Origin of the sequence: Psychromonas aquatilis, from assembly GCF_038155185.1 — a bacterium.
Taxonomy (GTDB): Bacteria; Pseudomonadota; Gammaproteobacteria; order Enterobacterales; family Psychromonadaceae; genus Psychromonas; species Psychromonas aquatilis.
In genome coordinates, this window is record NZ_JBAKAZ010000026.1 from 1 (window position 1) to 45,054 (window position 45,054).

Annotated in this window: 41 protein-coding genes, 1 rRNA gene and 1 pseudogene; 24 read left to right on the plus strand and 19 right to left on the minus strand. The window is 36.8% G+C overall.

What is annotated here, in order from left to right:
* From V6256_RS08290 to rpoE, 5 genes are all read right to left on the minus strand, one after another.
* Positions 1-238: ribosomal RNA gene (locus V6256_RS08290) — 16S ribosomal RNA — on the minus strand; the annotation flags it as partial.
* Between the two features lie 482 nt (positions 239-720).
* The gene (locus V6256_RS08295; RefSeq protein ID WP_341597675.1) at positions 721-1,158 is read right to left on the minus strand and encodes a SoxR reducing system RseC family protein; all 438 of its coding nucleotides are present in this window, start codon (positions 1,156-1,158) and stop codon (positions 721-723) included.
* Complete coding sequence (locus V6256_RS08300; protein WP_341597676.1) at positions 1,158-2,159, minus strand: MucB/RseB C-terminal domain-containing protein; 1,002 nt, start codon at positions 2,157-2,159, stop codon at positions 1,158-1,160. The genes V6256_RS08295 and V6256_RS08300 overlap by 1 nt, the downstream gene beginning before the upstream one ends.
* An 8-nt stretch (positions 2,160-2,167) precedes the next feature.
* Positions 2,168-2,692 carry a sigma-E factor negative regulatory protein gene (locus V6256_RS08305; RefSeq protein ID WP_341597677.1) on the minus strand — a complete coding sequence of 175 codons (525 nt, stop codon included), beginning with the start codon at positions 2,690-2,692 and terminating at the stop codon, positions 2,168-2,170.
* 12 nt (positions 2,693-2,704) lie between these two features.
* Entirely contained in the window at positions 2,705-3,283 is a 579-nt protein-coding gene (gene rpoE / locus V6256_RS08310; protein WP_341597679.1) for an RNA polymerase sigma factor RpoE, read from the minus strand.
* Between the two features lie 166 nt (positions 3,284-3,449).
* Between rpoE and nadB the strand changes: the two genes are divergently transcribed.
* Entirely contained in the window at positions 3,450-5,075 is a 1,626-nt protein-coding gene (nadB, locus tag V6256_RS08315; RefSeq protein WP_341597681.1) for an L-aspartate oxidase, read from the plus strand.
* Here the strand turns inward: nadB and V6256_RS08320 are convergent.
* Both V6256_RS08320 and V6256_RS08325 read right to left on the minus strand, forming a co-directional pair.
* Positions 5,072-5,524, minus strand: a complete 453-nt coding sequence (locus V6256_RS08320) for a protein YgfX (protein ID WP_341597683.1) — start codon at positions 5,522-5,524, stop codon at positions 5,072-5,074. The two genes, nadB and V6256_RS08320, sit on opposite strands and share 4 nt — an antisense overlap.
* Complete coding sequence (locus V6256_RS08325) at positions 5,496-5,747, minus strand: FAD assembly factor SdhE (protein ID WP_341597685.1); 252 nt, start codon at positions 5,745-5,747, stop codon at positions 5,496-5,498. The genes V6256_RS08320 and V6256_RS08325 overlap by 29 nt, the downstream gene beginning before the upstream one ends.
* A 258-nt stretch (positions 5,748-6,005) precedes the next feature.
* Between V6256_RS08325 and ygfZ the strand changes: the two genes are divergently transcribed.
* The 3 genes from ygfZ (at position 6,006) to metJ (ending at position 10,055) form a co-directional block, all read left to right on the plus strand.
* A complete protein-coding gene (ygfZ, locus tag V6256_RS08330) occupies positions 6,006-6,980 on the plus strand; it encodes a tRNA-modifying protein YgfZ (protein WP_341597686.1) in 975 nt (324 codons plus the stop codon).
* A gap of 145 nt (positions 6,981-7,125) precedes the next feature.
* Entirely contained in the window at positions 7,126-9,663 is a 2,538-nt protein-coding gene (locus V6256_RS08335) for a class I adenylate cyclase (RefSeq protein WP_341597687.1), read from the plus strand.
* A gap of 125 nt (positions 9,664-9,788) precedes the next feature.
* Positions 9,789-10,055 (plus strand): met regulon transcriptional regulator MetJ, encoded by a 267-nt coding sequence (gene metJ, locus V6256_RS08340; RefSeq protein ID WP_341597689.1) that lies wholly within the window; start codon positions 9,789-9,791, stop codon positions 10,053-10,055.
* Between the two features lie 68 nt (positions 10,056-10,123).
* On the opposite strand, the gene V6256_RS08345 is transcribed toward metJ, so the two are convergent.
* A complete protein-coding gene (locus V6256_RS08345) occupies positions 10,124-10,747 on the minus strand; it encodes a bifunctional 4-hydroxy-2-oxoglutarate aldolase/2-dehydro-3-deoxy-phosphogluconate aldolase (protein WP_341597691.1) in 624 nt (207 codons plus the stop codon).
* A 24-nt stretch (positions 10,748-10,771) separates the two neighbouring features.
* Positions 10,772-11,707 carry a 2-dehydro-3-deoxygluconokinase gene (kdgK, locus tag V6256_RS08350; RefSeq protein ID WP_341597692.1) on the minus strand — a complete coding sequence of 312 codons (936 nt, stop codon included), beginning with the start codon at positions 11,705-11,707 and terminating at the stop codon, positions 10,772-10,774.
* A 574-nt stretch (positions 11,708-12,281) separates the two neighbouring features.
* On the opposite strand from kdgK, the gene V6256_RS08355 reads away from it, so the two are divergent.
* Positions 12,282-14,417: a heparinase II/III domain-containing protein gene (locus V6256_RS08355; RefSeq protein WP_341597693.1), complete on the plus strand. Its 2,136-nt coding sequence runs from the start codon at positions 12,282-12,284 to the stop codon at positions 14,415-14,417.
* 2 nt (positions 14,418-14,419) lie between these two features.
* Positions 14,420-16,579, plus strand: coding sequence for a heparinase II/III domain-containing protein (locus V6256_RS08360; RefSeq protein WP_341597695.1), 2,160 nt, complete (start codon positions 14,420-14,422; stop codon positions 16,577-16,579).
* Between the two features lie 76 nt (positions 16,580-16,655).
* On the opposite strand, the gene V6256_RS08365 is transcribed toward V6256_RS08360, so the two are convergent.
* From V6256_RS08365 to coaBC, 4 genes are all read right to left on the minus strand, one after another.
* Positions 16,656-17,369, minus strand: a complete 714-nt coding sequence (locus V6256_RS08365) for a FadR/GntR family transcriptional regulator (RefSeq protein ID WP_341597697.1) — start codon at positions 17,367-17,369, stop codon at positions 16,656-16,658.
* A 219-nt stretch (positions 17,370-17,588) separates the two neighbouring features.
* Positions 17,589-18,464, minus strand: coding sequence for a small-conductance mechanosensitive channel MscS (gene mscS, locus V6256_RS08370; RefSeq protein ID WP_341597699.1), 876 nt, complete (start codon positions 18,462-18,464; stop codon positions 17,589-17,591).
* Between the two features lie 20 nt (positions 18,465-18,484).
* The gene (gene slmA / locus V6256_RS08375) at positions 18,485-19,075 is read right to left on the minus strand and encodes a nucleoid occlusion factor SlmA (RefSeq protein WP_341597739.1); all 591 of its coding nucleotides are present in this window, start codon (positions 19,073-19,075) and stop codon (positions 18,485-18,487) included.
* A gap of 149 nt (positions 19,076-19,224) precedes the next feature.
* Positions 19,225-20,448 (minus strand): bifunctional phosphopantothenoylcysteine decarboxylase/phosphopantothenate--cysteine ligase CoaBC, encoded by a 1,224-nt coding sequence (gene coaBC / locus V6256_RS08380; RefSeq protein ID WP_341597701.1) that lies wholly within the window; start codon positions 20,446-20,448, stop codon positions 19,225-19,227.
* Positions 20,449-20,562: 114 nt separating this feature from the next.
* On the opposite strand from coaBC, the gene radC reads away from it, so the two are divergent.
* The 5 genes from radC (at position 20,563) to V6256_RS08405 (ending at position 23,335) form a co-directional block, all read left to right on the plus strand.
* A complete protein-coding gene (gene radC, locus V6256_RS08385; protein WP_341597702.1) occupies positions 20,563-21,240 on the plus strand; it encodes a RadC family protein in 678 nt (225 codons plus the stop codon).
* A 136-nt stretch (positions 21,241-21,376) separates the two neighbouring features.
* Entirely contained in the window at positions 21,377-21,613 is a 237-nt protein-coding gene (gene rpmB / locus V6256_RS08390; RefSeq protein WP_113820089.1) for a 50S ribosomal protein L28, read from the plus strand.
* Between the two features lie 11 nt (positions 21,614-21,624).
* On the plus strand, positions 21,625-21,780 hold the full coding sequence (rpmG, locus tag V6256_RS08395) for a 50S ribosomal protein L33 (RefSeq protein ID WP_025562982.1): 156 nt from the start codon (positions 21,625-21,627) through the stop codon (positions 21,778-21,780).
* Positions 21,781-22,204: 424 nt separating this feature from the next.
* Positions 22,205-23,017 (plus strand): bifunctional DNA-formamidopyrimidine glycosylase/DNA-(apurinic or apyrimidinic site) lyase, encoded by an 813-nt coding sequence (mutM, locus tag V6256_RS08400; protein WP_341597705.1) that lies wholly within the window; start codon positions 22,205-22,207, stop codon positions 23,015-23,017.
* Between the two features lie 18 nt (positions 23,018-23,035).
* Positions 23,036-23,335, plus strand: coding sequence for a ssr3402 family protein (locus V6256_RS08405; RefSeq protein WP_341597707.1), 300 nt, complete (start codon positions 23,036-23,038; stop codon positions 23,333-23,335).
* Positions 23,336-23,467: 132 nt separating this feature from the next.
* On the opposite strand, the gene ushA is transcribed toward V6256_RS08405, so the two are convergent.
* Together ushA and coaD are read right to left on the minus strand one after the other, a co-directional pair.
* Positions 23,468-25,123: a bifunctional UDP-sugar hydrolase/5'-nucleotidase UshA gene (ushA, locus tag V6256_RS08410; RefSeq protein WP_341597708.1), complete on the minus strand. Its 1,656-nt coding sequence runs from the start codon at positions 25,121-25,123 to the stop codon at positions 23,468-23,470.
* A gap of 53 nt (positions 25,124-25,176) precedes the next feature.
* On the minus strand, positions 25,177-25,647 hold the full coding sequence (coaD, locus tag V6256_RS08415; RefSeq protein ID WP_341597710.1) for a pantetheine-phosphate adenylyltransferase: 471 nt from the start codon (positions 25,645-25,647) through the stop codon (positions 25,177-25,179).
* Positions 25,648-26,219: 572 nt separating this feature from the next.
* Here coaD and lptM point away from each other — a divergent pair.
* The 7 genes from lptM to V6256_RS08450 all read left to right on the plus strand — a co-directional run bounded on the left by lptM (position 26,220) and on the right by V6256_RS08450 (position 33,207).
* Complete coding sequence (gene lptM / locus V6256_RS08420; protein ID WP_341597712.1) at positions 26,220-26,411, plus strand: LPS translocon maturation chaperone LptM; 192 nt, start codon at positions 26,220-26,222, stop codon at positions 26,409-26,411.
* A 36-nt stretch (positions 26,412-26,447) separates the two neighbouring features.
* Positions 26,448-27,710, plus strand: a complete 1,263-nt coding sequence (gene lysA, locus V6256_RS08425) for a diaminopimelate decarboxylase (RefSeq protein ID WP_341597714.1) — start codon at positions 26,448-26,450, stop codon at positions 27,708-27,710.
* A 62-nt stretch (positions 27,711-27,772) separates the two neighbouring features.
* Positions 27,773-28,600 carry a diaminopimelate epimerase gene (dapF, locus tag V6256_RS08430; RefSeq protein WP_341597716.1) on the plus strand — a complete coding sequence of 276 codons (828 nt, stop codon included), beginning with the start codon at positions 27,773-27,775 and terminating at the stop codon, positions 28,598-28,600.
* Between the two features lie 80 nt (positions 28,601-28,680).
* Positions 28,681-29,580 carry a tyrosine recombinase XerC gene (xerC, locus tag V6256_RS08435; RefSeq protein ID WP_341597718.1) on the plus strand — a complete coding sequence of 300 codons (900 nt, stop codon included), beginning with the start codon at positions 28,681-28,683 and terminating at the stop codon, positions 29,578-29,580.
* Positions 29,581-29,596: 16 nt separating this feature from the next.
* The gene (locus tag V6256_RS08440) at positions 29,597-30,304 is read left to right on the plus strand and encodes an HAD-IA family hydrolase (protein WP_341597720.1); all 708 of its coding nucleotides are present in this window, start codon (positions 29,597-29,599) and stop codon (positions 30,302-30,304) included.
* An 89-nt stretch (positions 30,305-30,393) separates the two neighbouring features.
* A complete protein-coding gene (gene uvrD, locus V6256_RS08445; protein WP_341597722.1) occupies positions 30,394-32,559 on the plus strand; it encodes a DNA helicase II in 2,166 nt (721 codons plus the stop codon).
* A gap of 192 nt (positions 32,560-32,751) precedes the next feature.
* Positions 32,752-33,207, plus strand: a complete 456-nt coding sequence (locus V6256_RS08450) for a hypothetical protein (RefSeq protein ID WP_341597724.1) — start codon at positions 32,752-32,754, stop codon at positions 33,205-33,207.
* A gap of 46 nt (positions 33,208-33,253) precedes the next feature.
* Here V6256_RS08450 and V6256_RS08455 read toward each other — a convergent pair whose 3' ends face one another.
* The gene (locus V6256_RS08455) at positions 33,254-33,388 is read right to left on the minus strand and encodes a hypothetical protein (RefSeq protein ID WP_341597725.1); all 135 of its coding nucleotides are present in this window, start codon (positions 33,386-33,388) and stop codon (positions 33,254-33,256) included.
* 264 nt (positions 33,389-33,652) lie between these two features.
* Between V6256_RS08455 and argS the strand changes: the two genes are divergently transcribed.
* From argS to hslU, 4 genes are all read left to right on the plus strand, one after another.
* Complete coding sequence (gene argS / locus V6256_RS08460; protein WP_341597726.1) at positions 33,653-35,401, plus strand: arginine--tRNA ligase; 1,749 nt, start codon at positions 33,653-33,655, stop codon at positions 35,399-35,401.
* Positions 35,402-35,403: 2 nt separating this feature from the next.
* On the plus strand, positions 35,404-35,925 hold the full coding sequence (locus V6256_RS08465) for an SPOR domain-containing protein (RefSeq protein ID WP_341597728.1): 522 nt from the start codon (positions 35,404-35,406) through the stop codon (positions 35,923-35,925).
* 137 nt (positions 35,926-36,062) lie between these two features.
* The gene (hslV, locus tag V6256_RS08470) at positions 36,063-36,611 is read left to right on the plus strand and encodes an ATP-dependent protease subunit HslV (RefSeq protein ID WP_341597730.1); all 549 of its coding nucleotides are present in this window, start codon (positions 36,063-36,065) and stop codon (positions 36,609-36,611) included.
* An 8-nt stretch (positions 36,612-36,619) separates the two neighbouring features.
* Positions 36,620-37,966, plus strand: coding sequence for an ATP-dependent protease ATPase subunit HslU (gene hslU / locus V6256_RS08475; RefSeq protein ID WP_341597732.1), 1,347 nt, complete (start codon positions 36,620-36,622; stop codon positions 37,964-37,966).
* Positions 37,967-38,134: 168 nt separating this feature from the next.
* Here the strand turns inward: hslU and V6256_RS08480 are convergent, their stop codons facing one another.
* The 3 genes from V6256_RS08480 to V6256_RS08490 form a co-directional block, all read right to left on the minus strand.
* On the minus strand, positions 38,135-38,665 hold the full coding sequence (locus tag V6256_RS08480; protein WP_341597733.1) for an MltR family transcriptional regulator: 531 nt from the start codon (positions 38,663-38,665) through the stop codon (positions 38,135-38,137).
* A gap of 52 nt (positions 38,666-38,717) precedes the next feature.
* The gene (locus tag V6256_RS08485) at positions 38,718-39,860 is read right to left on the minus strand and encodes a mannitol-1-phosphate 5-dehydrogenase (RefSeq protein ID WP_341597734.1); all 1,143 of its coding nucleotides are present in this window, start codon (positions 39,858-39,860) and stop codon (positions 38,718-38,720) included.
* Positions 39,861-39,934: 74 nt separating this feature from the next.
* Positions 39,935-41,824: a PTS mannitol transporter subunit IICBA gene (locus tag V6256_RS08490; protein ID WP_341597736.1), complete on the minus strand. Its 1,890-nt coding sequence runs from the start codon at positions 41,822-41,824 to the stop codon at positions 39,935-39,937.
* Between the two features lie 1,223 nt (positions 41,825-43,047).
* Between V6256_RS08490 and V6256_RS08495 the strand changes: the two are divergent.
* Together V6256_RS08495 and V6256_RS08500 are read left to right on the plus strand one after the other, a co-directional pair.
* Positions 43,048-44,209, plus strand: a pseudogene (locus V6256_RS08495) (IS3 family transposase).
* Positions 44,210-44,725: 516 nt separating this feature from the next.
* Positions 44,726-44,983 (plus strand): hypothetical protein, encoded by a 258-nt coding sequence (locus tag V6256_RS08500; RefSeq protein WP_341597737.1) that lies wholly within the window; start codon positions 44,726-44,728, stop codon positions 44,981-44,983.
* Positions 44,984-45,054: the final 71 nt, after the last annotated feature.

Here is a 45,054-nt window from a genome sequence, read left to right on the forward strand (position 1 = left end):
CTTGGGCTACTCTTATGGCGTGAGGCCCGAAGGTCCCCCACTTTGATCCGGAGATATTATGCGGTATTAGCAGTCGTTTCCAACTGTTGTCCCCCACCATAAGGCATATTCCCAAGCATTACTCACCCGTCCGCCACTCGTCAGCAAAGAAGCAAGCTCCTTTCTGTTACCGTTCGACTTGCATGTGTTAAGCCTGCCGCCAGCGTTCAATCTGAGCCATGATCAAACTCTTCAATTTAAAGTTTAATTTGTATCTTTCGATACGACTCAATATTACTGACTAAAACTTCTCGCCAACTATAAATAGTTAACAAGCTGTTATTCTGAATTAATGAATTAATTCGTGTGTCACTTCTATTGATGTTGCCTAACAAGTAGGACTTTGATTTTTTTGAAATCACATCAACAATAAGTGCTCACACAGATTGTTTGATTAAATTGTTAAAGAGCGTGCCTTTCGGCTAGGCGGCGTATATTACGCGCCTTTCGAACAATGTCAACGTTTTATTTTAACTTAATTTCGAAGCGAACTTCGAAGCGTTAATACGTTGTAAATCATTCTCAAACTCGCTGGGTAACTTGCGTTCCGTCCCGTGTCTGTGGATGCGCATTATAGGGATCTTGAGAAGGTAAGCAAGCGTTTTATTGTGTTTTTTTTAATTATTTTAACGACTGCTCAATTAACAAACAAAGTGTTCAAAATAACGTTATTTTACGCTGTTATTTTGTACTCACAACTTTGTTTAAGCTGTTACTTGGGTAAAGAATAGAGGAAACTAATTTGGCAATCAGGCAGCCAATGATTAAAGAAGATAAAGAAAATAGGATAATAAGAGGCTCATTATCTGTTATCAGGTTACTTATAACGCAAGTTAAGACAAATAAGATAAGCGGAATGATATAAACAATCAAAGAACTTTGGACAATATCTTTATTATTAACCAATAATTCGATTTCTTTGTTAATCTCCATCCCTTCTTTATAGGGCATTGAAATATGATGCGACTTATCACTAAGGCCTTTCGCTACCATACCAACGCCACAAGTATCGTTACTACTGCATGATTTACATGCAGATTTAGAAACACATTCAATAATAGCTGTTTTTTCACCATCCACATTTTGGATGTCAATAATTCGACCAGTTTCTTTTAACATTATCTGACAGGCTTAATTGAAGCTGCAATTCTCTCAGCTGTCTCTAATGGTATTTGACCAATGATATTCACTTCTACATTGTCCTGTTGCTTTGTATAAATAAGTGTACCGCCACGCTTAATCACTCTTTGTTGCTCAGCTAATCTGGTTTTTACATTTGATATATAGATAGAAACAAGGGAAATCCCATCATCTAGCATAATATAAGAAACAGGATCGGTATCATGCATCATTAATTTATGTTGATCACCTTTAACAATTTCAAAGCCTTTAGGTAACCAGTCTACATCCCATTGAGCAACTTTAGCTGTCGCTGTTACTAAATGTAGTACTTCAGGTTTAGTTTGTGTGCTGAGTTGCTTTAACCAAGGGTTGATTTGATCGCTGGTTATTAAGGAGACGACCATCGTCTGTTCAAGAATTAGATTACTTTTATTGATCACATCCAAACGCAGAGGTAAGTAACTGTTTAAATCCAACCATACAATATAACTGTATCGATAGTTATCTTTACTGACCATTCTAATGGCAATTGCTTTCTTTCCAGCAATCCTACCTTTACCGATCACGATATATTCGTAACTTTTATTGCCTTTTACAAAATCAAAGTTAGCAATATTAGCAAAGATACTTTGATCTCGTTGTGTTGCAAAACTATAGGCTTGATTACCTTGTTGGTAGAAACTTATTTTTCCGTCAAACTGCAATGTTTCTCTCATCGCACCATTTAGGAAACTAAAGTACGCAATTCGCTTACCATCAACAACGCCATGGATAAGTCGTTTAGGTTCAATTTGATTCTGTGCGGTATTAAGATAAACGAGCTCATAGTTTAGTTGCGTATAAGCTTGTTTCATCTTATTTAAATAAGAGATGGCAGTCTCTTGTGTTTGGCTATCTACTTCTTCGGTTGATACTATTTCAGTACTCGCTATTAGTTTCGGTGCAACTAATAGCGACATTAGTGAGCATAACGCAACTAAAAATAATCGACACTTCATTATTAACCTTAAGGTTGTGTTTGCAACTGTAATTGATGGTCTTTCAATAGTGCATCTAAACGTTCATTACGTTCTTTTATATCATGTTGTGTTTGTTTTGGTGTAGCTTGCAGACTAACAGGTGCCGCGGTTCCACCAAATGGGACTGTGTTTAACACAGGAACAACACTTGGATCTGAACTTGTTTCTTGATTAATCATTAAACTACTAACGACAACAACACCAGCAACAGACGCGGCTATAGCATATTGACCAAAACGCTTCATGAAAGGAACAACCTTCTTATCCTTCTTTTGAGGCAATGTAACCACATTGTCATCTTGCTTTTCATTTTCAATCGCAGCCATCACGCTATCAGTAATATCTACTCGTAAATCCAAGCCGTTGCTTTCATCACGGAGAACATCACCAATTAGCTGATATCTTGAGAACTGTTGCTGTAACTCAGCATCCTCAAGGACCTTATTAATAATATCTTTATCGTCGTTTTCATTATCGATAAACGAGGATAAATTTTGTGAGTATTCTTTCATTATCAATTCCAATTAATTTTCTAATAAAGGTTTTAACTGTTTATCAATTGCTTCACGAGCTCTGAAAATGCGAGATCTAACAGTGCCTATCGGGCAATTTTCAATCTGTGCAATTTCGTCATAACTCATTCCTTCAAGTTCACGTAAAGTAATAGCCGACTTTAATTCGTCAGGTAAATCACTAATTACTTTTAAAATAACTTTTTTTACTTCCTGAGAATGTAAAATAGCCTCAGGGTTATCTTCAGTTTTTAAAGCGTCACTACCATCATAACTATCTGCTTCAGATGCATCGATATCAGATGCAGGTGGACGCCTACTTTGACTAGTTAAATAGTTTTTAGCTGTATTTACCGTAATACGAAATAACCAAGTATAAAAAGCACTATCACCACGAAAATTGGGCAATGACTTATATACCTTGATAAACACCTCTTGTGATACATCTGGTATATCACCAGGACGTCGCACATAACGTGTTAATATATTAGCGACTCGCGTTTGGTACTTACGTACTAATAATGAAAATGCTTGTTGCTCACCATTTTGTATTCGCTTTATTAACTGTAAATCTAATTCACGCTCATTCATTGAGCTTTTCTACCTATAATTATAGTGAGTCATCGATTCTCACTAATATGACTTTAATTAAAAAAGAAAGTTCCAAATAAATTCAAAACTAAGATAATTTTGGATAAACTCTTTTATACTCGAATGTTAATTACGTATTTTCCCCAAAAAAAGAGCATATAATGCCATGGCAGAAAACAAAACAACAACTGAACATCATACTTGTGACGTATTAATTATTGGTGCAGGTGCAGCTGGCTTATCACTTGCGTTAAAGATAGCCGCCCATAGTAAAGTACGTGTACTTAGTAAAGGCATCCTTTCCGAAGGGTCAACCTATTATGCTCAAGGTGGCGTTGCAGCTGTCTTTTCTGATGATGATAGTACTGAGTCACATTTACAAGACACACTTATTGCAGGTGCTGGTTTATGTGACGAAGATGCGGTTCGGTTTACTGTTAATCATGCCAAAGAAAGTATGCAATGGTTAATTGACACGGGCGTTAACTTCGATACCGAAATGAATGCTCAAGAGGAAACTCAATATCATTTAACGCGTGAAGGTGGCCACTCTCATCGCCGTATTCTGCACGCAGCTGACGCGACAGGTCGTGAAATAGAAGAATCCTTACTAAGTGCGGTAAAAAAACATCCCAATATTACTTTGATGGAAGGCTACAATGCCATTGATTTAATCACCACACAAAAGCTTAATCTACCTTCCAATAGAATTTTAGGTGCTTATGTTTGGAATAGAACAGCTGAGCATGTTGAAGTGATCAAGGCACACTTTGTCACTTTAGCAACAGGTGGCGCGAGTAAAGTATATCAATATACAAGTAACCCAGATGTCTCAAGTGGCGATGGTGTAGCATTAGCTTGGCGTAGTGGCTGTCGAGTCGCCAATATGGAGTTCAATCAATTTCACCCAACCTGTTTATACCATGCTGACGCAAAAAACTTCCTACTAACCGAAGCGCTTCGAGGGGAAGGTGCTTTATTGTTACGTCCCGATGGCTCTCGCTTTATGCCTGACTTTGACGAACGAGGTGAGTTAGCTCCACGTGATATTGTTGCTCGAGCAATCGATTATGAAATGAAACGTTTAGGTGTCGATTGTATGTATTTAGACATCAGCCATAAACCTAAAGAATTTATTATTAAGCACTTCCCAACCATTTATCGTCGATGTTTATTATTAGGCATTGATATGGCCCACCAACCTATCCCTATTGTCCCAGCTGCACATTACACATGTGGTGGAGTAATGATTGATAGCCACGGCCAAACAGATATCGATGGTTTATATGCAATCGGAGAAGTCACCTATACAGGACTACATGGCGCCAATCGTTTAGCATCAAATTCTCTTCTAGAATGCATTGTTTATGCCCACGCTTCCGCAAAAGATATTATTAACCGTATCTCCTTCTATCAAAATAGAAAATTCCCTACGATTCCAGATTGGGATGAAAGCCAAGTAGGTGATTCTGATGAACAAGTAGTTATTCAGCATAACTGGCATGAGTTACGTTTATTTATGTGGGATTATGTTGGTATTGTGCGTACTAATAAACGATTACAACGCGCATTAAGCAGAGTTGAATTATTACAACACGAAATCACTGAGTACTATAGTAACTTTAAAGTAGGTAATAACTTACTCGAATTAAGAAACCTTGTGCAAGTGGCTGAGCTCATTATTAAAAGTGCTATTAAAAGAAAAGAAAGTCGTGGGCTACATTACAACCTAGACTATCCAGAGCAAAGTGATAATCCAAAACCAACCATTTTAAACCCTAACAAAGATTAAGCTGACTTAGTTTGTTTTATTAAACGCGCCAATAAGTAAAACTCTTTGGTTTCAATACTATCTTTAAAGACAACAAACCATTTATTGGGTTTGTTGTCTTTCCTCTCCATCACCAGGGCCAATGGATTAGACTGTTCCACACATAAAAAAATAACCCAAGCATTATAAAAAGAGCGCGAGCTAATACGCCCATTTACTGAGATCGGTTGTTGAACTTCAATATCAGCACGTTCTGAGAAGCGACAAATAAAGGGTAATGTTTTAAGTGAAAAAACCAGATAGGAAGATGTTAGTAAGTACAGAACGAGAATAATGCCGCTAATCCAGCTTACTCCCCACAATAACAATAATAAAATAGCACAAGCCAATAAAACAATTATCGCCAATAACTTGGCGATAAACGATGGTTTATTGACAATCTTATACTTTAACGCGCTTAAGGATGACATCAACAATTTCAGCCAATTGTGGATCAGGGCAGACTTTATGTCCCATAAACCACGCAAATAACTCAGGATCTTCACAAGTAAGCAAACGTTGAAAAGCTATTTTATGTCGATCACTTAAATCACTATATGCCTCTTTCACAAAGGGCATAAATAATACATCAAGCTCTAACATCCCACGACGGCAAGCCCATAATAAACGAGCAATAGAAACCTCTTCAGACATGACGGTTACTTCCTTTTAAAAATGTACCGGGCACCATTTTAAAATGGCCCCATAATAATAAATACTTGGGATAATGTTCAAAACACATCACAACAGACAAATCGATATAAATAAGAACAATTGTTGGGTTGTTCTGTTCATTCAGTATAGAGTGCACAACATCATAACAACAACATTTTATTCACAGCAACTACTGACAAAATAGCCTGTGAGCTATAACATTATAAAAAACATATTCGTTCATAAATGAGGCAAAACATGCGCACACTTAGTCAACTTGAAGATATTAGCCAATTACCAGACTTAGTGCTTTGTTCACTGAATAGTTGGGATTTAATCAGTATTACCGGTGAAGATAGGATTTCTTTCTTACAGGGGCAACTAACCTGTGACTTAGCAGCATTAACACCAGGACAACAAACATTAGCAGCACACTGTAATCCACAAGGCAAAGTGTGGAGTATTACACGAGTCATTATGCTAGAAGATAGAGTGTTATTAACTCAACCGAGCTCTGTCTCTGAGACTCAATTACCTGAACTAAAAAAATACGCTGCTTTCTCTAAAGTAGAAATAAAAAAAGAAACTGAATACCAAATATTTGGTTTAGCCGGCCGAAAATCAGCTGAATATATTGCAGCAGAGGTGGATACGGCAGCAACACATGAAACCAGCCGTTTACTTGAGAGTGGAACTGTCTTAATAAAACAACCTTCGCCATCTCTTCGCTATATGGCAATCATGAAGAATGACGTTGCTGATGCGTTATTATCTGACTTACAAAATAAGGCTGAGATTTTCGATGATAGTTTATGGAATGCAATGAATATTGCTGCAGGTGTTGGCTTTGTTGAGGCTCAAACAACCGGCCAGTTTATTCCTCAAATGCTCAATTTACAGGCGTTAGATGGCATCTCATTTACTAAAGGCTGTTATATTGGGCAAGAAACAATTGCTAGAGCAAAATATCGAGGTGCAAATAAACGAGCAATGTTTATTTTAACCGGTAACGCAAATAATGCCCCTACACCAGGACAAACTGTTGAAGTTTTATTAGGGGAAAACTGGAAGCGAGTTGGCATTGTTATTTCAGCCTGTCAGTATGGCGATCAACATATTGAAATGTTAGCTGTATTACCAAAAGACACCAGCTCTTCAGCAACATTTAGAATAAAAGAAGTAGAGGATTCAATACTTTACTGTGCACCTTTACCATATCAAATTCCCTCATAATCCCCTTTCATCCCTCGTATTTTTACGAGGGATTTTAGCATATACAGGCAAAGTGAATATTTACCAATAGTAACTAATTAATGTTATAATGCTCACAGTTTTCTAAAGAAAATATTAAATAACACTTACATACATGGAACATAGATTGAGTCAAGAAATCATCCAATTGCGTAATAAAGCAGATGAGTTTTCGCGCCTACGCGTAAACTCTGCTTTAGCATTGATGAGAAAAGATGAGGCAAATGTTTTTAAAATATTTCCAATCTTACTGCACTTAAATGAACCTACTTTACCTGGCTATATTGATGCTGATGTGCCTAAAGGTATTTGCCAATTTACCCCAAATGAACAACAACAGTCACTAAGTTTACAACTATTCGATTTTAAATTGCCTGACACCTCTCCTGCTTTACCTGAAATCATCGGGTTATATGCAATGGGAAGTACTTCTTCAATTGGACAATGTTCGGAAAGTGATTTAGATATTTGGGTTTGTTACTCACATAAATTAGATCCTGATAGAGTTGAACTACTCAATAAAAAAACTTGGGAAATTACCCATTGGGCTGAAAGTTTAGCTGTTGAGCTAAATTTTTTCCTAATACCCGATAATAAATTTAGAGTTAACAATAAAGCAGAATTAAGTGATGAGTCATGCGGTACATCACAACACATGTTACTGCTAGATGAGTTCTATCGCACATCTTTACGCGTTGCTGGCAAACGTATTTTATGGCGACAAATTCCACATGATCACGAACATGATTATGATGATTATGTAAAAAAATTATATGACAATAAACAAATTGAAGAAGATGATTGGTTAGACCTTGGGGGTTTACACTCTGTACCGGCTGAAGAGTTATTCGGTGCAACTTTGTGGCAACTTTATAAAGGCATTGATAACCCTTACAAAGCAACATTAAAAACTATTTTAATGGAGGCTTACTCATGGGAATATCCAAATACAGAGTTAATATCAACTTCCTATAAAAAAAGCTTTCAAGAACAACATTTCTATAATGAGCACTTAGATCCCTATTGTCTGATGCTAAGTAAAGTTAGCGATTACTTAATCAGTATTAATGACCTCAATCGTTTGGAGTTAGTGCGAGTATGCTTTTATTTCAAAACAGAAGAAGCGTTATCCAAACCTTCTTCGTCTGAAAGTACCTCTTGGCGTAGAGCAATTTTAAAAAACCTCATTAAACAATGGGGCTGGACTGAAAGCCAGATAATAGATTTAGATAATCGCCATAACTGGAAAATACGAGAAGTACAGCAAGCAAACTCATTATTACTTGATGCATTGATGTTGAGCTATAGTAATTTAATTAAGTTTGCACGAGTTAATAATATTAGTGAATCTATTAGTGCTGAAGATATTGGCATCTTATCGCGTAAACTTTACGCTGCTCATGAAACCTTACCGGGTAAGGTCGATATTATTAACCCTAATATTTCGCCTAATTTAATAGAGAAGCACCTTAGCCTCATTCAAATTCCGGAACATCGTAAAAATAAAGCAGGATGGTATTTATATAATAGTAAGCTAGAACCTTTTGAGCTAGCTAATACCCCCTGCTTAGGCTATTCACCTTATTTATCTAAACTCGTTGCATGGAGTTATGTCAACGGTTTGTACGATGAAGACACTGAACTTCACTTATACAACCAAGGCTCTGATCTTGTTGATAAAAATTTGAATCAATTTGCCAAGGACTTATACAGTGTTTTCCCTATTTATGTTCCTAAAGCAAGCGACAAAGCGCTTAGCGCCCCCTGTGCAATTAAGTATTTATCTATCTTTCTTAATGTTGAAAAAGATCCAACCAGGCATTGGCAAGATACAGAAGAGAGTGAATTAAACCAGATTGATAATGTGATGGCTTATGGTGAGCACAAAGAAAGCTTAATTGGCAGTATCGACTTTATATACCGTAACTCATGGAACGAAGTAAGAACATTACACTTTAATAGCCAATTTTCAGTAGTTGAAGCATTGAATACGATTTTATCGAAAATGCATCAAGATGCATCACCACCAAGTAAAATTGATCTCTTTTGTTATAGCCGCCATTTCAGCGAACAAATTTGTAACTCTTTTGGCAAAAAACTTGATGAGTTTATTCAATTACGTTTGCATACGGTACATACTCGCTCAGTCCAAACCCTATGGACCGGTGGAAGGAAGTTTGGTTTTTACTTTGAACGTAAAGGGGTATCCTTACAACATTTAGAAAGTGCTGTTGATATCTATAGCCATATATCGAATAAGAAACTATCCGCTAGTTCCTTAAATCTAAAAACAACCTTCTATGATCAAACGGCCGATATCATCGAGTCACATATCAGTGAAGGTTTAATACAATTCTTTTTTGAAAATCACACCGATGGTTTTAATATATATATTGCAAATGCAGAAAATGAAGTGGAAACTTTTTTAAACTTTGCTGGCTCCAAAAATGAATTTGTACAAAATGTAAATCGCTTTTATGCTTCCAATAATTACCTCTCCGATGAGGTAAGTGAGCAAGTTAATTTTAATTTACCTCAGTTTTATGATATTTCATTAAATGAAGATAAAACACTATCTTTAAGTCCATTTAAAAGTAGTAAAATAAAACCGCGTATACGAGAAACATTAACCGTTTTTGATACCAATAAATCAGAACCTTTTTAATAAACCGTCATTCATGGTCACTAACGCTTAATTCTTGTGATGGACTTCTAGCCATCTTTACGTTCAGATTGCCATAATAAAAAAATCGAGGTAAAATAACAGTAATTTTTTTCAAGGTTACTATTATGACAACAAAATGGAATGGTGAATATATTAGCCCTTATGCCGAACACGGTAAAAAAAGTGAGCAGGTAAAAAAAGTAACTGTCTCAATCCCAACTAAGGTGCTTAAAATATTAACGGATGAACGAACTAGAAGGCAAGTGAATAACTTACGCCACGCAACTAACAGTGAATTGCTATGTGAGGCTTTTCTACATGCCTACACAGGGCAGCCATTACCTGAAGATGAAGAACTAGATAAAAACCAAACTGAAAATATAAATAAATAAATACTTCTGTTACAAAAAAGCCTTGATTACATACATAATCAAGGCTTTTTTATATAAACCGCTTTTAATTAACCTAAAGCTGCAACAGCTTCTTTAACTAAAACAGCAATCTTATCCCACTCACGGTTATCAATTAAGTTTGCAGGCACCATCCAAGTACCACCACAAGCTAATACCGCATCAATATCTAAATATTCATTGATGTTTGCAGGTGAAACACCACCAGTAGGCATAAAGCTAACTGGGTAAACAGCCGTTAAAGATTTCAACATTGATACACCGCCTGAAGGGCCTGCAGGGAAGAATTTTAACGTAGTTAAACCCATTTCCATTGCTTGCTCAACTAAAGATGGGTTGTTAACGCCAGGGATAATTGGCATGTTACGTTGTTGACAGTATTTAACTGTTGTTGGATTAAAACCAGGGCTTACAATAAAATCTACGCCAGCATCAATTGCTTGATCGACTGTTTCGCTGTTTAATACTGTACCCGCACCAATTAACATCTCAGGAAATGCTTCGCGCAAGTTTTTAATTGATTCTGCTGCGGCAGGAGTACGGAAAGTTATTTCTGCACATGGCATGCCGTTTTCAACTAATACTTTACCCAGTGGAACAGCATCAGCAGCATCCTTAATTGCAATAACAGGGATCACTTTCAATGTTTGTAGTTTTTCGTTTAATGTTGTCATTTCTTATTTCCTAATTGTAAGTAATTAATCTACGAATGGAGCTATAAATTGTGCATCGATAATGGCACCTTTATGCTGAATAACGGTTGCTGCAACATTATGTGCTTTCATTGCCGATGCTTCGCTACTTTCGCCTAATAAACGGCCAGACATATAACCTGCGGCAAATGAATCGCCGGCAGCGTTAGTATCAATAACTTTAGATTTTTCTATTAAATTTGCTTTAACACTAATTTGATCATCTGCTGTAATAACTAAACATTCCTTGCTACCGCGCTTAATAACAATCTCAGTCACGCCAAGTGCTAATGAGCGTTTAATACAATCTTCGATACAGGTATCGCCAAAAACAGCCTCTTCGTCATCAAATGTTAATAGTCCAGTATGTGTCACTGATAATATTTTTTTGTAGTTTTCAACAGCTTGCTCTTGCGAGTCCCATAATTTCGGACGGTAGTTATTATCAAAAATAACTTTACCACCAGCTGCTTTATATTCGGTTAACAAGGCATATAACTTTTCACGGCTATCTGCTGGTAAAATCGCTAAGCTAATACCAGATAAATAGATAGCGTCTTGTTTTAAAAGGTTTTCAAGTAATTCTTCGCTGGCTGTTTCTAACCAGTATTTAGCAGCTGAATCAGCACGCCAATACATAAAACTACGCTCGCCTGTGTCATCTGTATCTACAATATAAATACCTGGTTGTTTTGTTTCTGAGCGCTGAATAAATTGATCATTGATACCTTCCGATAACCAATTATCGACCATTCCTTGGCTTACTTTATCTGTACCTAATGCTGTTACATAACTTACATTAAGCGCTTTATTAGCAGTTAAACGTGATAAATAAACAGCTGTATTTAAAGTATCTCCGCCAAAGCCTTGGCGTAATGTGCCGCCTACATCCTGTAGTTCAATCATACATTCGCCGATTAATGCGATATTAAAACTAGCCATTTATCACCTCAATTAAAAAATTAATTTTCATTATTAACCAGCTCAAGCCATCGTCAAATGGTACTGGTATCGTTATTCGTATTTTATACTAATAATTTCTAAGTACTTTATACAGAGCGTATTTCTCTGCGCTAATTCATATTATTAACTTGCTTTAAAGCAGGTATTTATCACTCTTCAATAGTAGAAAAACAAATAAACAGATTTATAAAATGAAAAATTGTACATTACCACAATCGATTTGTAATACAAAAAGACGTTATGTGTGATCTAGATCATGAGCTATCAGCACATTCAATCTAAGGTGTAATACAACTAGAAGCATTAACAATAAGATTAACTTTTTACCTCCCTTCTAAGCGCACTAAAAAAGCAATAAAAATCAATTTCAATCATTAAACTGTGCATTAGATAGACGTTCTACAATCAAAAAAAATGCTAAGCCATATATACAAATACAAAAAATAAAAATGTAGACACAGTACGTAAAAACTAAAAAATAAAGTGATTTTAAAGTTTATTTGTATTACTTTATCCATTTATTTTTATCCACTTTTATGCAATAGAGGTCAATATGTCTTCCAACGTCAACGCTGTTCTTATGGATCAACAAGAGATTGAAGCTATCCAACAAGAGCTCGGTAAACCAAGTTTAATGGGAGTCAGCCTCGATGCTCTGATTCGCGATACGGACAATTACCTTGCATTACCTATTGATGTTCCAGGACACAGCCCAGCAGGTGGTTATGCGCATAATAAACACCAACAAAATTATAAATATATCGACCAAGCTGGCCGTTTATTTTTAATTACAGGTGAAGAAAAATACGCTCAGTTTGCAGCAGACTTATTAACCCAATATGCCGATAAATATTTGGCATTGGGTTTCCAAGTTCAACGTAACACCAATCCACCAGGACGTTTATTTCATCAAATGCTGAATGAACACGTTTGGTTGTTATATTCAAGCTTAGGTTATAGCTGCATTAAACACTGGTTAACCGAAGAGCAACGCCAACACATTGAGAGTCAACTATTTGAACCAATGTTAGAAGTTGCAACCGTCAAATATGACTTTGATTTTGACCGAATTCATAATCATGGTGTTTGGGCTGTTGCAGCAACAGCAGCTTGTGGCGCAGCAATTGGCCAAGAAAAGTATATTGACTTAGCATTACACGGTTTAGCCGGTGATGACATACAGGGTGGATTCCTTGCACAGTTAAGTAATTTATTTGCTCCGTCTGGTTATTATATAGAGGGCCCTTATTACCATCGTTATGCAATACGCCCTTTATGTTTATTAGCAGAATTAACTCAACGCTTCCGTCCTGAATTAGATATCTTTAATTTTAAAGGGCAAGTGATCGCTAAAACTATCCAATCTTTACTCTCAACTGCTTACCCTAACGGTGTTTTCCCTTCATTAAATGATGCATCTAAAAGTATGGATATTAAAGATGAAGGTGTCGTTATCGCTGTTAGCTTATATGCCAAACATTACCCTGAAGATAAAAATTTATACGGTATTGCTAAAATTCAAGAGCAAATCTGGATCAGCGGTTGCGGTGTTGCATTATCTCAAGCTTATCAAGCACAAGAATCAGTGGAAGTTCCTTGTTTACCAAGTGTTGAATTAAATGAAGGTCCAGATGGAGATAAAGGTGCACAAGGCTTTATCCGCATGCAAAATAGTAAAGGCGATATTAGCCAACTTGTGATGAACTATGGTCAACATGGTATGGGACATGGACACTTCGATACACTGGGCATGACTTATTTTAATAATAATCAAGAAGTATTACGTGATTACGGCTTTGGTCGTTGGGTTAATATTGAGCCTAAGTTTGGTGGTCGTTACCTTGATGAAAACAAGTCTTATGCTCGCCAAACTATTGCCCATAACTTAGTTTCTGTTGATGCAGGTTGTCAAAATAATTTTGATGTTGATACTGCAGATAGTAAACATGGAGTACCGCACTTCTTTATCGGAGAAGGTAAAGTGCAAGCAATGAGTGCTTATGCTTATGACTTCTACCCTGGCGTTGACCAACAACGCTCATTGGTCCTTGTTGAACACCAGCAACTTGAAAAACCATTATTGATTGATTTATTCCGTTTGATCAGTGAAGAAGCACATCAATACGATTACTCTTTACAATATCAAGGTCAAATCATCCGTACCAACATTGAACACAAACAACACGCAACATTAAATCCAATGGGCGATGACTTTGGTTATCAACATTTATGGAATGAAAGCGAAGGTCCTGCACAAGACACAAGCTTAGTAAGTTGGTTACAAGGTAGCAGCTACTACACATGGTTAAGTGCAGCATCTACAGATGATACGGTTTTCTTTACGCGTACTGGTGCGAACGATCCTTCATTCAACCTACGCAGTGAAACAAGTTTAATTCTACGTCGCCAAGCTAAAAATGCGCTATTTGCTAATGTTATCGAAACACACGGTTATTTTAATGAATCAGTAGAAGCAAGTTTAGATGCTCGTGGAAAAGTACATTCAATCAATGTTGTTGGCTTTAACGATGATGCAACTGTTGTAGAAATCCTTGCAGATGATTTTGCATTAACAGTAATGGTTAATAACAAGTTAAATGCAACAGAACAAAGCCAAAGCACAATCGAATTTAATAATACAACATACAGCTGGCAAGGATTTGTTGCCGTAGAAACAAAAGGGTCTTAATAATGAGTTATCAACCACTACTAATAAGCTATCAACAAGCAGCAGATTTACGTCAACACGTAGGTGCAGACTCACTCATTGGTCGCTCTATTGCAGAAGAGATTCAAGCGCTTGAAGCTTACATGCCAATCGGTATCGAAATCCCAGGGCACGGTGAAGCTGGCGGCTACGAGCATAACCGTCACAAACAAAACTACATCCACCTAGATCTAGCAGGTCGTTTATACTTAATTACAGGTGAACAGCGTTACCTAGATTACGCAACAACCATGCTAGTGGAATATGCAAAGGTTTATAAACATCGCGATTTAAACATTAGCCGCGACACTAATAAACCAGGTCGTTTATTCCATCAAACATTAAACGAAAACATGTGGATGTTATATTCATCGTGTGCTTATTCTTGTATTCGCCATGAGTTAACAGAAGATCAACAACAACTTATTGAGAACGACTTATTCAAAGTAATGCTTGAAATGTTTGTTGTTACCTATGCAGAAAACTTCGATATTATTCATAATCACGGTCTGTGGTCTGTTGCCAGTGCGGGTATTTGTGCTTATGCAATCAATGATCAAGCAACAGTAGACAAAGCATTATATGGCTTAAAAGGTGATAGTGTTTCTGGTGGTTTCATTGCTCAATTAACGCAATTATTCTCACCTGATGGTTATTACATGGAAGGTCCGTACTACCATCGTTTCTCGTTACGTCCTATCTTCTTATTCGCAGAAGCGATTGAACGTCGTCAACCTGAAGTTGGTATTTATAAGTTAAAAAATGAAGTAATTAAAACAACTGCTTACGCAGTTATGTCAACAGCATTCCCAGATGGAACATTACCAGCATTAAATGACTCATCACGTACAATGGACATTAAAGATCTTGGTATTTTATTAGCAACTAATATCTGTTTTGAGCGTTACGAACAAAACGAAACACTGTTAGCAATGGCGAAACATCAAGACCACGTGTGGGTACACAACACGGGTGCAACATTATCTAATGCACTAGAAAACAATGCTGAAGTACCTAACTTTAATTGGGGTAGTTTAAGCCTAACAGATGGTGCTGCAGGCGAATGTGGCGGTGTAACAATTCTACGTCATCGTGATGCAAAATCAGACGATAGTATGGCACTACTTTGGTACGGCCAACACGGTAGTGATGCTAAACTTCACTCTGCACTAGACCATGGCCATTTTGATGGTTTACACCTCAGCTTATTCAATAATAACCAAGAGTTTATTAACGATTACGGTTACGGTCGTTGGGTTAATATTGAACCGAAGTTTGGTGGTCGTTACATTCCAGAAAATAAGAGTTACTGTAAGCAAACTGTTGCACACAACACTGTAGTTGTAGATCAAACAAGTCAAAACCAAGGTGTGACTGCAATTGCACAACAACACAACGGTGAAAAGCACTTTACTATATTGGGTAATCAGTCAGATAATGGCAAATTACAAGCAATGAGTGCCTTTGCACGTGATTATTATACGGGTGTTGATCAACAGCGTACGGTTATCATGCTTGAATCAGAAGAGTTTGAAAAACCGCTTATCATCGACCTATTCCGTATGATCAGTGAAGAAGAACACACTTATGATTACCCTGTTCATTACAAAGGACAAATCATTCGCACGGATTTTGAATACCAAACACACAAAAGTTTAAATACTCTAGGTGATGCACATGGTTATCAGCATCTTTGGAATCTTGGACAAGGTAAAGTAGAAGGCTCATCACTAACAACATGGTTAATGGGTGATAGCTATTACTCACTGATTAGTAGCGCAAATGCTGATAGTGAAGTTATATTTTCCCGCACAGGTGCAAATGATCCTGACTTCAACTTACGTAACGAACCTATGTTTATGTTACGTCAAAAAGCAGCAGACCATTTATTTGCTAATGTATACGAAACACATGGTTACTTTAATGAATCAGTTGAAGCGAGTTTAAACGCACGTGGTCAAGTTGACTCAGTTGAAGTATTACTAAACGATCAAGTAGCGTCTGTTATTTCGATTAACTTAGTGAATGATAAAAAACTCACTGTTTGTGTAAGTAATGTTGTAGGTGTAGATGAAAATACCACTTCAGATGTGACGGTTGATGGTCAATCAATTTCTTGGAAAGGCCCTGTTGTTATTAAATAAACAAGTGCTAAAACTGAGATAAAAAAAAGCCCGTTATTTAACTTAATAACGGGTTTTTTATTGAATTTATTAGGCGCTATGTGCCAGGGGGTAATCTATGCTTAGAGTTTGCTAATAGCGTTGTATTTGCTTGTCGTGCTTTATCTGCATCGCCAGCCATGATGGCAGCGTAAATAGCTCTATGCTCTCCGATACAAGTTCCACCTTCTTCTGAAGAGTGACTAATGAAGCTCTTAAACATAGTACATAACACATTTGCAAATGGCAGATAAAAACTATTGCCAGTCGATAGAAAAACCAACCGATGAAAATGCATATCCACTTCCATCCATTTTTCAGCGTCAAAGTTTTTGGATATTTCATCCATTTTTTGAAAGGTAGAAGATAATTCAATACGTTGTTGCACCGTTGCATTTTGCGCAGCTAATGCAGCGGCTTCCGGCTCAATAGCCTTACGTAATGATAAAAACTCTCTATAAACCACTTCATTGTCACCAAGGTCAATCAACCAATCAAGTAATTGAGCATCTAAAAAATTCCAATTTTCTCTTGATTTTACTCGTGTCCCAACTTTAGGCTTAGATTCCAACAACCCTTTCGAGGTTAGTAGTTTTATTGCTTCACGCAAAGCAGTCCTGCTTACACTAAACTGTTCACATAATGCCATTTCATTTGGGATAATTGAGTTTTGAGCAACTTCTCCGGATAATATTTTCCGGGCAATTTCACGTGCCACCTGCACATGCAGACTTCGTTTAGAGCCTTCGATTTGTATAAATGGATTATGCATAGTTTATCTTCAGTAGATTATTTAGGTTTGATTATAAGGCAAAGGTTATAGCTTAGATATAAACAGCCGACTTGTATGTTACCTCTGCCTCTTATTTTTAGTTTTTAATCGGGCAATTTACTTAAAATATCATTTTTTGAATAAATAGAAAGCGTTATTAAGCCTATAAAACAAAAAACCAGCCGTAGGCTGGTTTTAATAAAATAAGATAGTATGGCTCTATTTATCCATATGGACATCCATTTGTGGGAATGGAATTTCAATACCAGCGTCATCTAAGCCATTTTTAATTGCTTCCATTAACTCAAAGCGAACTGGCCAATAATCCTCACCACGTACCCACGGACGAACAACCAAATTAACACTTGAGTCAGCTAATTCCGCTACAGCAACTAGAGGTTCAGGTGACTTTAAAACACCTTCATTTGCTTTAACAATCGTCTCTAAAATACGTTTGGTTTGTGCTAAATCTGCGTTATAACTAACACCAACTACCAAATCGATACGGCGTGTTGATTTACGAGAATAGTTAATAATATTGCCACTTAAAATCGCAGAGTTAGGAACAACAACAAATTTATTATCAGGGCTCGTTAATGTAGTTGAAAATATTTGAACAGACTCAACAACACCAGCCGTACCTGCTGCTTCAATATACTCTCCAGCTTTAAAAGGACGTAAAGCAATAATTAATACACCAGAAGCAAAGTTAGATAAAGAACCTTGTAAGGCCAAACCAACAGCTAAACCAGCAGCACCAATAATGGCCACAAACGACGTTGTTTCAACACCAAGACGACTTAATGCGGCAATGATAACAAAAGCAATAATCACATAGCGCACCATGTGAGAAACAAAGTCAACAATAGTAATATCAAATTGACGCTTAGTTAATATTTTATGAAACGTGCCGGAAATCACACGTGCTAACATCATCCCTATTACTAACGTAACAATAGCAAAAACAATATTTAATACATATGTTACTAGCAAGTCTTGGTTTTCAACGAGCCAATGAAGTGCATGACTAACCACATCCACTCTCTCTCCCAGTACTTCTGAAACAGTTTCTGCTACCTTGCCTTCTTCTGACATACCTAACTCCTTTTATGATATTAACTAATCACCAGTTGCTTATTAAAAAATAGCCATTGAGTTTTAAAATTTTGGGTAGGTTTTTGTTTAAATTGAGATCGTACAAACTGAACCATTCGTCCTTCAATATAGGCTAGTAATAAGTTAGCCAATATCCCTTCATCCATCTCAAATTTTTGACCATCCGAAGCAGGACGTTCCCTTAATGTTTGTTTTAATTGAGACTCAATTTTAGAAAAAACATGTTCAATACGTGACTGTAACCTTTCATTTTCACCAACTAAAGCATCGCCACTTAAAATGCGCGTAATTCCAGGGTTTTTCTCAGAAAAAGCTAACAAGAAATAAACAATATGTTCGATCCGCACAAAAGTGTCTTTTTGTTGATCTTTGATCGTATTGATATGACTAAAAATAGCCGTTTCTGTATAATCAATTAACCCTTCGAACATCCGCGCTTTACTTGGAAAGTGACGATATAAAGCAGCTTCAGAAACACCGACTTCAGCAGCAAGCTTAGCTGTTGTGATACGTTGGCCAGGCTTCCCTTCAAGCATAATCGCTAACGCACTTAAAATATCATCCTTGCGATTTGTTTTCTTCTTGGTCATTGTAGACATCTCAATAACTTCCTTTGTTATTATTAGTATTATTTTGACAGCCCAAAGCTACCTCCTAAATATTGTATATCCCGCTAAAATACAAAGATTTTTATTTTTACTCACCTAAATAAAAGTAAATAGGAGCCTTTACTATACTCTTAAGAAATTGATTTATATTGCTCACTTATGATTTTAAGTAATTGTATCGCAACTTCTTTTTTATTACACAATGGGATATCGAAACGTTTATCTTTAGCAAAGACAGTCAATGCATTATTATCACTATTAAAACCTTGAGCACTATTCGATACATCATTTGCAGCAATTAAATCTAAGTTTTTACGTGCTAATTTACCTAAAGCATAAGCTTCGATGTCATTTGTTTCCGCAGCAAATCCGACACAAAATGGACGATTCTCAGCGTTTGCTACATCAGCAATAATATCTGGGTTTTTAACTAAGGTTAAGGTAATCACATCTGTATCGGCTTGTTTTTTCATTTTTTCAGAATGAACGGTTTCAGTCCGATAATCAGCAACAGCTGCACAAGCAATAAAGATATCCGCAGTATCCAGCGATGCTAGTGCAGCTTGATGCATATCTCTTGCACTTTTAACATCGATACGCTTAATGTCAGCTGCTAATGACAAATTAACAGGCCCTGCAATAACAGTGACATTAGCCCCCATACTAAGAGCTGCATTTGCTAATGAGAATCCCATTTTACCAGAACTATGATTACTAATATAACGAACAGGATCTATCGCTTCTTGAGTTGGCCCTGCAGTGATAACAACATTAACCCCTGCTAATAATGGCTGTTGGGGAGTAAAAAAATCACAGCATAACTTAACTAAATCAGGGACGTCTAACAAACGACCTGGACCAACATCACCACAAGCTTGTATACCTTGGCCTGGCCCCCAAACCAGTATTCCGCGCTCAGCTAATACCGTTAAATTATCCCGCGTCGCTGCTGCTAAATACATCTGTTGATTCATCGCAGGAGCAATCGCTATTGGGGAAGGCGTTGCTAAACATAAGGTTGTTAATAATTCATCTGCCATTCCCGCTCGTAAGCGTGCTATCGCATTTGCAGTTGCAGGGGCGATAAGAATTAAATCAGCCCATTTAGCTAACTCAATATGACCCATACCCGCTTCAGCTTGAGGATCTAATAAATCATCATAAATAACATGTCCGGATACTGCTTGCATGGTTAGTGGTGTAATAAATTGTTTCGCAGATGCAGTCATTACGATACGCACCTGAGCACCTTGATCCATTAATCGACGCGTTAACTCCGCACTTTTATAGGCAGCAATCCCACCGCAAACACCTAATAATATTTTTTTCCCTTGTAAAGGTAATATTGACGCCATAATTTTCTCGGAAAAGTTCATAAAAAAAGACATTACAATAACATAAAAATATAAAGCAATATGCATAACTTATACTAGATTTAAGGTTCACCAGTTTTATTAGGAGCGCCTATTTTGGTATCAATTAGAGAATGGCCTCAACAAGAAAGGCCACGAGAAAAGTTAATACAACAAGGAGCGAGTAGCTTAACCGATAGTGAATTACTCGCTATTTTTCTCCGCACAGGCTGTAAAGGAATGGATGTTGTCTCATTATCACGTCAATTGCTTATCGACTTTGGCTCACTGCGCGCTTTATTTTCCGCTAGTGAAACAGACTTTTGTTCTCGAAAAGGTCTAGGACAAGCCAAATATATTCAACTACAAGCGGTATTAGAAATGTCACGCCGCTATTTACAGGAATCTTTAATGAAAGGAGACCCGTTAACCAGCGCCGCACAAACACAACAATTTTTAAGCGCAAAAATGCGCGACTACCCCTATGAAGTTTTTGCTGCACTCTTATTAGATAGTCAACATAGAGTAATTCGCTTCCATGAATTTTTCTTTGGCACAATTAATAGTGCAAGTGTTCACCCTCGCGTTGTAGTTCAAAAAATATTACAAGAAAATGCAGCTGCAATTATCCTTGTTCATAATCATCCATCGGGCGATCCAACAGCCAGCGAATCAGATAAAAATATAACTGAAAAACTAGTGAATACACTGCAATTAATTGATGTTAAAATATTGGACCATTTCATCATAGGTGATGGAAAATACACCTCATTTGCAGAAAAAGGGTGGATTTAACGTATTTATTTACACATTTGTTGATCTTTTAATCTCAATGGTGTATAAAATGCGCCCTCGACGCCTTTGGCGACGGCTAAAGAAGGTGTTCGACTATTTTGCTCGAGTAAAACTAATATTTTTGGAGAATTTCGACATGTCTAGAGTATGTCAAGTTACAGGCAAGCGTCCAGCTGTTGGTAACAATGTATCACACGCAAAGAACCGTACACGACGTCGTTTCTTACCTAACCTACAAACACACCGTTTTTGGGTTGAGAGTGAGAACCGTTTTGTTAAATTACGCCTATCTACTAAAGGTATGCGTATCATCGACAAAAAAGGTATTGATTCAGTTTTAACTGATATCCGTGCTAATGGCGTTAAAGTTTAAGGAGCTTAAAAATGCGTGATAAAATTCGTTTAAATTCAAGCGCTGGTACTGGTCATTTTTATACTACTGATAAAAATAAAAAGAACATGCCTGAAAAGTTTGAAATCAAAAAGTTTGATCCTGTAGTACGTAAACACGTTATCTACAAAGAAGGCAAAATCAAGTAATTTGATTAGTCTGAAAAAAACCCAGTTTATACTGGGTTTTTTTATATCTAAAATTTACCATTTACAAGTAAGTATACAATAGCTGAGAGCTCAAATAAGCTCGGAAAATGAAAAAACCAGTTATAATTACCAATACCAATCAAACGCACCTTACACAGGCATTATGGTACAACTACTCGCCTATTTATCTAACATCCCACTCCCACATAACAAGTTAATAGACAAAATACACGTTTGATTAATGATCACCGATTAAATATAAAGTGTTTTAACAGGTTTAATCAGTTGCTCTACTCAATCCTTTTTCTATCAATACAATTAATCAATAAACAAAAATTCATGCCATAATAAAATGAGTAACAATGGTGCATTTTGAATAGCCTCACTTTCGCCATTTATATTAATCAATTATTACGGGAAGAATATGCCTGAATTACCAGAGGTTGAAACAAGTCGTCGTGGTATTAGCCCCTATATTATCGATCAAAAAATAAATAATGTTGTACTTCGACATCATCAATTACGTTGGCCGATACCTAAAGACTTACTGTCTTTGTTAAAGCATAAAAAATTAATATCGGTTGATCGACGAGCAAAATACTTACTACTACGCTTTGAAAACGGCACCTTACTCATTCATTTAGGGATGTCTGGTAGTTTACGAATATGCCAGTTAAACACGCCTGCACAAAAGCATGATCATGTCGACCTTGAGTTTCAAAAGTGTTTATTACGTTATACTGATCCAAGGCGTTTCGGTGCTATTTTATGGTTAGGGGAGAATCCCGAAACGAGTCCTTTATTAAATATTCTAGGGCCTGAGCCATTATCAAATGAGTTCACTGCTGAGTTACTTTATGAACAAGCAAAAAACCGAAAATTGCCCGTTAAACAATTTATCATGGAACAAAAAGTCGTGACTGGTGTTGGTAATATCTATGCAACAGAAGCACTATTCAAAGCAGGAATAAGCCCTACTCGTTCAGCTAATAATATCAGCTTAAAACGCTATCAAAAATTGGTGCTCGCGATTAAAGAGATCTTGAGTGAAGCCATTAAACAAGGTGGCACAACGCTTAAAGACTTTGTGGGGGGTGATGGGAAACCAGGATACTTTCAGCAAACCTTACATGTTTATGGTAAAACAGGTGAGTTATGTCCATATTGTAGTACTGCGCTTAAATCAATAAAACTAGCGGCCAGAAACAGCGTCTACTGTCCAAACTGTCAACGTTAAGTGGATGAGGAGTTAGCTATGTTTAATACTGTAATTGGAATCGCTGCGTGTTGTCTTTGCTTTTCAGTACAAGCTGCTCTTTCACCCGCTGCAATGAACTCTCGAGACTTAGATGTAATGGTAAAGTTTATTGCTGAACAACCTAGAGTAGCCAACGGCTTAGAATATATAGACTTTAAAAAACTCAGTATTACTTTTGATAATGGATGTATTGCTCAATTTAAAAAAGTAGAAACAAGCTTTTTTAACGACTTAATACCAGGGCCACAACCCGGCATTGAATTTACAAAAAGTACGTGTGAATTAACTGATAAATAATCTGTACTATATAGTTATGTTAGCCATTATTAACTCAATTAATGATTAACATAATCAGAAACTTCAGATAAAAATAATCAATGTCTCTTCCCCAAATTAGTATAGAGACATTGATTGATCTACTTTCAGGCTTTATTGGTAGTTTATCTCACCTTTTGGTTGGTAATCAGACACATCAATTGGCGAGTTTGATTGCAAATAATCCTTTAACACTTCTGCATCAACAAACCCAGTATTCACGAATCCATCATGATTGGTTACATTAGGATAGCCATCTCCACCAGCAGCATTAAAGCTTGGAATAGAGAAACGATAGGTTTTAGTGAGCTCTAAAGGTTTGCCATCAATAACAATATCTTCTACACCGTTTTTAGTGACCGTCATATTAATACCATAAAACTGAGCGTATGCGCCAGTATCAACCGGCTTAGTAGCGACTACATTTAAATAGTTGATCACTTCTGCACCTGTCATATCAACATATGAAACTTGATTTGCAAAAGGTTGTACTTTCAAGACATCTTTATAAGTTACCTTTCCTGCTTGAATAGAGTCACGTACACCTCCCGAGTTCATTACCCCAAAATCGGCTTTAGTTCGTTCTTTATGCGCCTTAGCAATTAATAATCCTAAATTTGTTTGTTTAAAACGAACAGCACTACGATCCCCTTCAAGTTTGCCATTAATTTCAGCAACTTGATTAGATAACTCTGCTTGTCCATTTTCTTGGTAAGGCGTTAGGAACTCAAGAACGTCAGCATCCTGCTCTATTTTGTCAGCGACGAGTACACGTTTTGATTCTCCATCAACTTCAACTTTTTTAACTAAGTTAATAGGTATCAATTTGTAATCTAATAATGTCAGCTCACCATTTTTAAATTGATAATCAGCACGCCCTAGGTATTTCCCCCACTCATGGGCTTGAACAATATAAGTCCCATTTTGTTTATCAGGAACACAGTCATCACCGGGTTGAAAGTTTGCATCAACAACATTATCACCTTCCATACACACAGGTTCTTGAGAGTGACCGCCGACTATCATATCCAAAGCACCTTCAGGTAAAGAACGCGCAAGAGTGACATCTCCAGGTGCATTTACACCGTATTGTGCATTTTGATAATGCCCCATATGCGTCACAGCAAAAATTAAATCAGGATGTTCGTTGTTTTCCACTTCTGCGATGACTTTTTTGGCTTCTAACTCAGGATCTCTAAAATCAAAACCACTAATATATTCAGGATTACCAATTTTAGCTGTATCTTTGGTGGTGAGACCGATAACCGCGGTTTTCACACCGTTCAAATTAAAAACTTGGTAAGGCTTAAATAAGCGTTGATCTGTTTTTTTATCGTAAATATTTGCAGAAAGTAGCGGGAAGTTTGCCCAACCTTCTTGCATTCTTAACACTGAAATTGGATTATCAAATTCATGATTACCAATCGCCATAGCATCATAACCAATTAAGCTCATGCCCTTAAAGTCAGGTTCAGCATTCTGTAAATCTGATTCAGGCACACCAGTATTAATATCACCACCAGATAATAATAAAACACTGCCACCAGCACTTTCTACTTCAGTTCTAATTTGATCAACTAACGTTTTACGAGCTGCCATTCCATATTCACCGTAACGGTTTTGCCAGAAGCGTCCGTGATGATCATTGGTATGTAAAACTGTAATGTTGTAAACCGTATCTTCTTGCCATGTTTGCTGTGGTGTTGATGAACACCCCCATAGTGCAAGTGTCAATGTCGATAATAGAAGTGATTTCTTTATTATATTCATATTAATTTCGTATCCTTATGTCATTAATGTTTAACTGTATCAAACAGACATACTTATCGTTGATTAAAAGCCCTTTGGACACAAGCCGGTGCCAATAAACTAATATCTCCCTGGTGCTTAAATACTTCTTTAACAATTGTTGAAGAAATAAAAGCAGTTCTAGCATGTGCAGGTAATAAAATAGTTTCAAGTTGAGGGTTTAAAGTATGGTTCACTTGCGAAAGTTGAATTTCATAATCAGCATCGGTTCCGCCTCGGATACCTCTAATAAGTGCTTGCGCTTGATGTTTTTTAGCAAACTCAGCTAGCAGACCATCAAAGGGGACTATCTCAACGCCTCTGATATCTTTAGTGGCTTCAGTGAGTAATTCACAACGCTCTGATAATGTAAAAAAAGGTTTTTTACTATCATTCATCGCGACCGCAACAATCACTTTTTCTGCTAATAGACTTGCTCTCGATATTAAATCAAGATGTCCGTTAGTGATAGGATCAAACGATCCAGGAAAAACAACGGTTTTCATTATTAATCACCTATTTGTATTGTGTTATTTTCATTAACATGAGCTTTAAAAGCTAATTGAACGCTTGATTTAAGCAGTCTCGTTATTATGTTATTTTTACTCTCAGAGTTATAAATTAAAATACGCATTGTATAATGCTTTTGAAAGTTATTTATCAGTAAATTAGAAACTGTATCGACTTTAATTCAACAAAAGGGAATAACCTCTTCACTGAGTTATTAATGGGAAAGTAGGGTAAGTCATTTCAAAGTGATAATAGTGGTCGTGTTTACTTTATTAATACGCTATTGAATGAGCGCCATAAAGCCTAATTTTTAAAAGTAATTTAGTGAGCCAAGATAAGCCTATTTATTTGTTAATAATTCACTGTCTCTTTAATAAATCAGCATCTCAGTAGGCAGTGATTTTAAGCATCACCGACATCTACAATGAATTATTCAATCGCTTATTATATTTTTTAATATAACATCTCAGTTAATATAAGAAATTCAGCCTCTGTCATTTACTTCTTCTTTGCTTTTTAAGCATGAAATGCGATTATAGAGGGCTAAAAATATTTGACTAGGATAAGTATGAAAAATATTAATCTACCGTTATTAATTTTGACTTTTTCAAGTTTACTCGTTGGTTGCGGTATGAAAGGTCCTCTTTACCAAGAAGCACCTAAAAAAACTATCGAGGAAGAAACACCAAAACAGCAAGATAACGTCGTTGAAGTAGAAACAGAAACAGAAACAACTGAAACGCTAACAACCTTAGAATAAAATATTATCGAATACAGAATCAAAAAGGATTTAACATTGGATCATTTTAATTACCATAGCGATGGCCGTCTATTAGTAGAAGACACAGCAATTGAAGATATTATCAAAAAAACCGGCACGCCAGCTTATGTTTATTCTCGAGCAACGATTGAACGTCATTGGACAGCATTCGATCAAGCGGCAGGAGATCATCCTCATCTAATTTGTTATGCCGTAAAAGCAAATTCAAACTTAGGTATTTTAAATTTAATGGCTCGCTTAGGATCTGGCTTTGATATTGTATCTGTTGGCGAGTTACTACGTGTGATCCAAGCTGGAGGAGACCCTAAGAAAGTCGTATTTTCTGGTGTTGGTAAAACTGAAATTGAAATTTCAACTGCCCTACAAGCTGGCATTCATTGCTTTAACGTTGAATCAATCTCTGAATTACGTCGTATTAATGACGTAGCAAGTTGCTTAAATAAAAAAGCGCCTATTTCTATTCGTATTAATCCTAATATTGATGCGGGTACTCACCCATATATTTCAACAGGCTTAAAAGAAAATAAGTTTGGTATTGAAATAGAACAAGCATTAACTGTTTATTCTCTAGCAAATGAACTGCCTTTCTTAGAAGTAAAAGGTGTTGATTGTCATATTGGTTCTCAGTTAACAGAAGTTGAGCCATTTTTAGAAGCATTAGATAAGTTATTAATTCTAATTGATGATTTAGCGACGCAAGGCATCACCATTCAACACTTAGATTTAGGTGGCGGTTTAGGTGTACCTTATAACGGTGAAACACCGCCGGAGCCAGCTCAATATATGAAAGCAATCATAGAGCGCATGGGCGACCGTAAATTAAAACTTATCTTTGAGCCTGGTCGTGCAATCATGGCTAATGCCGGTATTCTAGTAACTAAAGTTGAGTTTTTAAAACTAAATGATTATAAAAACTTTGCGATTGTTGATGCGGCCATGAATGATTTAATACGCCCTTCTTTATACAGTGCTTGGCAAAACATCATTCCAATCAATAATAAACTAGATGATCCAGAGAAACGTCCAAGTCGTGTTTATGATGTTGTAGGGCCTATCTGTGAAACAGGTGACTTTTTAGGTAAAGAACGTCAACTGTCGATTGCTGAAGGTGATTACCTTGCAGTTCGTAGTGCCGGTGCTTATGGGTTTACAATGAGTTCAAACTATAACTCTCGTTGTCGCCCTGCAGAGCTAATGGTTGATGGTGATAAAGCATTTGTTATTCGTCAACGAGAAGCACATATTGACTTATGGCGCGGTGAGCACGTTTTACCGTAGTTAAAAACTTACACTATAGATTAGGGAGGCAGCCTCCCTTTTATAAGTTTTGAAGGTAAAAAATGAATATTGAGTTTTCTAAAATGCATGGCTTGGGTAATGACTTTATGGTTATTAACAATGTCACGCAGAATGTATTTCTATCCAAAGAAACCATCAAAAAATTAGCAGATCGTAATTTTGGTATCGGCTTTGATCAATTATTAATGGTTGAGCCACCTTATGATCCTGATTTAGATTTTCATTACCGTATTTTTAATGCCGATGGTAGTGAAGTTGAGCAATGTGGTAATGGCGCTCGTTGTTTTGCACGTTTTGTAAAATTGAAAGGATTAACTCAAAAGCGAGTTATCAATGTCAGTACAGCTAAAGGCAAGATTCAATTAAAAATAGAGCAAGATGGTAATATCATCGTTGATATGGGTAAGCCTGTTTTAGAGCCTGCAAAAGTCCCTTTTGATGCTCAAAAAGAAGAAAAAACCTATATTCTACGTGTAGAAGATCACACTGTTTTATGTGGTGTTGTTTCTATGGGAAATCCTCATTGTGTTGTTTTAGTTGATGATATCGATACAGCTCCGGTTGAGACCTTAGGGCCATTACTAGAAGTGCATGAGCGTTTTCCAAATAAAGTGAATGTCGGCTTTTTACAAGTCGTCGATAGAGGCTTTGCAAAGTTACGTGTATGGGAACGTGGTGTCGGTGAAACATTAGCTTGTGGAACAGGTGCCTGTGCGGCGGCTGTTATTGGACAAATACAAGGTAAACTAGATACCCATTGCCGTATTGAATTACCCGGCGGAGAGTTGCGTTTTTTCTGGCAAGCTGGACAAAGTGTACGTATGAGTGGCCCGGCTGATTTTGTCTTTGATGGACGAATCCAAATATAAACAAACAGACACTGTCAACATTCACCATCATGCAGTATTGAGTTATCAAGTCCATACTGCATTTTTTATTAGGGTTTACCATGAATCCATTATTACCCGATATCCAACATTACTTATCTCATCTTGCTAGCCAACGAGGCTTAAGCCCAGTTACTATTACTAACTACCAACGTAATTTAAATGAGTTTATTAACTTATTAAGCGAAAAAAAAATAACATCATGGCAAGCATTAGACGCTCACCAAGTGAGGTTATTAACAAAGCAATTACACCAAAATGGGATAAAAGCACGCTCTATTGCCACCAAGCTTTCAGCGCTGCGTTCTTTTCTTGAGTATTTAGTTAAAAATAACCAACTTACCTTCAACCCAGCAAAAGGGGTTTCAGCACCCAAGTTAGATAAACCATTGCCTAAGAATATCAGTGTTGATGATATGGATCAGTTATTGAATATTGATGGTGATGACCCGTTGACTATCCGAGATCACTGCATGATGGAACTAATGTATTCATCAGGGTTACGACTCAGTGAGTTAGTCGGGATTAATGTAAAAGATATCAAAATATCAGCAAAAGAAATCATGGTAACAGGTAAAGGTAGCAAACAACGCTTATTACCTATCACCAAAACAGCAATAGAAGCGATCCGACTCTGGTTAAAAGTCAGACCAGAATTTGCAGAGCCCGGTGAAAATGCGCTTTTCTTATCAAAGCAAAAAAAGCGTATATCTACTCGCAGTGTACAAATGCGTATGGAGAAATGGGGGTTAGAGCAATCGCTCCCAAGCCATGTTAATCCACATAAATTACGCCATTCATTTGCTACTCATATGCTTGAATCCAGTGGTAATTTACGAGCAGTACAAACATTATTAGGCCATGCTGACCTCGCGACAACACAAATCTACACGCATTTAGATTTTCAACATCTTGCAGAGGTCTATGATAAAGCACACCCTCGCGCTAAACGTAAGAAATAATGGTATAGGAAAACAGATGAAATTTTATAAAACACTCCGCCCTTTCAAAGCAATTAGTTTTGATTTAGATGATACCTTATATGACAACCAAGCCATTATTGTAAAAGCCGAAGCTGATTTTCTTGTTTACTTACATGAGACACATCCTCAACTGAAAGCACTAGATAATAGAAAGTGGGATCTATATAAAAAGGTCATCATTAAAGAAAATCCAGCGCTAAAACATGATGTTACGGAATGGAGAAGAGAAGTACTTAAACGAGTAATGACGGTTTATGGTATTGCCCCTGTCAATGCCATTAAATACACAGAAATCGCACTACAAAAGTTCATTACCCTACGTAGTCAGTTAACAGTGCCAGAAAAAAGCCTAGCTTTATTAGCTGCCCTTGCTAAACATTACCCTGTGATTGCGATTACCAATGGAAATGTAGATACCAAACAGATCCAATTAGATGATAAATTTGAGTTTATATTAAAAGCGGGTAATGGCAGTAACTGTAAACCGGATATTGATCTATTTAAACAAGCCGCTTTACGCTTAGAAATAGAGGTTAGCGATATTCTACATGTTGGAGATCATTTAATTAGCGATGTTTATGGAGCACAAAATAATAATGCACAAGCTGTTTGGTTTAATCCAATGAACACAAGCTTACATAATGCAAAACTATTACCAACAATAGAGGTTAGCGATCTTAATAATCTCTTAAAACTTATCTAAACGATCACCTTCCTGAAATATAGGTAATTCACATTTATACTATGTTTCGGTATAGTTCTATTCTACTGAGTAAATAAACAGGCTTTTCTATGGACGTATCTTACCTTCTCGATGGTTTAAATGATCATCAACGCGCAGCAGTTTCAGCACCAGAACAAAATATGCTGGTATTAGCAGGGGCTGGTAGTGGTAAAACACGTGTATTAACACATAGAATTGCTTACTTAATGCAAGTTCAACAGATTCCAACATACGGTATCTTAGCTGTTACTTTTACCAATAAAGCAGCAAAAGAGATGCGTGGACGTATTGCTGATATTTGCCCTCAACAAATAGGCAGCATGTGGATAGGCACCTTTCATGGGATTGCCCACCGCTTATTACGTTTACATCACCAAGAAGCTAAATTGCCTGAGCAGTTTCAAATAATCGACAGTGATGATCAGCAAAAAATGGTTAAAAGGATCATTAAAAGCCTAGGCTTAGATGAAAAATATTACCCACCAAAAGAGTTGCAATGGTACATCAACGATAAAAAAGATGAGGGACTTCGTTCAAAGCATATCGATCCTGGTTATAGCTTACAAGACAAGCATCGCTTACAGGTTTACCAAGCCTATGAAAGTGCTTGTCAATTAGCTGGATTAGTCGATTTTGCAGAGCTTTTATTACGTGCTCATGAGTTATTATTAGAAAACCCGGCATTGTTACTACATTACCAACAGCGCTTTAAGCATGTGCTGGTAGATGAGTTTCAAGATACAAATAAATTACAATATGCTTGGTTAACGCTATTAACAGATAATGATAACTACCTCACTATCGTCGGTGATGATGACCAATCTATCTATGGCTGGCGTGGTGCTGATATAGAAAATATTCAGCGTTTCTTAAAAGAAAAACAATCACCTGTTACGATTCGATTAGAGCAAAATTACCGCTCAACGGGTAATATCCTTAAAGCATCTAACCAACTCATACAAAACAACAATGATCGTTTAGGCAAAGAGTTATGGACTAGCGGTGAAGATGGTGAGCCTATTTCTATTTATAGTGCCTTTAATGACTATGATGAAGTTCGCTACGTCACAAGCCAACTGCAAACTTGGGAAAGAGCTGGTAATAAACTCAGCGAATGTGCCATTTTATACCGTAGTAATGCGCAATCTCGTTTATTTGAAGAACAATTAATGGCTCAACAAATCCCTTATCATATATATGGGGGACAACGTTTCTTTGATCGTTTAGAAATCAAAGACAGTATCGCTTACTTACGCTTAATGAATAATCACCAAGATGATGCAGCCTTCGAGCGTATCGTTAATAAACCTAAGCGAAAAATTGGTAATACAAGCCTGGACAAGATACGTAGCTGTGCTCGTGAACAAGGCTATACTTTATGGCAAGCAAGCCAATATTTAATAGAAAATAACCTTCTCAGCCCAGCAGCAAAATCTTCATTAAATGGTTTCATCACTTTGATTAACCGCTTTAAAGAAGAAACATCTGAATTACCTTTATTTCAAATCGTCGATCATATTACCCAGCACTCAGGGTTAGTAGCGATGTTTGAAGCTGAAAAAGGCGAGAAATCACGAAGCCGTATCGAAAACTTACAAGAATTAGTTTCTGCAACAAAAGCGTTTGTGGTTCCTGAAGAAGAGCAAGAAATGGATGAATTAACTGCATTTCTTGCTTATGCGGCTCTAGAATCTGGTGATAACCAAGCTGATGAATTTGAAGATGCAGTACAACTAATGACAATGCATGCAGCTAAAGGACTGGAATTCCCACAAGTATTTATCGTGGGTGTTGAAGAAGGGATGTTCCCAGGTCAACAATCTGCGACAGATGATACTCGTTTAGCCGAAGAACGTCGCTTATGCTATGTAGGTTTAACACGAGCAATGACAAAACTAACACTATGTCATGCTGAAAGTCGTCGTTTATATGGACAAGAAAAATTCCATGCCCCTTCACGCTTCATTAGTGAGTTACCAGAAGAAAATATTGAATATATTCGCTTAAAAACTCAAGTTCGTCGCGCCCAGCCAACCTTTGAGAAGCCTAAGTTATCAATAACACAAGATATTCAAGGCTTTAAATTAGGACAGCAAGTTAGACATGCAAAATTTGGTGAAGGCACCATCACAGCTCAAGAAGGCAGTGGAGAAAATAGCCGTCTACAAGTTCATTTTGCAGGTGTAGGTAGTAAATGGCTAATGACCACTTATGCTCGATTAGAAGTTATTTAATAAAAGACAAAGATAATAGATAGATAATGGTATCTATCTATTATAAAAATCCCATCAGCTTCATAAAACCTCCTAAAACCCCCTACCAGCGAACAAAAAACCAACAACATTTAGACAATTAAACTTAAAATAGGTTATGGTTGAATTTGTTGTGCATTTTTTAAACACTTATTCTTCTGCAAGGAGCGGCTTATGCGTTTAAAATTAATGAAAGACTTTTTATTTTATATCGAAGATTGTCATCAAGCGCTGGCAGATTTATATCAGAGGCTCAGTTTGGAGGCAACAGATGAAAAAGTTAAGTTGCTTTTAGAGTATATGAAAAGCAAAGAACAGTTATCGCATTGCCATTTGCATCAATACATCGAAAAAGCACCACTCTCTTTATTAGATACTTGGTTAGATGACTTTTTCGACCAAAGTTTCCCTGAACGCTGTAAACATTTAAAGTTTAAACCAGAGTTAGCGGTTGAAGATGTAGTGCACTTAGCAATACAGCTAGATATGCAATTGATAGAAGCAATGCAGTCTGCAGCTAAAAATTCACCGACATTAGAAGCGGAGAGTGCATTAGAAAACTTAACAACGAAAGAGGAAGAAACCCTCTATCAAGTGGTTATGGCAAGTCATGAGTTTGATTACTTATAACCATAAAGACGAAACGACATTAATAAAGCCCTGATGCTGCTTATTCTTAATTAACCCAAAGAAGGCTAGTTAATAATACAGCAGCAGAGACTACACCCCATAAAGCAAGGATCTCAGCGAATTCAACTACAGTCGATGTTAGTTTATTACTCTTTGATGAGTTTTTAATTAAATTAAGCATAATAAGCTCTTTATTATTTGTGATGCACATCACAAATAATACTCTTTTTGTGACACAGATCAACATAAAGAGCGAAGCATTGATTTTTTAAAGCCGATATAAGCGCTAATAATTCTTGTTTAATTCATAAAACGATAAAACCAGAGAGATAAAACTTTTTATAGTCCTCCATCACCCGCAATATCAATGAAAAACTAGTCTTAATAATAGATAAACGGTAGAATTACGCTTATTTATTTGTCCGTCCCTATTGGTGATTTATCTATGAAAGCGCAAATTCAATTACTACTTGAACAAGCAATTGTTTCCCTAAAAGCACAAAATATTATTCCTGAAAGTATCCAACCGCGTATATCTATAGATAGAACTAAAGATAAGTCACACGGAGACTTCGCTAACAACTTAGCAATGATGTTAGCGAAACCAGCAAAACAAAATCCAAGAGCACTTGCTGAACTTATTGTTAACAACTTACCTGCCTCTGATTTAGTCATTAAAACGGAAATAGCAGGCCCAGGGTTTATTAACTTTTTTATCAACCCTAACTATTTAGAACAACAAATAGATAGTGCTTTTGCAGATCAGCGATTAAACGTCGAATTAACTTCAACACCACAAACAATTGTAATTGACTACTCATCTCCAAACTTAGCAAAAGAGATGCATGTGGGTCATTTACGTTCAACTATCATCGGTGATTCAGTTACACGTACGCTAGAATATCAAGGTCACAAAGTGGTTCGTCAAAACCATGTTGGTGACTGGGGTACGCAATTTGGTATGTTGCTCGCTTATATGGAAGAGCTACGAGCGAAAGGTGAAGAGATCAACAAAAACCTAGCAAACTTAGAGGTTTTTTATCGTGCCGCTAAAGGCCGCTTCGATGAGTCTGAAGAGTTTGCTAATCGAGCACGTGATTTAGTTGTTGCATTACAAAGTGGCAACGCAGAATGTCTTGCACTATGGAAAGAATTTAAAGAGATCAGCATTTCACACTGTCAAGAAGCTTACGGCCGTATGGGCGTAAGTTTAGGGTTAGATGATGTACGTGGTGAAAGCGCTTATAATGAAGACCTTGCTCAAGTAGTAGCAGATTTAGACAGCAAAGGTTTATTACAAGAAAGCCAAGGCGCTAAGTGTGTTTTCCTAGATAACTTTAAGAATAAAGAAGGTGAACCATTACCTGTTATCATCAAGAAAAAAGATGGTGGTTTCTTATATGCAACATCTGACTTAGCAGCTATTCGTTACCGTCAGTCAGCACTTAATGCTGATCGTGTATTATATTTTGTAGATGCACGCCAAGGTTTACACTTCCAACAAGTATTTGAAGTTGCTCGTTTAGCAGAATTTGTCAAAACAGGCACATCACTTGAACATATGCCTTTTGGCACCGTAATGGGTGAAGATGGCAAACCTTTCAAAACACGAGCAGGCTCAACACCTAAACTGGCTGATTTATTAACAGAAGCAGAAGAACGCGCTTACGAATTAGTAAAAGAAAAAAATAAAGATATGGCAGAAGATGAGTTGCGTCATATCGCCTCTATCGTTGGTATCTCTTCTGTTAAATATGCAGATTTATCGAAAAACCGTACTAGCGATTATACTTTTAGCTTCGATAGTATGTTAAGTTTTGAAGGTAATACAGCCCCTTACTTATTATATGCATACACGCGAGTAGTCAGTATATTTAATAAAGCAGGTATTGAGTTAGATAGCATTACCGCTAACGTCTCTTTTACTGAAGAGAAAGAAAAAGATTTAGCCAATAAATTAATGCAATTTAATGAAATAATTAATCAAGTAGGTAAACAGGGTATGCCGCATTTCTTATGTGCATACTTATTTGAATTAGCAGGTTTATTTTCAAGCTTTTATGAGGCGTGCCCTATTTTAATAGCTGAAAATGAAACACAAAAACAAAGCCGCTTAAAATTAGCAGGCTTAACTGCAAAAACATTGCAGCAAGGGCTTGCTTTATTAGGCATTAACACATTGGAACGTATGTAAAAATGGCAAAAGTAACACGACGAAAACCCGCAAAACGAGGGGCAAGTAGAAGACCTACGAACCGTAAAAAAAGCCAACAAGGCTTTCCTTATATCGCTTGTTTTGTCGCTTTATTGTTAATTGCTTTTATTGGTTATTTTGTTTTTGGTGTTAGTAAACCAACACCTCCAGCAAAACCTAAAAAAGCAGCAGTTAGCAAAGAAGAAACGTTACCAGTTATGCCTGAGCCTGAATGGGATTATGTTGATATTTTAAAAACCAAAGAAGTCACCGTGGAAATTCCTGAGGAAAAGAAACCAACGACTCCTTATCAAATGCAATGTGGTTCATTTAGAAATAAAGGCGATGCAGAGTCCCTAAAAGCTAAAATAGCATTTCAAGGTTTAGCAAGTATCGTAAAAAAAACCGGTAATTGGTACCGTGTTATTTTAGGTCCTTATGAACGTAAACGTTTGGCAGAAAAACAACGTCACAAATTACAAAGAGCTAAAATAAATGGCTGCCAAATTTGGTTTTGGCGTTAACCAACTCAAAAGGAGAACGTTAAGTTCTCCTTTTCTTTATCTATTTCCCTTGAATTCAATAAAAACTCCCCCATTTTATATTTATCGGCCAATAAATGGTTCTCTCGTAAAATTAACAAACAACAAAAGGTATCAATATGACTACTATTGTTTCTGTACGTCGCGGTGATCAGGTGGTTATCGGTGGTGATGGTCAAGTATCACTCGGTAATACCGTAATGAAAGGCAATGCACGTAAAGTACACAGACTATACAATGACCAAGTGATCGCAGGCTTTGCAGGTGGTACCGCAGATGCATTTACGCTATTAGAGCGTTTTGAAGCAAAATTACAAGCTCACCAGGGTAACTTAGAAAGAGCTGCTGTTGAGTTAGCAAAAGACTGGCGTACAGATAGAATGCTACGCAAATTAGAAGCATTATTAGCCGTTGCAGATAAAAAACATTCATACATTATTACTGGTAATGGCGATGTCGTTAGACCTGAAAATGATCTTATTGCTATTGGTTCAGGCGGTAATTTTGCACAATCCGCAGCGATGGCTTTATTAGATAATACCGAGTTATCAGCGCAAGAAATTGTTGAAAAGTCATTAACAATTGCAGGTAACATCTGTGTATTTACCAACTCAAATCAAACGATTGAACGTATTGATATTGATGCTGAATTAGCAACAACCAAATAGGAATAATCATGACTAATAATATGACTCCACAACAAATAGCATTAGAACTAGACCGCCATATCATTGGCCAAAGTAAAGCTAAACGTGCTGTTGCTATCGCATTACGTAATCGCTGGCGCCGAATGCAATTAAACGAAGATATTCGTCAAGAAGTCACACCGAAAAATATTCTAATGATCGGCCCAACAGGTGTTGGTAAAACAGAAATTGCTCGCCGTTTAGCAAAATTAGCAAACGCCCCTTTCATTAAAGTTGAAGCAACTAAATTTACCGAAGTAGGTTATGTCGGTAAAGAAGTAGAAAGTATCGTTAAAGATTTAGTTGAAGCTGCAATTAAAATAACAAAAGAGCAAGAACTAGAAAAAGTAACAGCTAAAGCAGAAGATTTAGCTGAAGATCGTATATTAGATATTCTTATCCCACCTGCTAAAACAGCAACTGAATGGGATGTAAACAACAATGAAGTTGCTGAAGAAGGCCCAGCAAGACAATCATTCCGTAAGAAATTACGTGAAGGTAAACTGGATGATAAAGAAGTAGAGATTGATGTACCAGCACCACAAGTCGGTGTTGAAATCATGGCTCCTCCTGGAATGGAAGAGATGACAAACCAACTTCAAGGTATGTTCCAAAACCTAGGTAACAAAGGTGAATCTAAAAAACGTACCATGAAGATCAAAGATGCATTAAAAGCATTGGTAGAATCTGAAGCTTCAAAATTAATCAACCAAGATGATTTAAAAGAAAAAGCGATTTTTGCTGCAGAAAATAACGGCATCATCTTTATCGATGAAATAGATAAAATATGTAAGCGTGGTGAATCATCGGGCCCTGATGTTTCACGTGAAGGTGTACAACGAGATTTACTTCCTCTGATAGAAGGATCTACTGTACAAACAAAACACGGCATGGTTAAAACAGATCATATGTTATTTATTGCTTCAGGTGCTTTCCAAGTGGCGAAACCATCGGATCTAATTCCTGAGCTACAGGGTCGTTTACCTATCAGAGTAGAGCTAGAAGCTTTAAAAGAAGAAGATTTAGCGCGTATATTAACTGAACCTAAAGCGTCATTAAGCGAGCAATATAAAGCGCTATTAGAGACTGAAGGCGTAACAATTGATTTCACTGAAGATGGCATTAATAAAATAGCTAAATCAGCATGGCAAGTTAATGAAACAACAGAAAACATAGGTGCGAGACGCTTACATACAATGATGGAGCATATTATGGATGAGTTATCATATAATGCGACAGAGCGTTCAGGTGAGTCTATAGTGATAGATGAAGCTTATGTAGCAAGTATGTTGGATGAAGTTGTTCAAGATGAAGATTTAACACGTTTTATTCTATAAATAGAATAGTTAACCCTGTCAATAAAAGGCCAGTGGCATTCATGCACTGGCCTTTTTTATATCTCTTTTAAAGCAAGATAATTAGCTTTGAGGTTATCGCTGTATTTAACAATAAAAAAGCCTAAGTAAAAAATACTTAGGCTTTTTGGGGCGAGATTAATACACTTCTTAAAAAGGGCTATCCTGATTCAAGACTTCACATATAGCAATAACTTCAAGTGCTAATGAGGACTTTATCACTTCCTGTTTTCTTTTTAATTGCATCTCATATAAAGCAGACTCAAAGTCATCCTCTTCTGGCAACGAATCAAATATCCCCATATTAATATTTTTAGATAAGGATAATTGTTTAATTGCATCTAAGACTAAAGGATCAGTAAAGTGGTATTCAGCAATATCATTATTCAATGAATTTTTTAATTTTATCACCCCCTCAATATCTTGATAAACAAGCTGAGGAATCGCGCCAAGCCCATATAATAGCTTCAAACGTACAGTTAACTCACCTAAAGGGCCCGAGTCATGTAACAGTGGACCAACAACAGATTTTACTGCAAAGTCATTTTTTAAAAATATACGCTCAATCAGGCTTTGTACAAGTTCTTCAAATATATCAACAACAGATATAAAAAAACCTCGTACCGTTAAACTCGCATTTAAGCTTTCTAATATCTCATTTTCTTGTAGTTTATTTGACATAATCTCAGCTAGTTTGATTGTGCGATCGAATAAAGACCGCACAATAATTTTTTTAAGCCATTTCTAGAAATAATTTTTCAATCTTAACTGCTTCAGAACTTGATGCAGATAAGCCAGTATATTTCTCTAGCGTAGCTAAAAAGCCAGCTTCTGATAGTGAAGTTTGTAATTCAACAGCTTGAGGGTCATCACTATTTGTATATTTAAATGCCGCAGCAATACCTTTTAATAGCATATCGTTTGCTGTCGCGTATTCAATTGTACCTAGTAATGGTTTAACTAAACGGTCATTCGCACCTAATTTACGAATTGGTTGGCGGCCTACACGGTCAATTTCATCGTGTAAGTATGGGTTTGCAAAACGACCAATAATTTTTTCAATATATGCGTTATGTGCTTCACGCTCAAAACCATAACGATTGATCAGAACTTCTCCACTCTCTTGCATTGCTTGTTTAACTTGAGAGCAAACAGATTCGTCATCGATTGCATTTTTAACTGTATCATAACCAGCTAAAGCGCCTAAATAAGCTGTCATTATATGACCTGTATTTAGGGTAAATAGTTTACGCTCGATGAATGCCATTAGATTATCAGTTTTTTGCATGCCTTCAATAACTGGCGTTTCACCTCTAAACTGAGTTTCATCAACAATCCACTCACTAAAGCTTTCAACAGTCACTTCTAATGGATCATCTGATTCTGAAGGAGGCACAATACGGTCTACCGCTGAGTCTACAAAGCCAACTAAACGTTCTGCTTGTGCATGGTACTTTTCATCTAAGTGTTTAAATACTTCAGCTTTTAAAAAGCTAGTTCCGCGGATCATATTCTCACAAGCAATAATATTTAAGAATGCTTCATTGTTTGCATCAAAACGCATCGCAAGACCTTGAGCTAATTTGCTTGCAATAATAACCAGTACGTTAGGACCTACCGCTGTTGTAATAAGATCCGTTTTACTAATTAACTCTACTAATTCATCACTTGTAGAGTTAATTGCATTTACGCCTGTAACAACTTCTGTCTTGCACTCTTCACCAACTACTTTTACATTGTAAGTATTCAGTGTATTTAATAAGTTGATAACTTTCTCATCAACATCTGCAAATGTTACATTAATGCCAGCATCTGCTAATAGTTTACCAATAAATCCACGCCCGATATTACCTGCGCCAAAATGAATTGAGTTCATTGTTTTTTCCTTATAAAGATACTTTAAACGAAAAATGCTGGTAAAAACCAGCATTTAATTTAATCCAGCTTACGTTAGCTTAATATACTCAAAACTTTGCTAACATCATTACTATTGATCAATGTTTCGATAGCTTCTTCATCATCGAGTGCATTGGTTATAGTTGATATAACAGCAATATGTTCATCGTTCTTAGCCGCGATGCCGATAACCAGTTTTGCAATATCATCTTCATCATCACCGAATTTGATACCATCTGTATATTGACATACAACGATACCCGTTTTAATTACGCTTTCTTTTGCTTCTATTGTTCCGTGTGGAACCGCAATTGATTCACCAAGGTAAGTAGAAACTAATTCTTCACGAGCAAACATACCTTCGATGTAAGCTGGTTCTGCATAGCCCATTTTCACTAACTGCTCACCAGCAAATTGAATTGCTTGTTGCTTGTTGTCAGCTTTTAAGCCTAAGTGGATATTTTTAGCTTCTAGTTCAAAAACAGGCTTTTCTTTTGTTTCTTCAACTGTTTCTACTGGAGCCGCTGGTGCTTCAGTTGCAGTTGATGCATCAGTTAACTCAGCCACAAGACCGTCATATAAAGCACTGTCTAAGAAGTTAGTTAATGATAAGTGTTTAGCTTGTGCGGCATGTTTAATTGCACGAGGTGTTAAGTCTTTATGCGTAATAACGATATCAACATCACCAGGTAAGTTGTTGATTGCACAGTTAGTCACACTAATGTTTAAACCTGCAGATTTAACTTTTTTAGCTAATAAACTTGCACCCATCGCACTAGAACCCATACCAGCGTCACAAGCTACGATAATTTTATTAACTTGACCCATATTAACATCACTTGAACCTTGCGCTGCTGGTGAGTTTTTAAGGTCTTTCATTTTGTTAGAAGCTTCAGCTAATTTATCGCCATCGTCTTCACCAGTGTCTTTTTGTGTTTTCATAAGAAGAGAAGCAACAATAAATGATACCGCTGTTGCAGCAAGTACAGATAAAATCACACCAACAATCGATGCTTTAGGTGTTAATGCTAAGATTGCAATGATAGAACCAGGAGAAGCTGGAGAAACTAGACCTGCATTGAACACTGTTAATGTGAATACGCCAGTCATACCGCCTGCAATTACAGCAAGAAGTAAACGAGGGTTCATAAGAACGTATGGGAAGTAAATCTCATGGATACCACCAAAGAAGTGAATGATAGATGCACCGCTTGCTGTTTGTTTAGCAGTACCTTTACCAAATACCATGTAAGCTAATAATAAACCTAAACCAGGACCTGGGTTTGCTTCAATTAAGAAGAAAATAGATTGGCCAATGTCATTTGACTGCTGGATACCTAATGGAGAGAAGATACCATGGTTAATCGCATTATTTAAAAATAGGATTTTAGCTGGCTCTACAAAGATAGAAGTTAGAGGTAATAAACCCACTTCAACTAAGAAGTTTACACCAAATGCTAAACCTTCAGACAATACTTTTACAGCTGGACCAATCAAGTAGAATGAGATGATAGCTAAGATCATACCGATAATACCTGATGAGAAGTTATTAACGAGCATTTCAAAACCGCTCTTAACTTTACCGTGTACTGCTTTATCGAATTTACTGATTACATAGCCACCTAAAGGACCAACAATCATAGCACCAAGGAACATTGGAATTTCAGTACCAACGATAACACCCATTGTAGTGATTGCACCTACTACAGCACCACGGTCACCGCCAGCTAGCTTACCACCTGTGTAACCTATTAATAGAGGAAGTAAATATGTAATCATAGGACCAACTAATGAAGCTAGTCCTTCGTTTGGAATCCAACCAGTTGGGATAAATAACGCAGTAATAAAACCCCACGCGATAAATGCCCCAATATTTGGCATAACCATATTTGATAGGAATCTACCAAAGTTCTGTACTCTAATTTTTGCTTCGGATGATATCATGTCACTTCCCCGTTATTTGGCTTGTTTAGTTTTGATGTAAATTAACAGTCGATAAAAACTGCATAAATATTCTTTCGATTTCGTAAATTTAACATATAAATAAAAATATGAAATAGACGCTAAAATCATGTGAAGAAGATCACTAATCAGGCATGAATAGAGCAAATTTTGATACTCAAGTCACTTAATCAATATGTACTATTGCTACAATTTATCAAAAAGTTGATTAAGGTCGTTACCTTGGTGATTTAAGTCACACTTTATAAGAACGCGAAAATACCATAAAAGAGATCTATGTCTCGTAAAATAATAAGATAATTAACAATTGAATTAATTTAAGTGATCTAGATCTCTTAAATTTACTTCAAAATTAAATTTAGTAATATAATTACATAGATAAAATGAATTTTACCGTTTATAAATTTAAAAAATATCGATCAAAATACAAACGAATTTTGTTTATATTTTCGAACAGAAATACAATATGTTGATAGTATTTTGTGTTAATTATGATGGCTTATTGAGTACCTAATTTGATTAACCAAGCAAGGGTGTTTAGCTATATATTCGCAAATACCCACAGTTAACAAATGAAAAAAGTGATTAAAAAAGCTATAGGTCAACAGTAATAATTAACTAAGAACTCCTCTTCAATATCCATCTAAATCTTGAGTTAAAAATTTATTCCCACCTCTATGCTTCGATAAGCTAAAATTTTTGGTTTGATGCAAGTAGGGAGAGTAAAGTCATCGCTCAAAGCTAAAACATTATTGATCCTAGTAGATTAAAAAGATTGAAATCTTCGTTCACGATCAACGTTATCATTACATTTAACGACTATAAAGCTCTTATAGACTACTACAAGTTCTCTGGGGCGGTCGCTTCAGCCTCCTTGTAAATGTTATCAATAAAAGAAAACGCTTAGCCGGTTACCTTCTAGTATTTGACTTCGATGAAGTTTGTTTCGGCTTTTGCTTTGACGCAGGCAGGGAGACTAAAGTCACCGCCCCGAGGTCTGCATTACTGGTAACGTTAGCCGAAGTTCTTATGAAAGTATTTAATAAATAAAAATGGAAACCATAGGCTCCAATATTAATGATCTACAGAAGAGCTGTTTTTTAATACAAAAGGATTTAGTTTTCCGTAAATAAACATCATGTAGTGGTCTAATGATCTCGGACACCATTTAAGGTGGTATTATTATCACTTATATGAGGTGTCACATGAATAATAAACGTCGAACTTTTACAAAAGAATTTAAATTAGAAGCAGCAAGCTTGGTGCTTGATCAAAACTATCGTGTTCCTGAAGCTGCTCGCTCTCTTGGTGTTGGTGAAACAGCATTAAGGCGTTGGGTACAACAGTTAAGTGATGAACGCGGTGGAATTACGCCAACATCCAAAGCGCTAACACCTGAGTAACAAAAAATCCAAGCACTAGAAGCCAGAGTGAATCGCCTTGAGCGGGAAAAATCAATATTAAAAAAGGCTACCGCTCTCTTAATGTCGGACGAAATGAACAATATACGTTAATCAATAAGTTAAGTGAGCATGAGTCGACAGAATTGATTTGCGAAGTTTTTGAAGTACCACGCGCTAGTTTTTATGACTTTAAACAATCTAAAACGTGATTAACAAGCAAGAAGTAGCGTTACGAGCCAAGGTAAATGCGCTATTCAAACTGAGCAGAAGCGCGGCAGGAAGCCGAAGCCTAGTTATGATCCTTGCTGAAGCTGGCTTCAACATAGGTCGCTTCAAAGTCAGGCGTATCATGAAAGACATGCATTTAATCAGTAAACAGCCGGGTTCACACGCTTACAAAAAGGCAACCGCAGAACGACCTGGCATTCCAAATCTATTGAAGCGAGAATTTAATGTTTCTCAGCTAAATCATGTTTGGTGCGGGGATATCATCTATATTTGGTCAGGTAGTCGCTGGATATACCTTACGGTTGTACTTGACTTATAATCAAGGCGAGTTGTTGGTTGGTCACTATCGAACAAGCCTGATGGAGACCTTGTCGTCTCAGCATTAGACAGAGCTTACCAACAGCGTGGAAAACCTAAAGGGCTGATGTTCCATTCAGATCAAGGTAGCCAATATGGAAGCATAAAATTCCGTCAACGATTATGGCGTTATAGAATAACGCAGAGTATGAGTCGCCGCGGAAACTGTTGGAACAATGCACCGATGGAGCGTGTATTTAGAAGTTTAAAATCAGAATGGGTGCCAACCAATGGATATCATTCAATTAAAGAAACAGCGCTGGATATCAGCGCTTACTTAATGAATTACTATAACTTGCGCAGACCACATAGTTATAACAACGGATTTTCTCCTGCGAAAGCGGAAGAAAATCTTAATTTAATGTCCGGAATTAGTTGAACACTACAGGGAAACTAAAGTCACCGCTCTGGATAGAGCATTATATATTAGCAAAGGGTAAGCTCTATTAATTAAACTCCCCCTCTAAAAGTCACCGGAGCCATTAAAAAAAGCGCGCATAACACTATCGCGATAACCACACACCTCCGTTGCGTTTTCCTAATATCAACAATGTGGTTAGCAACGGCAAACAGGACGTTTGCCGTAGTCTCAGAAAGCACATGGATGTCCTTCCTGAGGCGGTGCGTTAAAACCATATTGTTGAGATTAGATTAGATTAGATCAGAAAACAATCCGGAGTCAGTCTCTTTGCTTCTTCCTCTCCTGACAAGAGAAAGAAGATCGCCGACAAGGCGAAACCAATCGTTAATAAATATCAAAAAGATAAAACGAGCGCAGACGAGACCTAACAAATCATAAACCTACTTTTGAGGCGGTGAGCGAATTAAGCGCCAGCTTAGTCTCATTAGCGGAGGAGCTCTACGACTCCTTTTTTCAGCTTCCCTTGTAAATGTAATGAATAAAATAAAGCTCTTCCCTGGTTACCTTGTTGCATTCTTCTTCGATGAGGTTTGTTTTGGCTTTTATTTTGACGCAGGCAGGGAGACTAAAGTCACCGCCCCAAGACCAATATCATCAATGCAAGTAACGTCTAAGAAAATGCTTATGAAAGCAATGAATAAAACAAATCGCTTTGCTAGTAACCTTGCTATATTTGACTTCGATGAAGTTTGTTTAGGCTTTTGCTTTTACGCAGGCAGGGAGACTAAATAATTACTTATTGAAACTAGTTATACCAATTCCGTTAATTAAGTTTCCAAATTTGTCCAATCTCGATAGCACAG

What these genes read in the sequence shown, in the direction of transcription:
- V6256_RS08295 (WP_341597675.1), bottom strand. Translation starts at nt 1,158, where the DNA reads ATGTTAAAAGAAACTGGTCGAATTATTGACATCCAAAATGTGGATGGT.
- V6256_RS08300 (WP_341597676.1), bottom strand. Translation starts at nt 2,159, where the DNA reads ATGAAGTGTCGATTATTTTTAGTTGCGTTATGCTCACTAATGTCGCTA.
- V6256_RS08305 (WP_341597677.1), bottom strand. Translation starts at nt 2,692, where the DNA reads ATGAAAGAATACTCACAAAATTTATCCTCGTTTATCGATAATGAAAAC.
- rpoE (WP_341597679.1), bottom strand. Translation starts at nt 3,283, where the DNA reads ATGAATGAGCGTGAATTAGATTTACAGTTAATAAAGCGAATACAAAAT.
- nadB (WP_341597681.1), top strand. Translation starts at nt 3,450, where the DNA reads ATGGCAGAAAACAAAACAACAACTGAACATCATACTTGTGACGTATTA.
- V6256_RS08320 (WP_341597683.1), bottom strand. Translation starts at nt 5,524, where the DNA reads ATGTCATCCTTAAGCGCGTTAAAGTATAAGATTGTCAATAAACCATCG.
- V6256_RS08325 (WP_341597685.1), bottom strand. Translation starts at nt 5,747, where the DNA reads ATGTCTGAAGAGGTTTCTATTGCTCGTTTATTATGGGCTTGCCGTCGT.
- ygfZ (WP_341597686.1), top strand. Translation starts at nt 6,006, where the DNA reads ATGCGCACACTTAGTCAACTTGAAGATATTAGCCAATTACCAGACTTA.
- metJ (WP_341597689.1), top strand. Translation starts at nt 9,789, where the DNA reads ATGACAACAAAATGGAATGGTGAATATATTAGCCCTTATGCCGAACAC.
- V6256_RS08345 (WP_341597691.1), bottom strand. Translation starts at nt 10,747, where the DNA reads ATGACAACATTAAACGAAAAACTACAAACATTGAAAGTGATCCCTGTT.
- kdgK (WP_341597692.1), bottom strand. Translation starts at nt 11,707, where the DNA reads ATGGCTAGTTTTAATATCGCATTAATCGGCGAATGTATGATTGAACTA.
- V6256_RS08355 (WP_341597693.1), top strand. Translation starts at nt 12,282, where the DNA reads ATGTCTTCCAACGTCAACGCTGTTCTTATGGATCAACAAGAGATTGAA.
- V6256_RS08360 (WP_341597695.1), top strand. Translation starts at nt 14,420, where the DNA reads ATGAGTTATCAACCACTACTAATAAGCTATCAACAAGCAGCAGATTTA.
- V6256_RS08365 (WP_341597697.1), bottom strand. Translation starts at nt 17,369, where the DNA reads ATGCATAATCCATTTATACAAATCGAAGGCTCTAAACGAAGTCTGCAT.
- mscS (WP_341597699.1), bottom strand. Translation starts at nt 18,464, where the DNA reads ATGTCAGAAGAAGGCAAGGTAGCAGAAACTGTTTCAGAAGTACTGGGA.
- slmA (WP_341597739.1), bottom strand. Translation starts at nt 19,075, where the DNA reads ATGACCAAGAAGAAAACAAATCGCAAGGATGATATTTTAAGTGCGTTA.
- coaBC (WP_341597701.1), bottom strand. Translation starts at nt 20,448, where the DNA reads ATGGCGTCAATATTACCTTTACAAGGGAAAAAAATATTATTAGGTGTT.
- rpmB (WP_113820089.1), top strand. Translation starts at nt 21,377, where the DNA reads ATGTCTAGAGTATGTCAAGTTACAGGCAAGCGTCCAGCTGTTGGTAAC.
- rpmG (WP_025562982.1), top strand. Translation starts at nt 21,625, where the DNA reads ATGCGTGATAAAATTCGTTTAAATTCAAGCGCTGGTACTGGTCATTTT.
- mutM (WP_341597705.1), top strand. Translation starts at nt 22,205, where the DNA reads ATGCCTGAATTACCAGAGGTTGAAACAAGTCGTCGTGGTATTAGCCCC.
- V6256_RS08405 (WP_341597707.1), top strand. Translation starts at nt 23,036, where the DNA reads ATGTTTAATACTGTAATTGGAATCGCTGCGTGTTGTCTTTGCTTTTCA.
- ushA (WP_341597708.1), bottom strand. Translation starts at nt 25,123, where the DNA reads ATGAATATAATAAAGAAATCACTTCTATTATCGACATTGACACTTGCA.
- coaD (WP_341597710.1), bottom strand. Translation starts at nt 25,647, where the DNA reads ATGAAAACCGTTGTTTTTCCTGGATCGTTTGATCCTATCACTAACGGA.
- lptM (WP_341597712.1), top strand. Translation starts at nt 26,220, where the DNA reads ATGAAAAATATTAATCTACCGTTATTAATTTTGACTTTTTCAAGTTTA.
- dapF (WP_341597716.1), top strand. Translation starts at nt 27,773, where the DNA reads ATGAATATTGAGTTTTCTAAAATGCATGGCTTGGGTAATGACTTTATG.
- xerC (WP_341597718.1), top strand. Translation starts at nt 28,681, where the DNA reads ATGAATCCATTATTACCCGATATCCAACATTACTTATCTCATCTTGCT.
- V6256_RS08440 (WP_341597720.1), top strand. Translation starts at nt 29,597, where the DNA reads ATGAAATTTTATAAAACACTCCGCCCTTTCAAAGCAATTAGTTTTGAT.
- uvrD (WP_341597722.1), top strand. Translation starts at nt 30,394, where the DNA reads ATGGACGTATCTTACCTTCTCGATGGTTTAAATGATCATCAACGCGCA.
- V6256_RS08450 (WP_341597724.1), top strand. Translation starts at nt 32,752, where the DNA reads ATGCGTTTAAAATTAATGAAAGACTTTTTATTTTATATCGAAGATTGT.
- V6256_RS08455 (WP_341597725.1), bottom strand. Translation starts at nt 33,388, where the DNA reads ATGCTTAATTTAATTAAAAACTCATCAAAGAGTAATAAACTAACATCG.
- argS (WP_341597726.1), top strand. Translation starts at nt 33,653, where the DNA reads ATGAAAGCGCAAATTCAATTACTACTTGAACAAGCAATTGTTTCCCTA.
- V6256_RS08465 (WP_341597728.1), top strand. Translation starts at nt 35,404, where the DNA reads ATGGCAAAAGTAACACGACGAAAACCCGCAAAACGAGGGGCAAGTAGA.
- hslV (WP_341597730.1), top strand. Translation starts at nt 36,063, where the DNA reads ATGACTACTATTGTTTCTGTACGTCGCGGTGATCAGGTGGTTATCGGT.
- hslU (WP_341597732.1), top strand. Translation starts at nt 36,620, where the DNA reads ATGACTAATAATATGACTCCACAACAAATAGCATTAGAACTAGACCGC.
- V6256_RS08480 (WP_341597733.1), bottom strand. Translation starts at nt 38,665, where the DNA reads ATGTCAAATAAACTACAAGAAAATGAGATATTAGAAAGCTTAAATGCG.
- V6256_RS08485 (WP_341597734.1), bottom strand. Translation starts at nt 39,860, where the DNA reads ATGAACTCAATTCATTTTGGCGCAGGTAATATCGGGCGTGGATTTATT.
- V6256_RS08490 (WP_341597736.1), bottom strand. Translation starts at nt 41,824, where the DNA reads ATGATATCATCCGAAGCAAAAATTAGAGTACAGAACTTTGGTAGATTC.
- V6256_RS08500 (WP_341597737.1), top strand. Translation starts at nt 44,726, where the DNA reads ATGAATAAAATAAAGCTCTTCCCTGGTTACCTTGTTGCATTCTTCTTC.